This window comes from Methylobacterium ajmalii, from assembly GCF_036448855.1.
Lineage (GTDB): Bacteria > Pseudomonadota > Alphaproteobacteria > Rhizobiales > Beijerinckiaceae > Methylobacterium > Methylobacterium ajmalii.
Genome location: NZ_JAZFXT010000054.1, coordinates 1 through 56,421, shown reverse-complemented (window position 1 = coordinate 56,421; position 56,421 = coordinate 1). Strand labels below are relative to the sequence as shown.

Below are 56,421 nucleotides of genomic sequence, written 5' to 3'. Positions count from 1 at the left end.
TCGCGCCACCGGACTCGGCCAGCACCTTGGTGATCGCCGCGGTCAGCGAGGTCTTGCCATGGTCAACGTGACCGATGGTGCCGATGTTGCAGTGCGGCTTCGTCCGCGAAAACTTTTCCTTGGCCATCGCCAATACTCCGTCGATCGAATGCGTGCGTAATAGTCTGGATCGGTGCCCACCTGGGCGGGCACCGGAGGCTGAGAGCCGGCCCGGACCCGGGCCATCTCATCAAGCGTCGTTTCGCCTTAGGCGTACTTGGCAACCACCTTCTCGGCCTCGCCGCGCGGGACCTCTTCGTAGTGGTCGAACTGCATCGTGAAGTTCGCGCGGCCCTGGGTGAAGGAGCGCAGCTGGTTCACGTAGCCGAACATGTTGGCGAGCGGCACCATCGCGTTGATGACGTTCGCATTGCCCCGCATGTCCTGGCCCTGGATCTGGCCGCGGCGGGAGTTCAGGTCGCCGATGACCGAACCGGTGTAGTCCTCCGGGGTCACGACCTCGACCTTCATCACCGGCTCGAGCAGGACCGAGCCGCCCTTCTGCAGCGCCTCGCGGAGCGCGGCCCGCGACGCGATCTCGAAGGCCAGCGCCGAGGAGTCGACCTCGTGGTAGGCGCCGTCGACCAGCTCCACCTTGATGTCGACTACCGGGAAGCCCGCCAGGATACCGGCGGTCAGCACGCTGTTGAGGCCCTTCTCGACGCCCGGGATGTACTCCTTGGGCACCGAGCCGCCGACGATCTTCGACTCGAACGCGTAGCCGGCGCCCGGCTCGTTCGGCTCGACCACGAACTTCACCCGCGCGAACTGGCCGGTACCACCGGTCTGCTTCTTGTGGGTGTAGTCGATCTCAGTGCGCTTGGTCAGCTTCTCCCGGTACGCGACCTGCGGCTGGCCGATATTGGCCTCGACCTTATAGGTGCGCTTCAGGATGTCGACCTTGATGTCGAGGTGCAGCTCGCCCATCCCCTTGAGGATGGTCTGGCCCGACTCCTGGTCCGTGGAGACCCGGAAGGACGGATCCTCGGCGGCGAGCTTCGAGAGCGCGATGCCGAGCTTCTCCTGGTCCGCCTTGGACTTGGGCTCGACGGCGATCTCGATGACCGGCTCCGGGAACTCCATCTTCTCGAGGATCACGGCCTTGACCGGATCGCACAGCGTGTCGCCGGTGCGGGTGTCCTTGAGACCCGCGAGCGCTACGATGTCACCGGCGAACGCCTCCTTGATGTCCTCGCGGTTGTTCGCGTGCATCAGGAGCATGCGGCCGACCCGCTCCTTCTTGTCGCGGGTCGAGTTGATGACGTTCGCGCCCGAATCTACCTTGCCCGAGTACACGCGGCAGAACGTGATCGTGCCGACGTGGGGATCGTCCATGATCTTGAAGGCGAGCATGGAGAAGGGATCGGAGTCCAGCGGACGCCGGATCGTCTCTTCCTCGGTCTTGTAGTCGATGCCCTTGATCTCGCCGCGATCGGCGGGAGACGGCAGGTAGTCGACGACGCCGTCGAGCAGGGGCTGCACGCCCTTGTTCTTGAACGCCGAGCCGCACAGCACCGGGTGGAAGGCGCGACGCTGCACCGCCGTGCGCACCAGCTTGCGCATGGCATCCTCGTCCGGCTCGGTGCCGTCGAGGTAGGCCGCCATGGCGTCGTCGTCCATCTCGACGCAGGCCTCGACCAGCTTGGTGCGGTACTCCGCAGCCTGATCGGCGAGGTCGGCCGGGATCTCCTCCTCGGAGTAGTTGGCGCCGAGCGCCTCACCCGACCACACGATCGCCTTCATCTTGATCAGGTCGATCACGCCCTTGAAGGAGCTCTCGGAACCGATCGGCAGCTGCAGGCAGACCGGCTTGCCGGCCACGCGGTCGATGATGTCGGCGACGCACTTGAAGAAGTCGGCGCCGATCTTGTCCATCTTGTTGACGAACACGATGCGCGGAACGTCGTACTTGTCGGCCTGGCGCCACACCGTCTCGGTCTGCGGCTCGACGCCCTGGTTGCCGTCGAGCACGCACACGGCGCCGTCGAGCACGCGGAGCGAACGCTCGACCTCGATGGTGAAGTCGACGTGGCCGGGGGTGTCGATGATGTTCAGGCGCTTGTCGCGCCAGAAGCAGGTGGTCGCAGCCGAGGTGATCGTGATGCCACGCTCCTGCTCCTGCTCCATCCAGTCCATGGTGGCGGCGCCCTCATGGACCTCGCCGATCTTATGGGACTTGCCGGTGTAGTAGAGGATCCGCTCGGTCGTCGTGGTCTTGCCGGCATCGATGTGGGCCATGATGCCGAAGTTGCGGTAGTCCTCGATCGCGTGCGTGCGGGGCATCGGGGGGCTCCTGAAGGTAGGGGCCGCCGCACCAGGAGGGCGGCGGCGAAGCGGCTTTTACCAGCGGTAGTGCGAGAACGCGCGGTTGGCCTCGGCCATCCGGTGGGTGTCCTCGCGCTTCTTCACGGCGTTGCCGCGGTTGTTGGCGGCGTCGAGCAGCTCGGCCGACAGGCGCTCGACCATGGTGCGGTCGTTGCGCGAGCGGGCGGCCTGGATCAGCCAGCGGATCGCCAGCGCCTGGCGGCGCTCGGTGCGGACCTCGACCGGGACCTGGTAGGTCGCGCCGCCGACGCGGCGGGAGCGGACCTCGATCGCCGGGGCGACGTTCTCGAGAGCGGCGCGGAACACCTCGATCGGGTTCGCCTTGGCGCGGGCCTCGATGATGTCGAACGCGCCGTACACGATGGTCTCGGCGACCGACTTCTTGCCCTCGTACATCACCGAGTTCATGAACTTGGTGAGGACGATGTCGCCGTACTTGGCGTCGGGGATGATCTCGCGCTTCTCGGCGCTGTGGCGGCGGGACATCGCTCGCTCCGTCTTAACGTCTAAAAATCAACTGTTGTGCCCCGCGCAGGCCGCCTCAGCATGTTGCCGGCGACATCCTTGCAGGACAGGCGATAGATTACCGGTCCGTATCTCGACTGACGTCGGACAGGCTTACTTCGGGCGCTTGGCGCCGTACTTCGAGCGACGCTGCTTGCGGTTCTTGACGCCCTGGGTGTCGAGCACGCCGCGCAGGATGTGGTAGCGTACGCCCGGAAGATCCTTCACGCGGCCGCCGCGGATCATCACCACGGAGTGCTCCTGAAGGTTGTGGCCCTCGCCCGGGATGTAGCCGATGACCTCGAAGCCGTTGGTCAGGCGGACCTTGGCGACCTTACGCAGCGCCGAGTTCGGCTTCTTCGGGGTCGTGGTGTAGACGCGGGTGCAGACGCCACGCTTCTGCGGGCAGGCATCGAGAGCCGGCACCTTGTTGCGGGCCTTCTGCGCCTTCCGCGGATTGGCGATCAGCTGGTTGATCGTCGGCATGCCATTCCTCTCGCAACGCGTCGCCGTCCTGGCGACCGTCGTTTCTCAAATCTCGTCTGAACGACCGTCGCCCCGGGATGGAGCGCAACGCAATTCGCGCCCCAGGCTGAAACCAGCCTTTGGCGCGCCATGCGAGCAGAGGACCACCGAGGGACGAGCCCCAGCGATCATGCCGGTCTGACACGTGTCAGTCGCTTGAAGTTCGGTCGCGTTTAGGAGACTTGGATCGAGGCACGAGGGGCACGTCGATCAGCTGTCGCCTACGGCCAGCCGTTCAGTAGGAGGGCCTATTACGGGCTGGTGGCCGGGGCGTCAAGCAGAAACTTTCCTTTAAAGCTTGGCTGCTTACGCGAAAAGGCCGGCGCCCCTCACGGGGCGCCGGCCTCTGTTTGGAACGTGCGGCGGGCACGATGCCCGCCGGAAGCCCCCTGCCCTACTCGGCCGCCGGAAGCCGCTCGGCGACCGCCGCGCCGCTCTCCGCCGACTTCTGGGCCATGATCAGGCCGTCGCGGCGACGCGCGATCGACTTGATGTCGGCGATCATCGCGCCGGTGCCCGCCGGGATCAGCGAGCCGACGATGACGTTCTCCTTCAGGCCCTCGAGGTTGTCGACCTTGCCGTTGACCGCCGCCTCGGTGAGGACGCGGGTGGTCTCCTGGAACGAGGCCGCCGAGATGAACGAGCGGGTCTGCAGCGACGCCTTGGTGATGCCAAGCAGGACCGGGACGCCCTGGATCGGCTTCTTGCCCTCGGCGAGCAGCTTCTCGTTGAACTCGGCCAGCTCCATCCGGTCGATCTGGTCGCCCGTCAGGATCTCGGAATCGCCGCCGTCGGTGATCTCCACCTTCTGCAGCATCTGCCGGACGATGACCTCGATGTGCTTGTCGTTGATCGACACGCCCTGGAGCCGGTAGACCTCCTGGATCTCGTTGACGAGGTAGGCGGCGAGCTCCTCCACGCCCTTGATCGCCAGGATGTCGTGCGGCGCCGGGTTGCCGTCGACGATGAAGTCGCCGAGCTCGACCACGTCGCCGTCCTGCAGGTGGATGTGCTTGCCCTTCGGGATCAGGTACTCCACCGGCTCGGAGCCGTCGTGCGGGGTCAGGCTCAGGCGGCGCTTGTTCTTGTAATCGCGCCCGAACGAGATCGTGCCGGACTTCTCGGCGATGATCGCCGCGTCCTTCGGCCGGCGCGCCTCGAACAGCTCCGCCACCCGCGGCAGACCGCCGGTGATGTCGCGGGTCTTGGCGCTGTCGGTCGAGACGCGGGCGAGGATGTCGCCGGCCTTGACCCGGGTGCCCGGGTCGACGCCGATGATCGCCTCCACCGGCAGGATCGAGCGGGCATCCGAGCCGCGCGGCAGCTTCTGCACCCGGCCGTTCTGGTCGTGGACCGCGATCGCCGGACGCAGGTCCGCCGTCCGCGCCGAGCCGCGCCAGTCGATGACGACGCGCTTGGCGATGCCGGTCGACTCGTCGGTCGTCTCGGTGATCGACTGGCCGTCGATCAGGTCCTCGTAGGCCACGATGCCGTCGATCTCGGTCAGGATCGGCCGGGTGTAGGGATCCCACTCGGCGATGCGCTGGCCGCGCTTGATCGCGTCGCCCTCGTCGACCCGGACGCGGGCGCCGTATTGCAGGCGGTGGACCGCCCGCTCGGTGCCGTCCGGCCCGACGATTACCACCGCGACGTTGCGGCCGATCGCGACGAGATCGCCGTCCGAGTTGCGGGCGAGACCCCGGTTGCGGATCCGGACCGTGCCCTCGAAGCTCGACTCGATGAAGGACGAGTCGGCGATCTGGGCCGCGCCGCCGATGTGGAAGGTGCGCATCGTGAGCTGGGTGCCCGGCTCGCCGATCGACTGCGCCGCGATGACGCCGACGGCCTCGCCCATGTTGACGGGCGTGCCGCGGGCGAGATCGCGCCCATAGCAGGTGGCGCAGACGCCGTTCCGGGTCGCGCAGACCAGGACCGAGCGGATCTTCACCTCCTGGATGCCGGCCTTGGTGATCGGCTCGAGGTGCTTCTCCTCGATCGTCTCACCCTTGGCGACGATGATCGAGCCGTCGTTGGCGACCAAGTCCTCGGCCGTCGCGCGGCCGAGGATGCGGGTCGCCAGCGAGGCCACGACCTGGCCGGCATCGATGATCGCACGCATCCGGATGCCGTTCTCGGTGCCGCAATCCACCTCGCGGATCACCGCGTCCTGCGCCACGTCGACGAGGCGGCGGGTCAGGTAGCCGGAGTTGGCGGTCTTGAGCGCGGTATCGGCGAGGCCCTTGCGGGCGCCGTGGGTCGAGTTGAAGTACTCGAGAACGTCGAGGCCTTCCTTGAAGTTCGAGATGATCGGGGTCTCGATGATCTCGCCCGACGGCTTGGCCATCAGGCCGCGCATCGCCGCGAGCTGCTTCATCTGCGCCGGCGAGCCACGGGCGCCCGAGTGGCTCATCATGTAGATCGAGTTGACCTGCTTGTCGGCGCCATGCTCGTCCTTCTGCACGGACGAGATGCGGTTCATCATCTCGCCGGCGAGACGGTCGGAGCACTTGGCCCAGGCGTCCACGACCTTGTTGTACTTCTCGCCCTGGGTGATCAGGCCGTCCTGGTACTGCTGCTCGTAGTCCTTCACGAGTGTGCGGGTCTCGTCGACGATCGACCACTTGTTGTCCGGCACCACCATGTCGTCCTTGCCGAACGAGATGCCGGCGCGGAAGGCGTGGATGAAGCCGAGACCCATGATGCGATCGCAGAAGATCACCGACTCCTTCTGACCGCAATGGCGGTAGACGGTGTCGATCATCGCCGAGATCTCCTTCTTCGTCATCAGCTTGTTGACGACGTCGAAGGGAACGCGCTTGTGGCGCGGCAGCACGCTCGACAGGATCACGCGGCCCGGGGTGGTGTCGTAGATCCGCGAGACCTCGTTGCCCTCGGAATCCAGGCCCCTCCAGCGCCACTTGATCTTGGTGTGCAGGGTCACGGTGCGGGCCGCGAGCGCATGCTCGAGCTCGCCGAAATCACCGAACACGCCCCGCATCGGGTTCTTGGGATCGTTCGGCTTGTGCTCACCCGGCGAGCCGTCGGCGACGATCGACAGGTAGTACAGGCCGAGCACGATGTCCTGCGACGGCACGATGATCGGCGCGCCGTTGGCCGGGTGCAGGATGTTGTTCGTCGACATCATGAGGACGCGCGCTTCCAGCTGCGCCTCGAGCGACAGCGGGACGTGCACGGCCATCTGGTCGCCGTCGAAGTCGGCGTTGAACGCAGCGCAGACCAGCGGGTGCAGCTGGATCGCCTTGCCCTCGATCAGCTTCGGCTCGAAGGCCTGGATGCCGAGCCGGTGCAGCGTCGGCGCCCGGTTCAGCATCACGGGATGCTCGCGGATCACCTCGTCCAGGATGTCCCAGACCTCCGGCTTCTCCTTCTCGACGAGCTTCTTCGCTTGCTTCACCGTCGCCGAGAAGCCCTTAGCGTCGAGGCGCGCGTAGATGAACGGCTTGAACAGCTCGAGCGCCATCTTCTTGGGCAGCCCGCACTGGTGCAGCTTCAGCTCCGGGCCCACCACGATGACCGAACGGCCGGAATAGTCCACGCGCTTGCCGAGCAGGTTCTGGCGGAACCGGCCCTGCTTGCCCTTCAGCATGTCGGCGAGCGACTTCAGCGGGCGCTTGTTAGCGCCGGTGATGACGCGACCGCGACGGCCGTTGTCGAACAGCGCGTCGACCGCCTCCTGCAGCATCCGCTTCTCGTTGCGGATGATGATGTCCGGCGCGCGCAGCTCGATCAGCCGCTTGAGGCGGTTGTTGCGGTTGATGACGCGGCGGTAGAGGTCGTTGAGGTCCGAGGTCGCGAAGCGGCCGCCGTCCAGCGGCACGAGCGGGCGCAGATCCGGCGGGATCACCGGGACGACGGTCAGGATCATCCACTCGGGCCGGTTGCCCGACATCTGGAACGCCTCGATGATCTTGAGGCGCTTCAGGAGCTTCTTGGGCTTCAGCTCGGAGGTGGTGGTGGCGATCTCCTCGCGCAGGTCGGCCGCGATCTTGTCGAGGTCGAGCTCCTGCAGGATGCGCCGGATCGCCTCCGCGCCGATCATGGCGGTGAAGCTGTCCTCGCCGTACTCCTCCTGCGCGCGCAGGTACTCCTCCTCCGAGAGGAGCTGACGCTCCTTCAGGGGGGTGAGGCCCGGCTCGATGGTGACGTAGGACTCGAAGTACAGGATGCGCTCGAGGTCCTTGAGCGCCATGTCGAGAAGCAGGCCGATGCGGCTCGGCAGCGACTTCAGGAACCAGATGTGGGCGACGGGCGCGGCGAGCTCGATATGGCCCATGCGGTCGCGGCGCACGCGCGCGAGGGTGACCTCGACGCCGCACTTCTCGCAGATCACGCCCTTGTACTTCATGCGCTTGTACTTGCCGCACAAGCACTCGTAGTCCTTGATCGGCCCGAAGATCCGAGCACAGAACAAGCCGTCGCGCTCGGGCTTGAACGTGCGGTAGTTGATGGTCTCGGGCTTCTTGATCTCGCCGTAGGACCAGGACAGGATCTTCTCAGGCGACGAGATCGAGATCTTGATCTGGTCGAAGCTCTGAGGCTGAGCCTGCTGGTTGAAAAGATTCATGACCTCTTGGTTCATGATCTGCTCCTTGGCTGACGGGGCGCCGCGAAGGGCCGAGCCGGGGCCGCCGTCTGAGGGAAACGGGTTTCGGCGGCCGGGGCCCTCGTGAAGAGGACCCCGCCGCCGTCTTTAGTCGGTCGTGTCGGGGCAGGCCTACTCGGCCGCCTCCGGGGGCGCCTCGAGCTGGTCGTTCGCCGCGCGCTTGGAGGACAGGAGCTCGACGTTGAGGCCGAGCGACCGCATCTCCTTCACCAGCACGTTGAAGCTCTCGGGGATGCCCGCCTCGAAGGTGTCGTCGCCGCGCACGATGGCCTCGTAGACCTTCGTGCGGCCGGCGACGTCGTCGGACTTCACCGTCAGCATCTCCTGCAGCGTATAGGCGGCGCCGTAGGCTTCGAGGGCCCACACCTCCATCTCGCCGAAGCGCTGGCCGCCGAACTGCGCCTTGCCGCCCAGCGGCTGCTGGGTGACGAGCGAGTACGGGCCGATCGAGCGCGCGTGGATCTTGTCGTCCACCAAGTGGTGCAGCTTCAGCATGTAGATGTAGCCGACCGTGACCTTGCGGTCGAAGGGCTCGCCGGTGCGCCCGTCATAGAGCGTCGACTGGCCCGACCGGTCGAGGCCGGCCATCTCCAGCATCGTCTCGATGTCGGCTTCCTTGGCGCCGTTGAACACCGGGGTGGCCATCGGGACGCCGCGGCGCAGGTTGTTGCCGACCTCGGCGAGGTCCTGGTCGGTCAGGCCGGCCAGTTCCGATTCGCTGTAGATCGCCTTCATCCGCTCGCGCAGGGGCTCGATGTCGTGGGTGCGCAGGTACGCGTCCACGGCCTGCGAGACCTGCCGGCCGAGGCCCGCGGCGGCCCAGCCCAGATGCGTCTCGAGGATCTGGCCGACGTTCATCCGGCTCGGCACGCCGAGCGGGTTGAGCACGATGTCGGCGTGGGTGCCGTCCTCCAGGAACGGCATGTCCTCGATCGGCACGATGCGCGAGACGACGCCCTTGTTGCCGTGCCGGCCCGCCATCTTGTCGCCGGGCTGGATCTTGCGCTTCACCGCCACGAAGACCTTGACCATCTTCATGACGCCGGGGGGCAGCTCGTCGCCGCGCTGCAGCTTCTCGACCTTGTCGAGGAAGCGCTGCTCGAGGCGCTTCTTCGACTCGTCGTACTGCTTCTGCATCGCCTCCATCTCGGTCATGAGACGGTCTTCGACGACGGCGAACTGCCACCACTGCGACCGGGGGTACTCGGTCAAGAGCTCGCGGGTGAGCGTGGTCTCCTTCTTGAACCCCTTCGGCCCCGCCACCGGCGACTGGCCGACCAGCAGGTCGCCGAGGCGCGCGTAGGTGTTGCGGTCGAGGATCGCCTGCTCGTCGTCGCGGTCCTTGGCGAGACGCTCGATCTCCTCGCGCTCGATGGCCTGGGCGCGCTCGTCCTTGTCGACGCCGTGGCGGTTGAACACCCGGACCTCGACGATCGTCCCGGTGACGCCCGGCGGCACCCGCAGCGAGGTGTCGCGCACGTCCGAGGCCTTCTCGCCGAAGATGGCGCGGAGGAGCTTCTCCTCCGGCGTCATCGGGCTCTCGCCCTTCGGGGTGATCTTGCCGACCAGGATGTCGCCGGCGTGGACCTCGGCGCCGATATAGACGATGCCGGCCTCGTCGAGGTTCTTGAGCGCCTCCTCCGAGACGTTCGGGATGTCGCGGGTGATTTCCTCCGGACCCAGCTTGGTGTCGCGGGCCATCACCTCGAACTCCTCGATGTGGATCGAGGTGAACACGTCATCCTTCACGATCCGCTCGGAGAGCAGGATCGAGTCCTCGAAGTTGTAGCCGTTCCACGGCATGAACGCGACGAGCACGTTCCGGCCGAGCGCCAGCTCGCCGAACTCGGTCGAGGGACCGTCGGCGATGATGTCGCCCTTCTTCACCACGTCGCCGACGCGCACGAGCGGCTTCTGGGTGATGCAGGTCGACTGGTTGGAGCGCTGGAACTTCTGCAGGCGATAGATGTCGACGCCGGGCTTCGAGGCGTCAGCCTCGTCGGTGGCGCGGATGACGATACGGGTCGCATCGACCTGGTCGATGATGCCCGCGCGCCGGGCGCCGATGGCGGCACCCGAATCGCGCGCCACCACGGCCTCCATGCCGGTGCCGACGAAGGGCGCGTCGGCGCGAACCAGCGGCACCGCCTGGCGCTGCATGTTCGAGCCCATCAGCGCGCGGTTGGCGTCGTCGTTCTCGAGGAACGGAATCAGCGCCGCGGCGACCGACACGAGCTGCTTGGGCGATACGTCCATCAGGTCGACGCGCTCGGGGCCGACGACGATGACCTCGCCCGCCCGGCGGCAGACCACGAGGTCCTCCGTGAGCTTACGGTTCTCGTCCATCACCGCGTTCGCCTGGGCGACGTGGTACTTCGCCTCCTCCATGGCGGACAGGTAGGCGACCTCGTCGGTGACCACGCCGTCGCGCACGCGGCGGAACGGGGTCTCGATGAAGCCGTACTTGTTCACCCGGGCGAAGGTCGCGAGCGAGTTGATCAGGCCGATGTTCGGGCCTTCCGGCGTCTCGATCGGGCAGATGCGGCCGTAATGGGTCGGGTGCACGTCGCGCACCTCGAAGCCGGCGCGCTCGCGGGTCAGACCGCCCGGGCCGAGCGCCGACAGGCGGCGCTTGTGCGTCACCTCGGAGAGCGGGTTGGTCTGGTCCATGAACTGCGACAGCTGCGACGAGCCGAAGAACTCGCGCACCGCGGCCGCGGCGGGCTTCGCGTTGATCAGGTCCTGCGGCATCACGGTGTCGATGTCGACCGACGACATCCGCTCCTTGATGGCGCGCTCCATGCGCAGGAGGCCCAGGCGGTACTGGTTCTCCATCAGCTCGCCGACCGAGCGCACCCGGCGGTTGCCGAGGTGGTCGATGTCGTCGATCTCGCCCTTGCCGTCGCGCAGGTCGACGAGCGCCTTGACGACCGCCAGCATGTCCTCGCGCCGCAGCGTCCGCACGGTGTCGGCCGCGTCGAGGTCGAGGCGCATGTTCATCTTCACGCGGCCGACGGCCGAGAGGTCGTAGCGCTCCGCGTCGAAGAACAGCGAGTGGAACATCGCCTCGGCGGTGTCGAGGGTCGGCGGCTCGCCCGGGCGCATCACCCGGTAGATGTCGAACAGCGCGCCCTCGCGGGCCGAGTTCTTGTCGACCGCGAGCGTGTTGCGGATGTAGGGACCGATGTTGACGTGGTCGATGTCGAGGACCGGGATCTCCTCGATGCCGACGTCGGTCAGGCCCTTGAGGACCTTCTCGCTGATCTCGTCGCCGGCCTCGGCGTAGATTTCGCCGGTCTTGTAGTTGACCATGTCCTCGGCGATGTACTGGCCGATCAGGTCCTCGTCGGTAGCGCGCAGCGCCTTCACGCCCTTCTCGGCGATCTGGCGGGCGGCCCGCGCGGTCAGCTTCTTGCCGGCCTCGAGCACCACCTCGCCCGACTCGGCGTCGATGAGGTCGGTGGTGGCCTTGAAGCCCTTCAGCCGCTCAGCGTCGTAGGGCACGCGCCAGTCGTGGCCGTCGCGCACATAGGCGACGCGGTTGTAGAAGGTCGAGAGGATCTCCTCGCCGTCGAGGCCGAGAGCGAAGAGCAGCGAGGTGACCGGGATCTTGCGCTTGCGGTCGATGCGCGCGTGCACGATGTCCTTGGCGTCGAACTCGACGTCGAGCCAGGAGCCGCGATACGGGATGATGCGCGCCGCGAACAGGAGCTTGCCCGAGGAGTGGGTCTTGCCCTTGTCGTGGTCGAAGAACACGCCCGGCGAGCGGTGCATCTGCGAGACGATGACGCGCTCGGTGCCGTTGACGATGAAGGTGCCGTTCTCCGTCATCAGGGGCATGTCGCCCATGTAGACGTCCTGCTCCTTGATGTCTTTGACCGACTTGGCGCCGGTATCGGGATCGACATCGAACACGATCAGCCGCAGCGTCACCTTGAGCGGCGCGGCGAAGGTGATGCCGCGCTGGCGGCATTCGTCGACGTCGTACTTCGGCTGCTCGAACGTGTACTTCACGAACTCGAGGAGCGCGGTCGAGGAGAAGTCGGAGATCGGGAAGACGGACTTGAAGACCGATTGCAGGCCCTCGTCGCCGCGCCCACCCTCGGGCTCGTCCACCATCAGGAACTGGTCGTATGACGCCTTCTGGACCTCGATGAGGTTCGGCATCTCGGCGACTTCCCGAATCTTGCCGAAGAACTTGCGAATGCGCTTGCGACCGACCAGCGTGTTGGCCATGGGTTGACCTCGCTCCTCATCCACCGCTTATACGGCCCCGGTGGGACGCCGGCCGAATCGGACCCGCATCAAACCTGCCGTGACCGCGCGGGCCGCCCGTGATCGGCCGCCCGCATCCCTTGAAACCTATATGGTGATCCGTGCCCCGGATCCCGAGGGGGTGCGCTTAAAGCGACCATAGCCCGCGAGCGCGAGGCCCGCGGGCTGGTGGCCCCGGACCGGCCGAGGCCGGTACCGGAGCGCGGGGCGGGCCGGAAGGCCCGCCACCGTCTTACTTGAGCTCGACCTTCGCGCCGGCCTTCTCGAGCTGGGCCTTGAGCTTGGCGGCGTCGTCCTTGGACACGCCCTCCTTGACCGGCTTCGGAGCGCCCTCGACCAGGTCCTTGGCCTCCTTGAGGCCGAGACCGGTGATCGCGCGGACCTCCTTGATGACCTCGATCTTCTTGTCGCCGGCCGAGGCCAGGACAACGGTGAACTCGGTCTGCTCCTCGACGGGGGCGGCAGCGGCGCCACCGGCCGGGCCGGCGGCGACGGCGACGGCGGCAGCCGCCGAGACGCCCCACTTCTCCTCGAGCATCTTCGCGAGCTCGGCAGCCTCGAGAACGGTCAGCGAGGACAGGTCGTCGACGAGCTTGGCAAGATCAGCCATTTTTCACTTCCTGATGTTGTCGGTTTGAACGGTTTCGACTCGAACAGCCCGTTAGGCCGCTTCGTCGGCCTGGGCGTCGCCGGTCTTGGCATAGGCCCCGAACACGCGCGCGAGCTTGGCGGCCGGCGCGTTGACGACCTGGGCGATCTTCGTCGCGGGAGCCTGGACAAGGCCCACGAGCTTGGCGCGCAGCTCATCGAGGGACGGCAGCGAGGCCAGGGCCTTCACGCCGTCCGGGTTCAGGGCGGTCGTCCCCATGGCCCCGCCGAGGATCACCAACTTGTCGTTGGCCTTGGCGAAGTCCACCGCCACCTTGGCGGCCGCGACCGGATCGCTCGAATAGGCGAGCAGGGTCGGGCCCTTCAGGAGGGGCTGGATGGAGGCGACGTCCGTGCCTTCGAGAGCGATGTTGGCGAGGCGGTTCTTCGCGACCTTCACGGTGGCGCCGGCCTGCTTCATCTGCGAGCGCAGCTTCTGCATGTCGGCGACCGTGAGGCCCTTGTAGTGGGCCACGACGACGACGGAGGTGTTGGTGAACACCCCGTTGAGCGTCGAGACGAGATCAGCTTTTGCTGCTCTGTCCACCTTGGCTCTCTCCGGTTGGCGGAACCCGGATGGGCCCCGCCGGTTGCAGTTGCCGCCCAGGATGAGCCGGGGCCTTGCGAGAAGACCGCGACGTCCTGAACGACGCTTTCACGGCCCTGCCCCCGATACGAAGAACCTCGCGGCCCCGCGCCTCGGGTGAGATTGGTTCAAACCGACGCCCCGCCGGCCCGGATGGGCTGTGGGGCGGTGAAATTCGGTCTTCCCCGTCTGTGCAGGCGGCTATTAAGCCGGCGAACCGGCGCCTGCAGTCTCGGACAGGACATGGCCGGACGGGGCGCGAGGGGTTTCCCCCTGAGCCCTTCCGGCCACTTCGGCCACCCGGTCGCCCGGGAGCCTCTCTCAAGGACGGGCCGATCGGCCCAATCCTTTCGAACTTGGAAACGTGGAGCCGGGTCTATAGCGGCGTGCAATCCGCCTGCCAAGACCCCGGGACGGGAAAATCAGGCCCTCGCGGGAGGAAATTCGGTCGCAGGGGAGTGCCCCGGGTCCGCGTTCCTATTTCGCCTTCAGGAAGTCGCCCACCTCCAGCAGCACGAACTCGTTGTCGTCGACCTGGTGCGGGTCGCGGCTGGCCGAGAACGGCAGGTTGTTGTCGTTGCCGACGACGATGTGGGTGTCGTCGACCCGGTCGACGTTCTCGATCGTCAGGAACGGGAAGGCGAGCGCCCCGTCGGTCAGGGGCTTGCGCGCCTTCTTGCCGGGGTCGGCGATGCGCATCAGGTCGATCGAGCCGATCTTGCGCACCGGGCCGCCCTGGTTGGCGTCGGTCATCTCGATCTTGAACACGCGCTTGAAACTGGCCGGGACCGAGAAGCAGTCCGGCCCCTTCTGGCCGGCCGGGCAGGCCTTGTCGGCGGTGCCCTCGCCGTCGTCGCGCTCGATCACGAGGCCGGTCGTGGCGTCGATCAGGTTGAAATCCCCGATGGCGTGGCCGTTCGCATCCAGCGGATACAGCCAGGAGCGGCCGGTCCAGGCCCGGGCACCGGTGTCGAATTCGAGGATGCGCAGCACCTCCTTGCCGTCGCGGGTCTCGAACGCCTTAGCGTCGGCGTCCCAGAGCGGGCCCTCCAGCAGCGCGTAGAGCCGGCTGCCGTCCGGCGAGGCCGCCATGCCCTCGAAGCCCTTGGAGCGGCGGGCATTGAACGCGACCGCGCCGCCCGGCATCGCCGGGGTGGTGACCGCCGGGTTGTCGGGGGAACGCACCGGCTTGCCCGAGGCCGTTGTCTCGATCACCGCCTGCACCTTGCCGCTGCGGTCGACCTCGATCAGGAACGGGCCGAATTCCTCGCCGATCCAGATCCGGTCGCCGACGAACTGGAAGCTCTCGGGGTCGAAGTCGCTGCCGGTGAGGTAGCGGCTCTCGCTCGCCTCGTTGGCGATGCGGAACGGCACCTTCCGGTCGGGATCGCGCAGATAGATCGTCTCCAGGCGCTCGACGCCGCCCTTGTCGAAGTCGATCCGGTAGCGGTTGAGGTACAGCATCGCGTCGGGCGAGTTCGCCTTGGTGCCGAAGCCGTTGTCGGTCAGCACCCAGTAGGTGCCGTCCGGCATGTGCTTGATGCCGGAATGGCCCTGGAGCGGCTGGCCGCGCAGGGGCAGCTTCATGCTGGTCGTCCGCCCCATCGACTGCGCCTCGACCGTGCCGACCGCCTCGACCCGGCGCCCGGTGGTGAACTTGCCCGGCGTGGCGAGGTCCCTGGGCGCGTCCGCCGGCAGGGGCGCGACGCCGTCGGCCGGCAGCACCGCGTGGCCGGCGAGCGTCGCCGGGAAGGTCGGGACGGCTTGAGCCTGCGCGGGCTGCGCTTGCAGCGCCTGACCCTGCGGGGCCTGCGCCAGGGCGGCGGTGGCGACCGACATCAGCAGCGTGAGGGCGAGAACGGAACGGCGCGGCATGGAAGATCCTCGGGCGGCTTTTGAGCGCGCCCGTTCCTTGCGGATCTCCCATGTCAGCCAGGTGACGACAGGCGGCGACGACAGCTGCTCCGGTGCGATCCGGGTGCGCGGCCTCAGCCGTGATGCGGCTCGCCCGGGGCCGGCATCCGCTTCGCGCCGCGGTCGAGGGCGGAGCGGATGCGGTCGGCGAGCTCGGCCTTGCGGTAGGGCTTGCCGAGCACGTCCATGGTCGGGGTCGCGGGCCCCTGCGCCACCAGGTCCTCGTTGTAGCCGGTGGTGAGCAGCACCGGCAGGTCCGGCCGCAGGCGCCCGGCCCGCTCGGCCAGCACCAGACCGTTGACGCTGCCCGGCATCACGATGTCGGAGAACAGGAGGTCGATGCGCGCCTCGCGACCCAGGATCTCGAGCGCCTCCTCGCCGTCGCGGGCGGTGAGCACGCCGTAGCCGAGGCTCTCCAGGTATTCGCGGGCGAGCGCCCGCACGTCGTCGCTGTCCTCGACCACCAGGACGGTCTCGTCGCCGCGCCGCAGCACCGCCTTCGGCTCGACGGGCTCCTCCTCGGTCGAGGCGTCGTGGCCGGCGGGAAACAGCATCGTGATGGTGGTGCCGCCCTCGGCCTCGGCGGACCGCGGCCGGGACTCGATCTCCAATCGGCCCCGCGACTGCTGCACGAAGCCGTGCGCCATGGCGAGGCCGAGGCCGGTGCCCTTGCCCGGGCCCTTGGTCGAGAAGAACGGCTCGGTCGCCCGCTCGGCGACCCCGGGCGGCATCCCCTCCCCTTCGTCGCGGACCCGGAGCGCGACGTAGTCGCCGGGCGGCAGGGCGCGGGCCTTGCCGTTGCCGTTGAGGTGGACGGGCGCGGTCGAGATCGTCACCGTGCCGCCCGCCGGCATCGCGTCGCGGGCGTTGATGAGCACGTTGAGGAGCGCCATCTCGAGATTGGTGCGGTCGAGGGTGACGGCGGGCAGCCGCGGCGTCAGATCGAGGCGCACCGAGACGTTGCGGCCGAGCGTGCTCTCCGCCACCTCGGCGAAGGCCAGCACCAGGGCGTTGAGGTTGAGCGGGCGCGGCTCGAGCCGCGCCTTGCGGGCGAAGGACAGGAGCTGCTTCGTCAGCTTCGCGCCGCGCTCGGCGGCGCCGGCCGCGTTGGCGAGCTGGCGCTGCGCCCGCTCGCTCGTGACCGAGCCCCGGGCCAGTTCGAGGTTGCCGGTGACGACCTGCAGCAGGTTGTTGAAGTCGTGGGCGAGGCCGGCGGTGAGCTGGCCGATCGCCTCCATCTTCTGCGCCTGGCGATACGCCTGCTCCGAGACCCGGCGCCGGGTCACGTCGAGCTGCGAGGCGAAGAAGTAGACGATCTCCCCGGCCTCGTCGAAGACCGGGCCGATGAAGATGCCGTTCCAGAACGGCGAGCCGTCGCGCTTGTAGTTGAGGATCTCGGTGGCGATCGCCCGGCGCTCGGCGACCGCCTGGCGCAGCTCGGCCACGGTCTCGCGGCTGGTCTCCGGCCCCTGCAGGAAGCGGCAGTTGCGGCCGATCAGCTCGGCTTGCGTGTAGCCGGTGAGGTCCTGGAACGCCCGGTTGGCGAACGCGATCGGGTTGTCGGGCTGCCGGGGATCGGTCAGGATCATCGGCATCCGGGTCATCTCGATCGCGGCGAAGAACACGCTGCCGCGGTCGTCGAGACCGGGCTCGCGGATCGTCGCCGATTTCAGATGCGCCAGGGACGGCGCCTCGGCGGAGTGGCTCTCGCCCGGCTCCGCCATCCCGGCCTGCATCGGCCCGGCCCGATCGTCCTCGCTCACGCCATCCCGCCGGTATCGACCGTCCCTGTGAGCCGCGACAATGGGGGGCGAGACCAGATCGTGCAAGGTTTTCCTGCCCGCGCCCGTTGCGCCCTCCCCGCCTCGCTCCTCCCTCGGGCCGCCCGGGACGGGCCGCACCCCGGAACCGAGCCGGCTTCAAGAAACTCGGCCGGGCCGCACGAACGGCCTTGCGGCCCCCGGGGCCCCTCGCTATAAGCCCCCTCGTCGGCCGGCGGCCGGCCGTTCGGAGTGTAGCGCAGTCTGGTAGCGCACCACGTTCGGGACGTGGGGGTCGCAGGTTCAAATCCTGCCACTCCGACCATTTTCCCCTAGGGGGAATGTGTCTTCCCGAGAACAAGCCTGGAGCCCGGCCACAGGTTCGTGCAAAGATCGGCCCTCAAGGCCCGGCTACATGTTTCGGCCGCTGGTTCGGTTCGGTCAGGCCGCCTTCTTCTCGCGCTTGCCGCCAAAAGCCGCCCTCACCCCTTTCATGTGGCTCGGCGAGTGGTGCCCGTATCGGCGCTCGATCATCTCGACGGTCATGCCGACGTAGCCGGCCAGCTCCCGGATATCGACGCCAGCCTGCATCCCCCACGTGACCGCGGTGTGCCGAAGCGAGTGCCTGACGACGTCGTCGCCGAAGCCCAGATCGTGGCACAGGTTCGCGAACGAGCGCTTCGTCGACCCGACCGGCTTGCCGTTCCGCTCGACGACATGCCGCTGACCCAGGACATGGTGCCACCGCCACAGGTGGGTCACGAGGTTGTCGGGCATCCGGACCGTCGGCGCGCGCTTGTTCTCGGCCTCCTTCCGGCCGATAGCCTTGCGGTGGAAGATGGCGACCCGCTTGATCACCGGCAGCCGGACCTTGCGCTCGTAGACCTGGCCGTCGACGGTGACGCTCTCGACGTGGTCCTCCATGGAGGTCTGGGTCGTGAGCTCCATCCTGGGCTTGCCCTCGACCTTGACGAAGACCGCGCCCATGCCTGCCGGACCGGGGACGACCTGCCGGAGATCCGGGACTGGGTCTGGCCGTAACCGCCCGCCCCGTCCCATCCGGACCCGAGCCGGGCCGAGGGCGGCCTCGGTGCGGGGGGTAGGTCGGGGGACGCCCAAGCCGCCTCGGACGGCGTCCGGCCCGACGCGGCGCCGGGCCCGGCGAGAGCGGCGCGGCGCGATCGCCTCGCCGGTCGCGGATCTTGGTCGGGCCCAGGCAATCGCTCCCGGGAGTCCGCGCGCCGTCGCGAGGGTGGCGCGGCCTACGGCGACGAGGCGGCATCCGGCGCAGGACCGGGCCGGCCCTCCGCCCGGGCGAGGCCGGCGCAGCGCCGCATCTCCTGGCGCAGCACGGAGACCGGCTCGTCGGCACCGCCCGCCGCGAGTTCCAGGGCGAGGCGCGCCAGGACCGCCTCGTCGTCGAGGGGCACCGTCTGGGCGACGAAGGCGGCGGTGAAACGCGCGCTCGCCTGGGGATCGAGGCGCATCCGCTCGCAGGCCCATCGCGCCAGGAGCCGGTTGCGACGGCTGCGCTCCTGGAAGCGCGTGCTCTCCTCGTGGACGAACCGGCGCTCGAAGGCCCGCTCGCGTTCATCGAACGTCATCATGACACCCTCCCGTGACGAGCCTCCCGCGCGCCGCGGCCATTCAATCCTCGACGAGCCGGTGCATCCGGTCGTGGTGCAGGCAGACCTGCCGGCCGCCGGAGCGCTGGAGCGCCCCCTCGCCTTCCAGTTGCGAGAACGTCCGCGAGACGGTCTCGATGGTCAGCCCGAGATAGTCGGCGATGTCCCGGCGCGGCATCGGCAGGTCGAAGGTGCCGGTACCGCCCATCCGCGCGTCAACGTCGAGCAGGAAGGCCGCGACGCGCTCCTGCGCCGACCGTCGCCCGAGCAGCAGCATGTGGTCCTGGGCGTGGCGCAGGGAGCGCTTCGCCAGGCTCCAGAGCTGGCAGGCGACCTCCGCCCGGACGGCGGCGATCCGCTCGATCTGGCGCCGCTTGAAGATCAGGACCCGGGTTCCCGACAGGGCCTCGGCGGTGTGCCGGTGGGTCTCGGCCTGCTCGAAGCCGAACAGGTCGCCCGGCAGGTGAAAGCCGGTGACCTGGCGCCGGCCGTCGCTCAGGATCTTGTGGGTGCGGACCGCGCCATGAAGCACGCGATAGACGCTCTCGGCCTCCTCCCCGTCGCCGAAGATCTCCTCCTCGCGGGCATAGGCGAGCGGCGTGCCGACGAATTCCGGGCAGCCGGAGAAGAGACCGGCGCCGTCGCGTGTCGGAAACGGTGTGCGCAGGCTCGCGGTCGCACGCCGGACCGGAGGGCGGACCATCTCTCGCGACATCGATGCGTCCCTCATCCTCGCCGTGGAAGCGGCGAAGGTGTCAGGAACCGCGTCGGACCGACATTCCGGCCCGTCGCTTAAGTAGACCCCCTTAAGGACAACCCCTTATCGGCCGGCGGCCCGACCCGGAGGCGGGCGTGCCGGGCCGCCGGGAGGCCGACGACAGCCTCCAACGCGAGCGGCTCGTCGAGGAGGGGTACGCCGGCCTCGCGGGCGCGGGTCGGGATGTCCGGTGATCAGGACCGCGGGAATGTCGGTTCCGATGGCGCGCAGGCGACGGCAGGCCTCGAGCCCGTCCATCTGCGGCATCATCTGGTTGAGCAGCACGCGCCGGGGACAGGGATCGGGGAAGGCCGGCAGGCGTTCGGGTCCGCTGGCGAAGGTTCGACGCGGTGCCCCTCGCTCTCGAACAGCAAGCGGGTCGACTGCAGGACGGCGGGGTCGTCGTCGACGAGGCAGAGGGGTGAGGCGTGTGGCATCGGACCGCCGCGGGATCGAGGCTCGGCTACGGGAGCCGATCCTCGGCCACCGCCCCGCTGCCCGCCTTGATCTGCCTCAAACGCGTCAGGCGAGGCCGGCCAGCACCGCCCGGCGCACGAGGTCCTGGACGCTGGCCGCCTGCGTCTTGGCCATCAGCTTCGCCCGGTAGATCTCGACGGTGCGCGGGCTGATGCCGAGGGCGCGGCCGATCTCCTTGCTGGTGGCGCCGGCGACCAGGCGGTCCAGGACCTGGCGCTCGCGCTCGCTGAGCGTCTCCACCCGGTGCAGGAAGTCCTGCACCGCCGGGTCGGCCGCGATCCCGGTGCGGCCGGGAGACAGGGCGGTGCGCAAGGCCCGAAGCAGCACCTCGTCGCCGAAGGGCTTCTCGATGAAGTCGCAGGCCCCACGCTTCATCGCCTCCACGGCGAGCGGGACGTCGCCGTGGCCCGTCATCACGACGATGGGCACCGCGTGCCTGGCCTCGCGCAGGCGGCGAAGCAGTTCGAGGCCGTCGATGCCGGGCATGCGGATGTCGGTCAGGATGCAGCCCGCCGCCGGCATGGCCAGCCGCTCGAGCAGCTCCGTGCCGGTTTCGTAGAGGCGGACGGTGAAGCCGGAGGTTTCGAGCAGGAAGGCGAGCGAATCCCGCAGGGCGGGGTCGTCCTCCACGATGTGCACCGTCTCAGCCGCCATGGTCCGGCTCCTCGTCATGCGTCGCCGGGAGGCCGAGCCGGAAGGTCGCGCCGCCGGACGCGTTGCGCTCCACCGTGAGGCGCCCGCCATGCGCCTCGACGATGGTGCGGCAGATCGAGAGCCCGACGCCCATGCCGCCCGGCTTGGTGGTGACGAAGGGCTGGAACAGGCGCTCGGCCAAGTCCTCGGCGATCCCCGGTCCGGTATCCGAGACGGCGATCTCAACCTCGTCGGGGGGATTGAGCCGGACCTCGATGCCGAGCTCGCGGACCGGGCTGCGCGCCATCGCCTCGCGGGCGTTGCGGATCAGGTTGACCAGGACCTGCTGGACCTGGACCCGGTCGGCGAGCACGCAGCCGATCCGCTCGTCCAGGCGGAGGTGCAGGGCGATGCCCTGCTCGCGGGCCCCGACCATCGCCAGCGCGCAGGCGTCCTCGATCAGCTCCGCGACCGGCTCGATGCGCCGCTCGGTCTTACCCGGGGCGATGAAGTCGCGCAGGCGGCGGATGATCTGGCCGGCCCGCAGCGCCTGCTCGGCGACCTTGTCGAGGATCTCGACCGCCGTGGCGACGGTGCCGGGATCGGGATCGGGATCGGCGAGGAGGCGGCGGCAGCCCCTGGTGTAGTTGGCGATGGCCCCGAGCGGCTGGTTGAGCTCGTGGGCGAGCAACGCCGCCATCTCGCCCATCGCGCTCAGGCGCGACACGTGGGCCAGCTCGGACTGGAGTTCCTGCAGGCGGGCCTGGATCCGCTGGTACTCGGTGAGGTTGTGGATGAAGCCCGTGAAGAAGACCCGCGGGCCCGAGCGCATCTCGCCGATGGCGAGATCCATCGGGAAGGTCGAGCCGTCGCGCCTGCGGCCGGTGACCTCCCGGCTGGTGCCGATGATGCGCCGCTCCCGCGTATGGCGGTAGCGGGCGAGGTGGCCGTCGTGCTCGCCCCGCGCGGCCTCTGGCATCAGGAGCCGGACGTTCCGCCCGACCGCCTCGCCGGCCGAGTAGCCGAACAGGCGCTCGGCGGCGGCGCTGAAGAAGCGGATCTGGCCGACCTCGTCGATGACCACCATCGCCTCCGGAACGGTGTCGAGGATCGAGCGCAGGTGGGCCTCCCGGGCGCGCAGGTCCGCCTCGACCCGCTTCTGCTCGTCGATGCTGACGACGATCCCCCGGTGCCGGAGCGGTCGACCGGCGTCGTCGAGATGCACCTGTCCCCGGGAGCGCACCCAGCAGACCTCTCCGCCGGGCCGGGTGACGCGGTAGGCGAGATCGTAGGGCCCGCCATCCTTCAGCGCCCGCTGGATGGTCTGCGCCCTGATGCGCCGGTCGTCCGCGTGCACCACGGCCTGGGTCGCCGCGAACGTTGTCAGATCGGCGGGCGGAACGCCGAAGACGCGCACGCAGGCCGGCGAGACCGCGACCCGGCCCGTCGAGAAGTCCAGCGACCAGACGCAGACGCCGACCTCGTCGAGGGTCTCGCGAAGCTCATCGGGGGTCGACGTGCCGGCACCGCCCTGATCCACCGCGAATGCAGTCATCGTATGGTTCATCGCTCTGTGAGAGGGACAGCCCTGGAGCCGGAGCGCCGCCGATCACTGGTTCGAACGGCTGATCCGTAAGTTATCTTTTGTTAAATCTCTGCCTCCAATTGTTCGTCTCGCTCAATCATGCATGAATCACCTGTGTTATGCCAAGAGTCTACAGCAGAGGCCCGGTATTCCACCGGAGAGGTTAGGAGCGGCCACCGTCCCGCGGCCGTGCCGGCCGGCCCCGTCCCGTCGATGCGGGCGACCGGTCCGGACGGGCCCAGCGCGCATCCGGGGCGCAGGCCGTCGCGGCGAGGGCGCGCGGCCGGCCCCCCGTTGCGCTGGATCAAGGCCGGGCCGGCCCCTCGGGAGGAACCATGGCGTTCGGCCCATGACCGGAGACGATCCATGTCGATGCCTCCTCCCTCCCCGCTCGCCGCCCTGCGCGACGTCCTCATCGGCACCGTCGTGGAGGACGAGCACGACCCGGTGTCGCCGGCGATCGGGTACGGTCTGTCGCTGGCCGAGGCGGCCAACGCGCACGTGACGATCCAGTCGTCCTCATGGTGCCTGTTCGGCACCGATAGCTGGCTCGGCGGCGCCTCCGACGACGGTCTCACGGTCATCGACCGCCGGCTCGACGCCCTGGCCCGCGCCTATGCCGAGACGGCGGCCGGCGCGGCGGCGCAAGCCGGCCTGGTCTGCACCCGGGACACGCCGCGGCTTCCCTACCCCGAGGTGGTGCATCGGCTGGCTGCCGAGGCGCGGCTGCACGACCTGACGGTTCTCGACCTCGATCCGCGCGGCGGGATCCTCTCGCTCGAGACGATCGAGGCGGCGCTCATGACCAGCGGCCGCCCGGTCCTCGCCGTTCCGCGCACGCACCCCGCCTTCGCCGGGCGGCGGATCCTCCTGGCCTGGGACGGCAGCCTGCAGGCGGCCCGCGCCGCCAGCGAGGCGATGCCGTTCCTGCGCGCCGCGCAGGCGGTCGAGATCGTGTCGGTCGGCGACGCGGACGACCTCCTCGCGACGGTGCCGGGGGCCGAGTTCGCGCGTCGCCTCGCGCGGCACGGCGTCGCCGTCGCGGTCAGCAACCTGCCGGTGGCGGGCAGCATCGCGGACACGCTGCGCGGCCATGCCGGCCTGTTCCGGGCCGACCTGATGGTGATGGGCGCCTACCGGCATTCCCGCGTGCGGGAATTCGTCTTCGGCGGCGTGACCCGCTCGCTCCTGATGGACGCACCGGTCCCGCTGTTCCTCGCGCATTGACCGGCGCGACGCCCCGCGACCCGGCATCGCCCGCCCCGGGGCTCCCGGATGCCGGCCCGCCGGGCGGGGGGCCGTTCAGGGCGGCGGTCCGCCCCCGCCCGCCCGGGTCTGGTCCGCGAGCGGGCTCCGGGCCCGAAAGAACCCGCATCGCGTTCAGGATCACGGCGACGTCGACGGCCTCCTGCAGCAGGGCGCCCTGCACCGGCGTGAGCGCGCCGAAGGCCGCAGCGACCATTCCGGCGAGCGAGAGCCCGAGCCCGGCGAGCACGCTCTGGCGCGCGGTGGCGCGGGCCCGCCGCGCGATGCGGATCGCCGCCGGCAGCGGCGCCTCGGGCGCCGAGCGCCGCGCCCGCCAGGGCCGGGGCGTCGTTGATCCCGTCGCCGACCATCATCACCGGCCCGGGCCGCCGTTCCTCGCGAACGATCCGGGTCTTGTCCGCCGGGTCGAGGTCGGCCGCGACCGCGTCGATCGGCAGGCCGGCGGTGAGCGCCTGCGCGACGGCGCGACGGTCCCCGTCGCGAGCACGATCCGCGCGATGCCGCAGGCCGGCAACGCCGCGAGGGTGTCGGCGCCGTCGCAGCGCAGCGGGTCGGTGAAGGACAGGATCGCGGCCGGCCGGCCGTCGATCGCCACGCGCACCGCGGCCGCGGCGCCCTGCCCGTCCGCACTGGAGGCGAGGCTGCAGGCCGGGGTGGCGGCGACGGCCTGCCCGAGGGCGTGGGCGACGAGCCCGACGACCAGGCCGGAAAGCGGCAGCGCGACGAGCGCGCCGCGCAGGGCCTTCGCCCATCCGGCCGGAACTGCCCGGACCGCCCCGGCCGGCGCGCGTGATCTGGTCATGGCGGTCCCTTGCCTCCCCGGCGACGACGCCCCCGGACACGCGGAAAGGCGGATGGCCGGCCATGCGCTGGATCAACGAGGCGCCGGATCGGGCGCGGGCGGGCGCAGCGACGCCGGCCGGTCCTTGCGCAGGATCAATGCCGGCCGGCGAATCCGGGTGCAGGCTCCCCGCACGGTTCAGCGGAGAAGTGCCATGCGTGCACGCGACATCATGCATCGCGACGTCGTCACGGTGACGCCGGAGACCGGCCTCGGGGCGATCGCCCGGCTGCTCGTCGAGAAGCGGTTCGGCGCCGTTCCGGTCACCGACGCGGGCGGCCGCCTGGTCGGGATCGTCAGCGAGGCCGACCTACTCCACCGCGAGGAGCTCGGCACCGAGCGGCGGCGCAATCGCTGGCTCGACGCCTTCGCGTCGATCGAGACGCTGGCCAACGCCTACCGGAGCGCTCACGGCCGGCTGGCGCGGGACGTGATGGCGCGTGCCGTCGTCACCGCCGGGCCCGACGCCCCGCTGTCCGAGATCGTCGACCTGATGGAGCGCCGCCACATCCGCCGCGTGCCGATCGTCGAGGCCGGGCCCGACGGCAGCGAGCGGCTGATCGGGATCGTGACGCGCGGCGACCTCGTGCGGGCGCTGGCGACCCTGGTCCCGGTGCCGCCCGCCGCGGTCACGGATTGCGACCTGACCGACCGGCACCTGCGCGACATGCTGCTGGCCGAGCTCGCCCGCCAGCCCTGGACGGACAAGACCGAGGGCAACGTCACGGTGCTCGACGGCGTCGTGCATCTCTGGGGCGCCGTGACGAACGAGGCGGAGGCCCGGGCGCTGGTGACCGCCTCGGCGGGCATCCCGGGTGTCGTCGCCGTGCGCGACCACACCTTCGTCGCCCATTGGGGCGCCGACCCGGTCATGCTCTGAGAGGCCGCCCGGGATCGCGGCATCCCGACCATCGGCGGCGCCGGATCCCGCGCGGCCCGTCGCACCCGCCCAGTCCGTGCCGCCCGTTCGTGCGCCGGGACGGGGCCACCGTCGCGGATCCGGCAGGAGCGGGTCCATGACCGACGCGATCCTGGCGATCAACGCCGGCTCGTCGAGCCTGACATTCGCCCTCTACGCGGTGGATACGCTCGCGCCCTCGTACCGAGTCGGGGCTCGGCGGCGCGGCCGCGGTTTGGGTCTCCGGCGCGCGGACGCTCCCCGGGGCGGGGCCGGCGCCGGGTTGCGATCATGCCGGCGCGTTCGCCCGGCTCCTCGGGGCGCTCCGGCGCGTGCCGGGCCTCGCCGTGCGGGGGGCGGGGCACTGGGTCGTGCATGGCGGGCGCGACTTCGCGGCGCCCGCATGGATCGACGACGAGGTCCTGGCCCGCCTCGACCGGCTGGTGCCGCTCGCCCCGGCGCACCAGCCCCTCGCCCTCGCGGGCATCCGGGCGGTGGCCGAGGCCTGGCCCGGCCTGCTTCAGGTCGCGTGCTTCGACACCGCCTTCCACCGCAACCCGGCCGTGCCTCGCCCAACTCTTCCCGATTCCGCGGGCGCTCGGCGACGAGGGGCTGTTGCGCTACGGCTTCCACGGGCTGTCCTACGAGCATGTCGCCGCGGTCCTGCCGGAGGTGGCGGGACCGCGCGCGGAGGGCCGGGTGATCGTCGCGTATCTCGGCCACGACGCCCTGGTGTTCACGGCCGGCATCGGCGAGCGCTCGCCACGCATGCGGGCGGCGATCGCGGCCGGCCTCGCGGCCTTCGGGGTCGCGCTCGACCCGGCACGCAATGCGACGGCCGAGACCCGCATCGGCAGGGTCGGCTCGCGCGCGGCGGCCTATGTGGTGCCGGCGAACGAGGAGCTGCCGATCGCGCGGGCGGTGGTGAGGCTCCTGACCGAGGCCGTCACGCGCGGCTGATGCCGGGATCGTTCGCGGCGACCGCGACGGCGACGGGCGTGCGGCCCCGCAATGCGGGCCGGGCACGGCCGCGGTCCCGCCGGGATGCGGGCCGTCGATCGGCCGCGGCATTAAGATGGATCAATGCCGCTTTCCGAGGATGAGGGATGAATCGCGGACCCCTCCGCAACAGACGGGCGGTGGGATCTGATCTGGCGCGGAACCCGGAGGGCCGGCAGGTGTCACAGAACCAGGATAAGGTCGCCTACGTCACCGGTCGGTTCCTGGGTGTCGACATCGCGTATCCCGCGGATGTCCTGGCGCCCCGCGAGGAGACCGAGCTCCTGGGTCGCGCCGCGATCGAGATCCTGCACGACCGACCCGGCCCCGCCCGCGTCGTCGACATGTGCTGCGGCTCGGGCAATCTCGCCTGCGCCGTCGCGACGGCCTGCGACGCCGCCACCGTCTGGGCCTGCGACCTGATGCCGGCCTGCGTGGCCGCCGCCGCGCACAACGTCGATCGGCTCGGGCTCTCCAACCGGGTGCAGGTTCGCCGGGGCGACCTGTTCGCGGCGCTCCCGATCGAGGACTTCGACGGGAGCATCGACCTCGTGATCTGCAATCCCCCCTATATCCCGAGCCTCCGGCTCGACGGCGACAAGGCCCACCTCCTGGACGCGGAGCCGCGCGAGGCGTTCGACGGGGGGCTGTACGGCTTCACGATCCACCAGCGGGTGATCGGCTCGGCCCTGCGCTACCTCAGGCCCGGCGGATGGGTCGCGCTGGAATTCGGCGAGCGGCAGGAGAAGCAGATCGCCGCCCTGTTCCGCCGGGCCGGCGGCTACCACGACCTCCAGTACAGGTGCGACCCGCAGGGCGTGCCGCGCGTTGCCGTGGCGCAGCGGGACGGATCGCCGTCCGAGGGGGCTCGCGTCGGGGCGGCGGCGGCCCCGCCGGACGTCCGCAGCCACGGCCGGGGCTGACGGCCCCCTGCAGGCCGCCGGCGGAAGCGGGGACCCGCGCCCCTGGACGCGGGGGTGACCGGGCCCGCGGGCGCGGGCGCGACATCCCCCGTGGCGCGCCGTCAGCGCGGCCCGCCGTTCGGAAAGATGATGTCCAGTCCGTTCCTGAACGAGTTCGGCCTCTGTAGCGGCGGAACCCCGGCATCCTGCTGGCCCGCCGTCTGGCTGCCGAGCCAGCGCTTGTTGAAGACGTAGAAGGCGGCCTGCGTCCGGTTGGTGGCGCCGGTCTTGCGGAAGATGCCCTTGATATGGATCTTGACGGTCGCTTCGGCGATCCCGAGCGCCCGCGCGATGTCCTTGTTGGACGAGCCCCGGATCAGGTGGAGCAGGATCTCGCTCTCGCGACTCGACAATCCGGGGATGTTCCCGTCGCCGCCGGGGAGCGGCGGATCGGCGGGACCGGGCGGCCCGGCCCCGTCGGCGAGGCCGGCGCCCGAGGGATCGGGAGCGACGGCCACGCTGGCCGAACGGACGACGTAGTTCTCGGAGACGAGCTGCAGCAGGTTGCCGAGCACGTAGACCGTGACGTCGGTCGTCACGATCGCACTCGCCTCGGCGACGACCGCGGGATCGGGCGCGTTGGCGAGGTGCGGCGGGATCAGGACCACGATGTGCCCGCGCGCGTTCCGCTGGCGGATCTGCGCCACGAACGCCTTCGTCCGGCTGAAATCGATGTCGTCCGATGCGTCGACGACGTAGATCCGGCATTTCTTCACGACGAGATCGTCGAGAACGAAGCCCTGATGCGTGACCTGGCAATCGAAGACCCGAAAGCCGCACTGCGCGATCATGCTGCGCAGTCCTTCGCGCAGGATCGCGTTGCTCATCGCGAGCAGGACACCGCAATTCCTGTTGCGGACCTGATCGGCGTCCCGCCGCGACGCGCCGCCCTTCCGCCTGGTCGCTGCCGGCGATCGGGATTTCTCGTTCATATTGCCCATCCCTGTTGCACAGCATTCGCTCTGATAGACACGATATACAGACGGTTGCATGATTATTTCTCGTTATAAATTCTTGGTTTCTAAAATTTTATGCTTATATATATTACTAGAAGTAAGAGTCTTAATACATAAAATTTAACAAAAGAGATATTTTATTCATGTGTTTTATTTAAGATAAAATTTTATGTATTGGATTGTTTCGATATCGGATTATGATTTATATAATTTTTTCCATTCAAATTTGATTCAGATCAAGATGTCGAGTTTTTCCCATAGCTCAAAAGGATAGGTTCGTCCGGCCCGAAGAGCGACGCGACGCCGTGCCTGGACCGGCCAGCCGTCGCGAGTCGAGCCTCGGCGCTGCGATCGTGGCGCCCGGCAGCGCCCCATGATTTCAGATCGTTGGCATCGCTACGCGGGAATCGGCTCCGCTCAGCCGCCGCGCGGGCCGGCAACCCGGTTTTTCGCGAGGGATCTTCCCGAAAGCGGATCGCGGCGGGCCCGAAGGCCGATGGAGCCTCTCGCTTCCGGGCACAAGCGGGAACGACGGGCGTTCGACCTCGCCGATCGTGCACGAACCCGGGCCCGAAGCCTCCGCGACATGCACGGAACCGGACCGCGACGCCGTGTCGGCGCTCGTCGGCACGGGTCGGGCGCGCCGGTGTCGCGGCCCTCCGGCCGGTGCGACACCGGCCGGCGCCGGATCGGTCGCTCACGCCCTTCGGGCGAGCACGTAGCATCCGGTATCGGCCCGGCCCGGCCCGAACCGCACGTAGAGGTCCTTCAGGAGCCGTCTTGCGGAGTGCCGGGCGGATGCGAGGAGGCGGCCCCGGCTCGAGGCGTCGAGGAAGACGGCGCTACCGCCGTAGCGTCCGGTCTCGACGACCAGATCGTGCCGGCGCGCCAGGGATTCGACGGTCTTGCGGCAGAACGCGTTCAGGTGCTCGAGCGGCAGCACGGCGTTGTAGTCGTTGTAGGCCCCGCACTTGAAGTCCTTCTCGTAGGGCGACCAGTCGATGAACCCGTTCCTGCGGAGGAGCCGCCGGATGCGGCCCTGCCGGGGGACGGCGAGCTTCAGCACGCCGCCGGGGCCGATGCATCGCGCCAGCATGTCGAACACCTCCACCGGATGGGTCAGATGCTCGAACACCTGCTCGGTGTGGACGATGTCGAACTGCATCCGCGCCAGCGCGGCCTCATCGACGATGCGCACGCCGATCGACCGGGCGAAGGCGATCTTCTCGGGCGAGATCTCCGTCGCGAAGACCTGCATGCCCATGCCGACGGCGACCCGCGCCCACCGGCCGTAGCCGAAGCCGAAATCGAGCAGGGTGGTGTCCTTCGGCTCCTTGCCGATGCGCACCAGCAGGCTGGCGAGACGGGTCGCGACATCCAGGTGGTTGTCGAGCGTCAGCCGGGCGTGCTCGTGGTCCTTGAGCTTCTCCGGGTCGATGAACCGGTCGTACAGGTGATGCAGCATCGCCGGCGCCGGAACCATCTTCTGGTAGATCAGCGCGCAGTCCCGGCATTCGAAGATCGTGAAATCGACGCCGCGCAGCAGGGAGTGGTCGACCTTGCCCTGCCGCCGGTAATGACTGTCGACGTGCCGAAGGACCGCGGGACTGTCGTAGGTCGCGTCGTAGAGAGTGGCCGGACGGTCCGCGCCGCAGACCGGACAGCCGACGCGGGCGACGAAGAGCGGGCCGTCGTCCCGCGCCTCCCCGGGGGCCGGCGTGCCGTCCCGCTCGAACATCGGCGAGGCCGTGAGGCCGTCGGGCGAGGGGTAGAGGTCGTCCATCATCGGTGACTCCGTCTCGGTGCGCGGCGGCCCGCCGGGGCTCCGTCGGTCCGCTCCCGAAGCCGTGCCCGACCGCACCGGACCGGATCACGCCTCCGAATCCTCGTCACGACGCGCCGTTCCCCGGCGAGCCGGCATGCCCTATGCCCGCGCCTCGCCCGTCCAGCACGGGTCCGTTCGTTCGAGCAGGACCGGGGGAATGCTTCGGTCGCCCGCTCCCTCGACCGCGAAGTCGAACGCGAAGAGGCTGGTTTCGATCGCCCGGGCCCGGCAGTCCCGCCGGTAGCGGACCGGGCTGACCCAGTCCCCACCGTCGAACTCGTCCGTCACGTCGGTGTAGCCGAGCTGGAAGCGCGTCCGGCCGGAGCGGTGGGCATCCTCGATGGCGTGGAGCAGGACGTCCCAGCCCGCTCCCGCCGGGGTCGGGGCGGAGGCCCCGTCCAGGAAGGAGACCGACTCTCCGAACGCGACCGTGCCGGCCGAGGCCAGGACGCGCCGCCCCGCCACCGTCACCCGCATCAACACGTAGCGCCGCAGCAGCAGGCTGCGCATGACGTAGCTGACGACCGCACGGGTCTGGCTGAAGGCGATGCGCTTGCGGTCGTACATCCGCCGGCGCAGCCGGATCGCCTTGGGAAGCAGCGTCAGGCAGCCCACTCCGTGCCGGACGATGAACCGCCGGTCGGCATGGGCCTGGTGGAAGCCCCTGGCGTTGCGCACGATGTTGCGGCTGACGCGGCCGAGGAAGTCGGACCATCGCTCGGCACGCTTGAGGTCGATGGCCTCGACGACGAGGCGCCGGACCGCGACGACCCGCGTGTGCGGCAGGCGTAGGATCGCCCGGTGGCGCGGCACCTCGGTGCTCCAGAACGACCCGTAGACGTAGCGGCCAGGACCGAGATGGCCGAGCAGGCTCTCCATCGCCACGGGCCACAGATCGGCGTAGTCGGGTTTCAGGGTCAAGCCGTCCGCGATCACCCGCAGGCGCGGCCCGAGGCCGACGGCGCATTGCCCGATCTTGCAGCGCTCGCCGGTCGGCATCGTCAGGATCAGATCGAAAAACCGCAGGCGGAAGCGCGCGTGCAGCTTGAACTGCCACATCCAGGCGCCGCCCCGGCTGCTCCAGAACGAGGCGTCGCAGGCCTGCGCGAAGGCGTCCCAGCACCGCGCCGAGGCCAGGCTCGGCGCGACGGTGAGGCGCGGCGCGCCCCGCCGCCCGTCGTCGGGCGGTCCGGCGCGGGTGAGCGCAGCGGCCGGGCTCGGCGGCCCCTCGGTCTGGGCCGGACCACCCCCCACCCGCAGGAGGCGGGTCGTCCGTTCGTCGGTTGCGCCGGCGACCGTTCCGCTCATGGCGTGCCTTTCTTCCCCCATTCGCCGTCCGTCCCCGAATGCCGGTCCTCGCGGGAGGGCGGCCCGAAGCGGGCGCCCGCATCGTCCCGCCGCCCCCGACCCGGGCGACCGCCGGGCTCGGGGGCGGCACCGGTCCTCAGCCCGGAAGCCTGGCCTGTTCCGGCACCGGCGCGACGACGGGGGCGAACCAGGCGCCGCGCCGCGCCGTGTCGGCCCCAGTGCCGGCCCCCGCGCCGGCCTCGATCTCCGGGCCGGCGCGCAGCGCCAGGCTCAGGGCGCGCGCGAGGTCCGACGCGTGGTCGGCGATGCATGTGTAGTGGTCGCCGGAGACCGGGACGCAGACCGCCTGGGGGCACAATTCGGCCCAGGCCCGACCGTCATAGGCGGCGTCGTAGCCGGGGCCCGGCCGGCCCGCCGCGCCGAGGCCGGTCCCGAACACGACGAGCCGCGAGGGGACCGGCGAGGGCCCGTAGGTGTGGACCGCCGCCTCGTAGGCGGACAGGAGCGCCCGCCGGCGATGGAGGACCGCGGCCTCCGCGGCGATGTCGGCGGGGGCTCGCGCCCGTCGCGGATCAAGGCGCGCCCGCGCGGCGGCGCGCAGCCGCCGCTTGCGCGCCACCACCGTCCGCAGATCGGCCAGCGAGTAGCCCCTCAGGCGCCACAGCTTCGTCAGCCGGCCCATGAGGACCACGACGCGGTGGCGCCGGGCGGGCGTGTCCGGCCCCGCCGCGAGCCACCGCGCGGCCAGGGCGAGGATCACGCGGTAGCTCCGCCGGGCGTTGAGGGAGGGCGGCGCCACGAGCAGCACCGACTCGACCGCCCGGCCCTGCTCGATCAGCAGGCGCGCGGCCTCGTAGGCGACGAGCGCGCCGTTGCAGAAGCCCCCGATCCGGTAGGGGCCGTCCGGCTGGGCGCCCAGGATCGCGGGCAGCCGGTCCTGCGCCATCGCGCGGACCGTCGACGGCACCGGATCGAGATGGGGGGCGAGGGCGATCACCGGGCACGGTAGCTCGGCGGCGAGCCGGACCATGTAGAAGCCGCCGTTGTCCCAGTCCCCGTGGAAGAAGAACAACGGCGGCGCATCGGACACCTCGTTGTAGCGCGCCGCGACCGGCATCCCGTCCGCGCAGGCGGAACGCCAGAAGCGCAGCTTCTCTAGGCGGCGGGCGCGGATCCGCTCCCGCTCGCGGTCCTGTCCCTGGCTGTCCGATTGCATGTGGGCACTCCCGAGCGGCGGCGCGCCGCTCCCATGGCGGTCTTCAATCGTCGACGAGGAGCGGCGGCAGGTGCAGGGGGATCGTGGCCTTGCGCTTGGCCGCGATGTCGCGCGCGGCCTCGGCCACCTGGTCCTCGGCGAGCCCGGTGCAGGCGGCGATCTCCCGGTGCGTGGCCCCCGCGGAAAGGCCGGCGAGGCAGAGGTCCATCGTCCGCCACGGCAGGACGAAGTAGAACTCCTCCTGGGTCTGCGGCATCGACCAGGTGTCCGTCGTCGGCGGACGGGCGAGGATCGCGTCCGGGACCCCGAGATGCCGGGCGAGCTGGTAGACCTGGGTCTTGTACAGGTGGGCGATCGGCTTGACGTCCGCCGCCCCGTCGCCGTTCTTAACGAAGAAGCCCTGGTCGTATTCGAGCCGGTTCGGCGTGCCGACGACCGCGTAGTTCAGGCGGTCGGCGTGGTAGTACTCGATCTGCTTGCGGGTCCGCTGCTTCATGTTGGTCGCGGCGATGATCGCCCGATAGGCCTCCGCGCGCAGCCGCAGCTTGCGGGTTTCCCCGCCAGGCGCGCGGACGACGAGGGACGAGATCCCGTACTCGGCGCCGTCCAGGGGATCGGCGATGACGACCTTCGAGGTCCATCCCGGGCCGTAATCCGGCACGACGCCGCGGATGGCCTCGTCGCGCCGCGCATAGCCGTGCATGGCCTCCAGGGCGGGTCCGATATCCTCGACGAGCCGGGGGATGCCGAGGGCGTCCGCGACCGCGCGGGCGAGCGTGAGGCTCTCGTCCTCGGAATCGTGCTCGGGCATCATCAGGCCGAGCACCCGGTCCGGCCCGAAGGCGTGAACGGCGAGCGCGGCGCACAGGCTCGAATCGACGCCGCCCGACAGCCCGAGCACCACGCCGCGCTTGCGCAGGGTGCCGCGCACCTGCCGGCGCAGGGCGTCGGTGATCCGCGCGACGGCCGCCGCGGCGTCGAGCCGGAGCGCGTCCGCGGTGAAGGGCTGCGGCAGGGACGGAGCGGCGGCCGGGGATGCCCCGGGCGGGGCGGCGGAGGCGAGGGCGAGAACCGGCGTCATCGTCAGGCCTCCAGCAGGATTTCGGCGGCGAGCCGGCGGCTGATCTTGCCGGTCTCGGTCTTCGGCAGCTCGGCGCGGAACTCGACCGCCTGCGGCACCATGAAGTCCTCGAGGTGGGCGCGGCAGTGGCGCATCACGTCGGCCGCGGTCAGGCCCGGGTCGGAGGCGACCACGAGCGCCAGGATCGACTGCCCGAGCACGGGGTCGGACAGGCCGACGACGACCGCCTCGGCGATCCCCGGCAGCGCGTGCAGGACGGCCTCGACCTCCTTCGGGGCGACCTTCTCGCCGCGCGTCTTGATGATGTCGTCCTTGCGGCCGACGAAGTAGAGGAACCCGTCCGCGTCGGAGAAGAACAGGTCGCCGGTATGGAGGACCCGCTCCCACGGGTTCCAGCCCGGCCGCAGGGCCGCGCGGGTCGCCGCCTCGTCCCTCCAGTAGCCCTGCATGACGTGGGGCCCGCGGATCACCAGCTCGCCGACGACGTGCGGGGGAACCGGCAGCCCCGCCTCGTCGACGACCCGCGCCTGCGTGTTCGGGATCGCGATGCCGACCGAGCCGGGCCGGCCGTCGAGGTGCTCCGGCGGCAGGTAGGTGCAGCGCTTGCACTCGGTCAGGCCGTACATCGAGTAGAGCGCGGCGCCGGGAAAGAGCCGCCGCAGCCGCTCGATATGCGGGACCGGCAGGGCGGCGGCGGTGTTCGTGAGGTAGCGCAGGGTCGGGACGCTGCCCGGCGCCAGCGAGCGCATCCGCAGGATCAGCGCGGCCATCGTCGGAACGAGGGGCAGGCCCGTGACCCCCTCCTCCCGCATCCGCGCCAGGACCGCCTGCGGATAGGCGAAGGAGGGCTCCATCACGAGCCGGGCCCCGACCTTGGCGGCCATCAGCACCTGGTAGAGGCCGTAATCGAAGGCGAGCGGCAGGACGGAGAGGACGACGTCGTCCTCGACGCTGCGCAGGTACCCGGTGATCGAGGTCGCGGCCGCGTCGACGTTGCGGTGCGTCATCATCACCCCCTTGGGCCGGCCGGTGGAGCCGGAGGTGTAGACGAGCATGGCGAGGTCGGAATCGATGCCGCCATGCGGCAGCGGCCGCGCCGGCGCCAGGCAGGACTCGAACGCGACGGCCTCGTCCAGGCCCGCGGCCTCGCCGTCGGCGATCGTCACGGCGAGGCTCGGCACGGCGGCGATCCGTTCCGCCGCGGCGGCGGCGAGGCCGCCCCGGATGAGGAGCGCGCGCGCCTCGCAGTTCTGCAGGATGTAGCCGAGCTTGTCCGGCTTGACGGTCGGGTTGACGAGGCTGAGCACCGCGCCGGCCTTCAGGACGGCGAACAGCGACACCACCACCTGCCAGCCGTTCTCCATCTGGACGACCACGCGGTCGTCCCGCTCGACGCCGCGGGCCTGGAGCGCCGCCGCGAGGGCGTCGGACAGGGCGTCGAGTTCGCCGTAGGTCAGCCGCCTCTCGGGCGTGACGAGCGCGACCTTGCCGCCCAGCCGGCGGGCGCTGTCGCGGAGATAGGTCTCGATGCGCATCCGACCCCTCCTCACGCGGCCTGCGCCGTCGTCCGTTTCCGGGCGACGAAATCGGCGACACGGGCGATCGAATCGAAGTTGGCGGGCAGGATCTCGGCATCCGCGACCGCGAGGCCGAAACTGTCCTCGACGAAGGCGACGAGTTCGAGGATGCCGGTCGAGTCGATGATGCCGTGCTCGATGAAGGAGCCGTGCTCGGGCAGGTCGGTCGAGGCGTCGCCGAACAGGAAGGTCTCGACGACGAAGGCACGAACCTGGTCTCGGATGTCGGACGGCATGATGTCTCTCCTCGTGGGGTGCTGATGAAGGCGGCCCGGCCCCGCCGCGGCGGGCGACCGCCGGGGTCAGAGGGCGGTCGCCTGGGGGCGAGGCAGCGCCCCGCTCTCCCGTCGCTCGACGAAGGTGCGGTGCCAGAGCTGGGTCGACAGGATGCCGACGAAGGCGGCGTTGTCCCGGAAGCCACGGCCCAGGCCCCGGCGGCACTTGTCGGCGAGCCGGGCGACGGCGGCCGGGTTGAACAGGCCGGCGGCGCGCACGGCCTCCGGCTCGAGCAGGGCGCTCACCGTGTCGGGCTCGCCGGGGGCGAAGAAGGCGGCGCTGTCGGGGGCCCGGTAGGGCTGCTTGGGCCGGTCGAGGATCGCCGCCGGCAGGCAGTCGCGCACCGCCTCGCGCAGGATGTGCTTCTCCCGCAGCCCCCGCAGCTTCATCTCCGGCGGGATCGTCGCGGCGAGCTCGACGAGGCGGTGGTCGAGGAAGGGGAAGCGGCCCTCGACGCCGTGGGCCATCGCCATCCGGTCGCCCTGGCTCGACAGGATGTAGCCGGGCAGGAGGAAGCGGGTCTCGAGGTACTGGGCCCGATGCAGCGGGTGCCACTCCCGGAACGCCTCCGGCAGGCGCGAGACGAGCTCGGCCGCAGCGTCGTAGTCGCGGAGCGTCGCCTTCAGGTCGGCGCCGAAGAACATCTTGGTGGCCGCCGTGCCGCGCAGGCGCGGGCGGTGGGAGTGGAGCGGATCGTCCACCATGTCCGCGTCCGACCCGAAGAAGGCGGCGAGCGATTCGGGCGTCTGCTGCTGGAGGCCGGGCAGGTACGGGTAGAGGCGGCGCAGGAGCTGGGGCCGCCGCCGCGAGGCCGGCTGGCGGGCGCAGAAGCGGCGCAGCTTGGCCTCCTTGAACAGGTCGTAGCCGGCGAAGATCTCGTCCGCCCCCTCGCCGGTGAGGACGACCTTCATGCCGCTCTCGCGAACGAGCCCCGAGAGCAGGTAGAGCGGCGCGGGCGCGGTACGCAGGATCGGCCGCTCGGCATGGGCGACGACAGCCGCGAACGCCCGGGCGATCGCGCCGCCGCCGCAGGCGACCGAGCGGTGCCGGGTGCCGAGGCGGTCGACCATCACCGCCTGGAACGCGCTCTCGTCGTGCTCGGCCGAGTCGAATGTGACCGAGAAGGTGTTGAGGCCCGCGGGCGCCAGGCGGGCCGCCAGCGCGGCGACCGCCGCGGAATCGAGCCCGCCCGACAGGTAGGCGCCGACCGGCACGTCGGAGCGCATCCGGATCGCGGTCGCGTCCTCGAGAAGGGCGCGGACCTCGTCGCGCCACGCCGCCTCGTCGCGGGCCGGCCGCACCTCGCCCCGCCGGGGGAAGGCGAGCTCCCAGTAGGCGCTCAGGCTCGCCCGCCCGTCCTCGACGATCAGCATGTGGGCGGGCGGCAGCTCCTCGATGTCCTTGAAGGCCGTGCGCGGCGGGATCGGCGCCCACAGCGTGAAGATCTGGTCGAGGGCGATCGGATCGATCTCGGCGCGCACGCCCGGCACCGTCAGGAGCGCCTTGATCTCCGAGGCGAACACGACGAGGCCCGCGCGCCGCGTGACGAAGAGCGGCCGGACGCCGATGCGGTCGCGGGCCATCACCATCCGCCGTTGGCGGGCGTCCCAGATCGCGAAGGCGAAGTCGCCGTTGAGGCGGCGGACGCAGTCCGGTCCGTATTCCTCGTAGAGCTGGAGCAGCACCTCCGTGTCGGACGTGGTCCGGAAGCGGCGGCCCCGGTCCTCCAGTTCCCGGTGCAGCTCGACGTAGTTGAAGATCTCGCCGTTGAAGCTGACGGAAACGTGCCCGTCCCGGCTCGCCATCGGCTGGCGCCCGCCCTCGATGTCGACGACGGCGAGCCGCGTGTGGCCGAGGCCGGCCCCGTCGAGGAGAAGGACGCCGTCGTCGTCCGGCCCCCGGTGGCGCAGCGCGCCGCACAGGCCGCGCAGGAGGGACAAACCGTCCTCCGGTCCAGGATCGCCCACGTAGCCGACCACTCCGCACATCGGGGCCTGTCTCCTGACGCCGCCTGTAAAAAAATTATTGTCGCTAGACCACGGAAGACCGGGCGAGGACTTCCGCTGGACTCTCCGATCCGAGGCGGGCCGACGCTGAAGACGCTCCCGGCTGCCGCCTCGACGGTTACAGAGTGGCAACGGGTTCGGGCGGGCCACAATTCCCTCGCAGGGGGTAGGACTTTCGGGGACGGTGACGCCCGGGCGGCCGGGTTCAGGGGCGCGTCTCGCGCCGCAGGGCCGACGGCGTCTTTCCGGTCCAGCGCTTGAACGCGACGATGAAGGCGCTCGGATCCTTGTAGCCCAGGCGCCAGGCGACCTGGGACAGCGGCATGGTCGTATCCCGCACGTAGCGCGTCCCCAGATCCGCGCGCAGGCGGTCGAGGACCACCCGGAACGTCACGCCCTCCTCCGCCAACCGCCGCCCGAGGGTGCGCGCGCTCATCCCGAACTCGCCCGCGACCGTCAGGAGCCGGGCCTCGCCCTGGGCCAGCAGCGGGGCGAGGACGTCGCCGATGCGGGCCGTCAGGGCGGGCGAGGCGGAGACCTCCCGCGCCAGCCGGTCCTCGTGGAACTCCGTCAGGAAGGCGTTGAGGTAGGGATCGCTGCGCATCAGGGGCAGGGCGAGCACCTGCGGGTCGAAGGCCACGCCGTCCGCCGGGGCCCCGAAGACGGGCTCGCGCCGGAAATACTCGGCCATCTCGCCGGTGCCGGCCGGGGGCGCGTGCACGAAGGCGACGCGCACCGGCACGAGGTTCAGCGTCGTCAGGGTCCGGGCCATCTGGACCAGGAAGGTGACCCAGAAGGTCATCTCCTGCCCGGCGAGCGCCCGGTCGACGCCCTCCAGGGCGAGGTCGAGCGCGACGGGCGCGGAGGCCGGCGCCGCGCCCCCGCTCATCTGGCAGCGCAGAGCGCGGTTCACCGTCGCGAGGTAGCGCGCCTGCCTGGCGAGGGCCTCGCCCAGATCGGTGCAGGAGGCCAGGAGGTGGAAGAATGGGCCGAACACCCGGCCGTCGACGGTCTCGGCGAGGTGGAAGCCAAGCAGATCGTCGCCGAGGTCGCGCGCGGCCAGTTCCAGGAAGCTCGCCTGCTGCATCGCGCCGACCGTCTCGGGCTGATCCATGACGGAGGGCGGCAACCCCGCCTCGCGCAGGAGAGCCCGGGCCGGGCGCCCCCTCGCGAGGAGATGCCTGCACGCGAGCCGGGCGAGCGTGGCGTCCGCGAGCGGCGAGGAGGCCGAGCCCGGATCCGCCTCGCGCGGAGCCAACGACGGGCCGATCGGGGTCTCGACCATGGCGCGCCCTTTCGCCGGCGCGGAAAGGCCGCGCCATCCTCGCGCCGGCAAAGGCGGCGCCGGCGGCGTGCGGGGCACGGCCGACCTCACCGCCGCATGATCGATGTCCCGACCGCATCCGCGCAATCGCCAAAGCCGTCTACGACCTTCGCGCTATCGCCGGGTCCCGAAGGGGGGACGGCGGGGGCCAGCGGCCCGGCGCGGCGGGACCGGCCAGCTTGGCCGCTATTCCCGGAACTTTGGCGAGAAATCCCGACCCGGCCCTCGACGGAGCCCAAGCCACGCCATCTTTCGATCAGAAGTTAATAATGTGAAATATGGTTAATAAAGAATATAAATTGGCATAATATCGTCTTTTTGTGAGAACGGAGGCCGACGGAAACGATGGCGATACATCTAAATAGAGACAGAATATCCGATCGTGTCGCCATGGCCTTCGACCTGATCGGCCGGGGACTGCACCGGGCGAACGGCAATGCGCTCGTCGAGGTGATCCGACCCTGCCGCACCGCGCTCCTCGTCGTCGGCCTCCTGAGCGGCATGCTGAACCTGCTGGCGCTGAGCGGCTCGTTCTACATGCTGGAGGTCTACGACCGGGTGCTGCCGAGCCACAGCCTCGCGACGCTGGCCGGCCTCACCGCCCTGATCGTCCTGCTCTACGCCTTCCACGGCCTGTTCGACCTCATCCGCGGCCGGCTCCTGCTAACGGTCGGCGCGCATGTGGACGAGGCGCTGAGCGAGCGGACCTTTCGGGCCACCCTCCTGCGGCCGGGCGAGGCCTCCCTCGGCAGCGACGGCGCGCAGCTGGTGCGCGACCTCGATCAGGTCCGCGCCTTCCTGACGGGGGGCGGTCCCGCCGTGTTCTTCGACCTGCCGTGGCTGCCGGTCTATCTCGCCCTGTGCTTCCTGTTCCACGTCTGGATCGGGGCGGCGGTGCTCGTCGGCGCCCTCCTGATGGTCGGGCTGACGCTGGTTGCGGAGGCCGCGGTGCGCGGGCCGACGCGAGAGGCCGTGGCGGCGGGCGGCGCCCGCCTGCACGTCGTCGCCTGCCTCAGCCGGAACGCGGAGGCCGTCCGGGCGATGGGGATGCTGCCGGAGCTGACCCGGGTCTGGGATCGGGCCAGCCGGCCCTACAGCCGCCATCAGGAGCGCGTCGCAGCGACGACGGCGGGCCTCGGGGCGCTGTCGCGGGTCCTGCGGATGCTGATCCAGTCGCTCGTCCTCGGCCTCGGGGCCTGCCTGGTGCTGCGCCAGGACGCCACCGGCGGCGTGATCGTGGCGAGCTCGATCCTGGCCACCCGCGCCCTCGCCCCCGTGGATCAGGCGATCGGGCACTGGAAGGGCTTCGCCCTCGCCCGCCAGAGCGCCCGGCGCCTGACGGCCCTGCTCGCGGCCCCCGAGGCGCCGCCGCGGATGGCGCTGCCGGCGCCGCGGGCGATCCTGAGCGTCGAGAACGCCAGCGTGGCCCCGCCCGGCGCGGCGCGGCTGACGGCGGCCGACATCCGCTTCACCCTCGAGAGCGGCCAGGGCCTCGGCATCGTCGGCGCCAGCGCCTCGGGCAAGTCCAGCCTCGCCCGCCTGCTCGTCGGGATCTGGGCCCCGGTGCGCGGGACGGTGCGCCTCGACGGATCGGCGCTCGGCGACTGGGACCCGGACGCGCTCGGCCGGCACATCGGCTACATGCCCCAGGAATCCGAGCTTCTGCCGGGGACCGTGGCCGCCAACATCGCCCGTTTCCGCCCCGATGCCGGCGCCGAGGCGATCATCGCGGCGGCGCGCGCCGCCAACGTCCACGCGATGATCCAGGCCCTGCCCGCCGGCTACCAGACCCGGATCGGCGAGTGCGGCACCGACCTCTCGGCGGGGCAGCGCCAGCGCATCGCGCTCGCCCGCGCCCTGTTCGGCAACCCGTTCCTGGTGGTCCTCGACGAGCCGAACTCGAACCTCGACGGCGAGGGCGAGCAGGCGCTCACCGACGCGCTGATGACGGTGCGCCGCCGCGGCGGGATCGTCGTCGTCGTCGCGCACCGTCCGAGCGCCCTGGCCGCCGTCGACCGGGTGCTCGTGATGGGCGAGGGGCGGATGCTGACCGTGGGGCCGAAGGAAGCGGTCTTCGCCCACACCCTCAAGGCGGTGCCGCCCGCGGGCGGCCGAGCGGCCGCGCAAGTCCCCGCTGCCAAGCAAGTCCCCGCCGCCGTGCAAGCCCCCGCCTCCCCGCAGGCTTCCTCCGCGCCCCGCGCGCAAACCGCGGGAGCCGTCTCGTGATCGGTCTTGCAACGCCGTCCCCCTCCCCGGCCGGGTCCGGTCCGGCGGCCCTGGATGCCATGAGCACGGCCACGGCGCGGCGGCTGCGCGGGCAGCTCGTCGCGGCCTCGGCGAGCCTCGCGGCCCTCGTCCTCGGCGTCGGTGTGTGGGCGACGCGGGTCGAGTTCTCGGGCGCAGTCGTCACCTCGGGCCTCCTCGTCGTCGAGTCGCAGGTCAAGAAGGTCCAGCACCCGTCGGGCGGCGTCGTCGGCGAGCTGCGCGTGCGAGACGGCAGCGCCGTGCGGGCGGGGGACGTGCTCGTGCGCCTCGACGCGACCCTGCTCCAGGCGAACTTCGCCATCGTGTCGAACGCCCTCGACGAGGCCCTGGCGCGCCGCGCCCGGCTCCAGGCCGAGCAGGCGGACGCGACGGCGATCACCTTCCCGGCCGAGCTCCTCGCCCGGAAGGCGGAGGCGGGCCGGGTGATGGAGGGGGAGGAGAGCCTGCTCGCGATCCGTCGCGCGGCCCTCGACGGCCAGAAGGCGCAGCTCGCCGAGCGGATCGCGCAGTCGCAGGAGCAGGTCAAAGGCCTCTCCGAGCAGATCGAGGCCAAGGCCCGCGAGGTCGAGCTGATCGAGGGCGAGATCAGGGGCGTGCGCGAGCTCTGGGAGAAGAAGCTGATCCCGATCCAGCGGGTGACGGCCCTGGAACGCGACCTCGTGCGCATCCGCGGCGAGCGCGGCGCCCTCGTCTCCGAGGTGGCGCAGACCCGCGGGCGGATCAGCGAGACGCGGCTGCAGCTGATCCAGCTCGACCAGGACATGCGCACCAAGGTCGGCCAGGACCTCAGCGAGATCTGGAACCGCGTCGCCGAACTGGTCGAGCGGAAGGTCTCCGCGCAGGACCAGCTGAGCCGGGTCGAGATCCGCGCGCCCCAGGACGGCGTCGTCGATCAGCTCGCCGTCCACACCGTCGGCGGCGTCGTCGCGGCGGGCGAGACCCTGATGCGGGTCGTCCCCGCGCAGGACCGCCTCGCCGTCGAGGCGCGCCTGCCGCCCCAGGATCGCGACCAGACCCACCCGGGCCAACGGGCGATCCTGCGCTTCTCGGCCCTCAACCAGCGCACGACGCCCGAGATCGAGGGCAGCGTGGCGATGATCTCGGCCGACGTCACGACCGATCCGAAGACGGGGCAGGCCTACTACACGACGCGGGTGGCGGTGCAGGACGACCAGCTCGCGCGGCTGGGCGACGTGAAGGTCGCGCCCGGCATGCCGGTGGAGGTCTTCGTCCAGACGCAGGCCCGCACCGTCCTCAGCTACGTCACCAAGCCGTTCGCCGATCAGGTCGCCCGGGCCTTCCGGGAGAAGTGACCGCACCCCTTTCCGCGCGACCACGCCCTGGCGGGCGCGCGGCATTCCCGCCACGAACAGAGGAGGTGCCCATGCCGCTCGCCTGACACCCGGTTCCCGACACGGCGATCCGCTGCGGATCGCGCCGCCGATCTCTACACCGCGTGCTCCGGACCATCCGCCCCGGCCGGCCTTCGACGCGACGGCGCCGGAACGGGCGCGGCCGGCAGCGACCGGCAAAACCAGGACCAGCCGCTGCGGCCAGGCTCGGCACGGCCAAGACTCATTCGATCAAGACCGACTTGATCGAGACTTGATCGTGACTTGGACGACCGAGACCTGTCTCCGCTGTCCTCGCCGGCTTCCGGAGCTCTTCCCAAACGTACGATCCGGCCTCGGCGTCCCGCCGGGAACGAGGCCGCATGAGGACATTCATGGCCATTGATCCCAACAACCTCGCCGGCACTGCCACGCTGACCTTCTCGGACGAGTTCCGCGGTCAGGCGCTCGACACGGCCAAGTGGGGGACAGGTTATCCCTGGGGCGCCGCCAACGGCAGCACCAACACCTCCCAGGGCGAAGCGGAATGGTACATCAACGCCGATTACGCCCCGACCGCCAATCTCCAGACCTACACGGTCCACGACGGCGTCCTGGACATCAAGGAGGCCCCCGCCGACGCCGCGACCCAGTCGCTGATCAACGGCTACCACTTCACCTCCGGGATGGTGAACTCGGAGAAGTCTTTCAGCTAGGCCTACGGCTACTTCGAGATGCGGGCCGACATTCCGGCCGGCCAGGGCATGTGGCCGGCCTTCTGGCTGCTGCAGGAGGGCGGTGCGTGGCCGCCCGAGCTCGACGTCATGGAGGTCGTGGGCTCCTCGCCGAACTCGCTCGTGACCAGCGTGCATTGGGACCAGAACGGGCATCAGTTCGTGAACAAGGCGACCGAGGTGTCGGGGCTGTCGAGCGGGGGCATGCACACCTACGGCGTCGACTGGCAGCCGGACACGATCACCTGGTACCTCGACGGCAAGCAGGTCTACGAGGCGCCGACCCCGGCGGACATGCACCAGCCGATGTACATGCTGGCCAACCTCGCGGCGGGCGGCCAGTGGGCCGGGCAGCCCGACGGCAGCACGAACCACATGCTGATCGACTACATCCGGGCCTATTCCGAGATGCCCGGCGGCGGCACGCCTCCGCCGGCCGACACGACCGGCTCCGCGTCCCAGGCCACCGCCACGGCGGCGCTCGCGCCATCGTCGGCCGCCGATCCGGCCGCGACCCCGGCGGCGACCGGGCAGGCCGCGTCCCCGGTGCATGCCGACCTTCCCTGGACGGCCGATCCCACCCACACCGTCACCGCGTCGGCGGGACCGGCCCTGGCCGGCGGGGCCGGCAACGACCTGCTCGTCGGCAGCTGGGGCACCGCCTCGATGGCGGGCGGATCGGGCGACGACACCTACATGGTCGCCAATCCCGCGACCAAGGTGTCCGAGGCGGCGAATGGCGGCGTCGACCTCGTGCGCACCACCCTGTCGAGCTACACCCTGCCGGACCACGTCGAGAACCTGCAGCTCAACGGCAGCGGACCGCAGACCGGCACCGGCAATGCCGGCAACAACATCCTCCTGGCCTCGGCCTGGAACGAGGCCCACCTGTTCGGCGGGGCCGGCGAAGATACGCTGGTGGCCAAGCACGGGCCGGCGACCCTGACCGGGGGCACGGGGGCGGACAGCTTCCGCTTCGATGAGTTGCCGTGGCAGGCCGGCCACGTCACCGACTTCCAGCCCGGCACCGACACGCTCGACCTGCGCAACCTGCTCAAGGCGACCGGCTATGCGGGCACCGACCCGCTCGCCGACCACCACCTGACGCTGACGCAGAACGGTGCCGGGGGGACCGACGTCGCCTTCGACGCCGGGGGCAGCGGTCCCGTCCCGCTGACCACGATCGACCACGTCCTGCCCTCGCAGCTGCATCACGGGGACTGGATGTTCGCCTGAGCGCGCGCACAGGCGGACGAGGCCCGGCGCGGAACACCGCGCCGGGCCGGCACCGGGCTTGGCGGACCGGGCGGGCCCGGGGCTTCGTCCTATCCGGGGGATGCCGAGATCGCGGTGGACGCGTCATGGGCGCCCCCGTCCGGGGCGGCGACGGGCCGGGGATCGGCGATCGCGCTCCACCGGAGGGGGCGGCCCTCGAGGCAGGACGCCCCGGCAGGCCGGGCGCCGCCCGACCCACCCGGTCGCGGGCGGTCGATCGCCGATCGACTAATCCTTCGGGATGAGGCCGGGAACGGGGCGGGCCCTTCGGTTTCCAGCTCGAACGCGGCCCGGAACGGAAGGGCCGTCGCTCGCCTCGTCGCCCGAGCGAAGGGGAGCAGGGTCCGGCGCGCGACCTGTCGGAATCGGACATCCGGCTAGGCATCGCCCGCCTTCGCGGCGCGACGCCGTGCACGCCCGAACTACCGCTTCAGCATAGATTGCGAATTGCCGCCATCCTGGCCCTATTGGCGCCATCGGCATGCGTCAGGGGCCGGAATACAGGAAATCCCTTAAGAAGATCTGAATCGGTCTTCGGCAATTCGCGGGAACGTTCTGTACAGTGCCAAGCGTGGACCGAGCGCGGCGGCTTCGCCGGCCGCCCCCTCCCCGCGCCGTACGACCGGGTGTCCGCATTCCTTCGGCGGCGGGCGCTCCCTGACCTCTCCGGATACCGGGAGGACATCGGATGAACGAGCAATCGGCACGCACGAAGATCGATCGCCATCGGATAACCGAGGCGGACCTCCTCGGGAGTCCAGCGCCAGTCGGCCTGATCGGCCCGCCGGCGAGCCCGACCGCCCATCAGCTCGCCCAAGGAGCGAAGCGGGCGCTCGACGCCTGCGGCGCGGCCTGCCTGCTCGTCCTGCTCTCGCCGTTCTTCCTCGTGATCGCGGCGCTGGTCTCGCTCGACGGCGGCAGCGTCTTCTACGGCCACCGCCGCATCGGCCAGGGGGGACGCAGCTTCGACTGCCTCAAGTTCCGCACCATGATCCCCGGCGCCGCGGAGTGCCTCACCGAGTACCTCTCCTACCATCCGCACGCCCACGACGAGTGGCGCCTGAGCCAGAAGCTCGACCGCGATCCGCGCGTGACGCCGATCGGCGCCGTCCTGCGGCGGTGGAGCCTCGACGAGCTGCCGCAGCTCGTGAACGTGCTGCGGGGGGAGATGAGCCTGGTGGGGCCTCGGCCGGTGACGCGCCCGGAATTGACGCGGTACGGACCGGTCGCCCGCCTCTATACCGGCGTCGTGCCGGGCATGACCGGCCTGTGGCAGGTCAGCGGGCGCAACGACCTCGGCTACGACAGCCGCGTCGCCCTCGACCGGGTCTATATCGAGGGCTGGAGCCTGCGCCTCGACCTCTGGATCCTTCTCGCCACGCCGCGGGCGGTGCTGCGCCGCTGCGGCGCCAAGTGAGGGGGCCCGTCATGCCGGCTCCCCTCCCCGCCGCCCTGCCGGGGCGACCCAGCGTCAGCGTGCTGATGTCCACCTACGCCCGCGAGACCGCGGCCAATCTCGAGGCCTCGCTGGACAGCCTCTGGGCGCAGACCGTGCTGCCCGACCAGGTGGTGCTCGTCCTCGACGGGCCGGTCGGCGACGACCAGGAGGCGGTCGTCGCCCGCCACGCGGCCGGCCCTCACGCCGCCCGGCTCGACGTCCTCCGCCTGCCCGACAACGTCGGCCTCGCCCACGCCCTCAATGCCGGGCTCGCGCGCTGCACCGGCCACTACACGGCCCGGATGGACAGCGACGACCTCTGCCTGCCCGACCGGATCGAATTGCAGACCCGCTGCGCGATGCAGACGCCGGACAGCGACTTCCTCTGCTCGTGGAACGACGAGTTCTTCGACGGCGGCGGGCCCGTGCGCCTCAAGGTCGCCCCGGTGACGCACGAGGCGCTGATCGCCGCGCTGCGGTGGCGCAACGTCATCCAGCACTCGACGATCTTCGTGCGCACGGACTCCCTGCGCGCGGTCGGCGGCTACCGGGCCAAGTACGGCCTGTTGGAGGATTACGACCTGTTCGTGCGCCTCGCCCTGCGCGGAGCCCGCTTCCGGGTCATCCCGAAGGTGCTGGTGCACATCCGGGCCAGCCTCGACCAGCGCCGCCGCCGCGGCGGGCTGCGCTACGCCCTCAACGAGGTCCGGTTCCGGCTCGACTGCCGGCGCGCCGGCTTCCTCGACACCCGGCAGTTCCTCGTGATCACCACGCTCTACACGGTGTTCCGGCTGATCTCGGGCGGGCTGCGCAACAGGCTCTACGCCCTGGCGCGGACCTGACCGCTCCCGCGTCGACCCGATAGGAAGAGGCCATCCCCGTGGACGATCTGACATCGCGCCGCCTCCCGCCGGTCGGGCAGACCATCCGCTTCATGCCGGGCGACCTGCTGAGGCGCGAGGCGCACGTCGACGCCGCCGTCCTGCGGCGCTTCGTGACCGGCTTCTTCCTCGTCCTGTGCGTGGCGGTGGCGGCCTGGCCCGTCCTGCCGCGCCGCTTCGAGGCGATCGGCAGCGTCATCCTGCGCCCGACCGACCGGGAGGGGCAGTCCGACTCGGCGCTCGCCATGCGCCAGCCGCTCGACGACAACGCCGTGCAGTCCGAGATGGACCTCGTCTCGGCGACCTCGGTGATCGACGCCGTCATCGAGCGCCACGCCGTCGCCGCCGATCCGGAATTCGCCACCCCGTCCCTGCTCGCGGACCTCGCCCGCCGGGCCGGCTGGACGCCCGGCCCGGTGGCGCCGACGCAGGCCGACCTGAGGGAGCGGGTCCGGCGTCACCTCGTCGTCGCGCGCGACCGGCGCTCCTACACGGTGCGGGTCGGCTTCTGGTCCGCGGACCCGGCCAAGGCCCACGCCGTCGCGCAGACGCTGGTGTCGGCGTACCTGGACGATCAGGTCACGCGCAAGCGCCAGGCGGCCGAGTCGCTGTTCCAGTGGCTCGAGCTGCGCGTCGCCCTGCTGCGCTCCAAGGAGCAGGACAGCGCGCAGGCCGTCGAGGACTTCATGGCGCGCTCCGGCCTCGTCGATCGCGGCGACCAGATCTCGCTGGACGCGCAGCTCGTCACCCTCAGCCAGGAGGCGGCGCTCGCCAAGGCGCGGTCGATCGAGCTGACGACGCGGGCCGCCACGCTGGCGACGCTGCAGGCGTCGAACGGCCTCGACGGCGCGCCGGAGGTGCTCGCTTCCACCACGATCCAGGCGCTCAAGCAGAGCCTCAGCGCGGCCCTCGGCCGGACGGTGGTGATGTCGCCCGAGCAGCGGGCCATCACCGAGCAGATCGCCGCCGAGTCGAGCCGCATCGTCCGCAGCGCCACCGCCGAGGGCGAGAACTGGAGCCGGCGCGAGGCCGCGCTCCAGGCGCAGATCCGCGCCATCCGCGCCGCGCTGACCGAGCGGCAGAAGGCCACGATGGTGCTGGAGCGCCTGCAGCAGGAGGCCGCCAACGACCGCACGGCGCTGTCCGACGCCCTCACCCGGCTGAAGGGGCAGACCGCCAGCGGCGGGGCGCAGCGCACCGACGTCGAGGTGGTGTCGCGCCCCGAGATGCCGCGGGCGGCCGCCTTCCCCAGCCTGCCGCTCTACGCTCTCGGGACCCTGCTGGCCGCCTGCCTGGCGGGCGCGGCGCTGAACGGGCGCCTGCTCCTGGGATGGGGCCGCCGCTTCCTCGAACTCTGAGTGCCGCCCCGTCTCCATCCGCCGCCCAGAGGATCGCCATGCCGCTCACGCGCCTCGACCGAAATCCGATCTCGCCGGCCCGCTCGGCCGTCTCCGCCCTGATGGTCGTGCGCAACGAGGCGATCCGGCTGCCCCACGTCTTCGAGCATCACCGCAAGCTCGGGGTCGACCGGTTCTTCGTCGTCGACAACGGCTCCACCGACGGCGGTCGCGACTGGCTGCTCGCCCAGCCCGACTGCCACGTCTTCGCGACGCAGGACAGCTTTCGCGAGGCCGGCTGCGGCATGGACTGGATCAACGCGCTCCTGGCCCTGCTGACGGTCGGCAGCTGGTGCCTGTTCGTCGATGCCGACGAACTCCTGGTCTACCCGTTCTGCGAGACCCTGCGGCTGCCCCGGTTCTGCGCGCTGCTCGATGCGATGGGGAGCGAGGGCGTCGAGACGCTGATGCTCGACATGTACAGCCACGGGCCGGTCCGGCAGGCGCACTACACCGCCGGCCTGCCCTTCCTGAGCGTCTGCCCGCATTTCGACCGGACCTACGCGCGCCACCGCCGCCTGGGATCGCGCACCGCCCCGGTCGCGTATGTCGGCGGCCCGCGCCTGCGGGTGTTCTACCCAGAGTTCCTGGAGGTCGGCCCGGCCGGGCTGCTGGCACGCCGGGCGTGGCGGATGCTGCGCCTGCATCCGCTCGGCGAGCGGCTCGGCCTCTCGCGCCTGCCCTGGGGCCGGGCCCTGCCGCCGGAGCTGCGCAAGGTCGCGCTCCTCAGGGTGCGGCCGGGCCTGCACTGGACCGGCAACCACGCCACGACGCCGTTCCGGCCCGCCCCCGTGACCGCCGCCCTGCTCCACTTCAAGTTCTTCTCCGACTTCCACGCCCGTGCCGTCGTCGAGGCGCGGCGCGGCCAGCACTGGGACGGCGCGGCCGAGTACGCCCGCTACTGCGCCATCGCCGAGGCCCGGCCCGACCTGAGCTTCTATTATCAAGGCAGCGACACGTACCGCTCCTCCGCCCAGCTCCTCGCCCTCGGTCATCTCCGGGCGCCCCCGGGCTTCCCGGAAGCCGTCGCGGCCGAGCCCGTGGCGATGCCCGGCGCCCTGCCGCGGGGAGCGAGCCGGTGAGCGCGGACCTCGACTGCGTCGAGCTGCCCCGGTCCGCCGTGCTCCGGAGCATGCGGCGACACATCGGCCTCTCCTTCCTCTCGCACCCGTCCGCCTACGCGGTCGGCGTCTGCGTCGTCAGCCTGCTCAGCATGGCCACCACCCTGATCGTGCCGCGGCTCCTCGATCCGGTCGCCTTCGGGTCCTTCGCCCTGCTCGGGACGCTGTTCCAGTACGCGGCGCGCGCCGATCTCGGCCTGTCGCAGCTCGCCGACCGGGACCTGGCGCGGGCCGGTGCGACGGATGCCGGGGTCGCGGCCGCCCGCGGGATCGCGCTGCTGCGGGCCTCCTGGGCCCTGGGCCTCCTGGCCATCGTGATCCTCACGCCGCTGGCCGTCGCTGGCGCCGTGGCGAGCGGACGGTTCGCGCCCGGGGATGCGGCCCTGGCGGTGGTCGCGGGCGTGCTCGGCATGGTCGCCCACGCCCCGACCTCGCTCTATCGGGCCACCAGCCAGCACTGGGATTTCGCCCTGCTCGCCCTGCTCCAGCAGGCCAGCCTCACGGCGCCCCGGCTGGCCGGCCTGCTGATCGGCGGCGTGACCGGGTGCTTTGCCGCCCTCCTGCTCTGCTCGGGGCTGCTCGCGCTCGCCTTCGCGCATCCCGGTCATGCCCTCGCCTGGCGGCTCCCCGTGGTCCTCCCGATGGTGCGGGCCGCCCTTCCGCTGTTCGTCTTCAACGGCTTCTGGCTCGTCGCCGTCACGGCCAACCGGTGGATCGCGGCGCTCCTGTCGGCTCCCGACCAGCTCGGCCTCTTCGCCTTCGGGGCGAACCTCGCGCTGGTCGGGCTGACGATCGTCGGCGCCGTCGCGCAGGTACGCTACCCCAAGCTCCTCGGCGCCATGGCCCGTGCGCCGGAGGGACGGAGCGACCTCCTGGCGGGCGAGCTCCGGCGGGTGAGCCTCGTCCTGGCAGCCGGCGCGCTCGCGGCGATTCCCGTCACGGCACCGCTGATCGCGCTGCTGTTTCCCGGCTACGAGGCGGCAGCGGGCGCGACCGTCTGGCTCGCCCTCGCCTGCCTGCCGCTGGGGGCCGTCGCCTGGGTCGTCCCGATGGCCCTGGTGCTGACCGACGCGCCGCTGCGCGAGGCGGTGCGGGTGTTCGGGCCGACGCTCGTCCTCCTCGCCGCGGCGATGACGGCCGGGGACGCGCTCGCCGGCATCGCCGGCCAGGGCCTGGCCTGCGCGGCCACCGGCCTGTTCCTGTTCGTCGGCCTCGCCGGGATCTTCCGGCGCGCCGGCATCCTGTCGCCGCAGGCCGCGCGGCGCGCCGTCGCCACCCAGGCGGTGCTGCTCGGCCTCCTCGCGCTAGCGGCCGCCCTCTGGCTGCACGGCGCGGCACCCGGCGCGACAGGCTCCATCCCGGTCCCGAGCGGCGAGGCATCACGATGAGCACAGGCAGGCGGCCCGACGCCGGGGCGTCGGGCGGGCCCCGCGCGGGTCGAGGGCAAAGCCCGGACAAAGCCGGGGCGCCGCGGTCCCCGGGTCCCCGCATCGCGGTCGCGGCCGGCCTCTGGGCAGCCCTGCTGCCGCTCGCGAGCGGCCGGGCCCTGGCCGAGTATCGCCTCGGGACCGGCGACATCGTCGAGGTCGCGATCTTCGGCATGGCCGATTACCGCCGCCGCGTCACCGTCAACATCGACGGCACCGTCTCGCTGCCCTTCCTCGGGGAGGCGAAGGCCGCCGGCCTCAGCCTGGCGGATCTGCGCAAGGCGGTGACGACCGGGCTCGAGGCCAGCGGTACCGTGCGCAATCCGGACGTGACGGTGGAGCTCGTCGAGCACCGCCCGTTCTACATCAGCGGCGACGTCGCGCGCCCCGGCGCCCAGCCCTACCGGCCCGGCATGACGGTGCGACACGCGGTGGCGGTGGCGGGCGGCTACGATGCGCTCCGCTTCCGCGCCGAGAACCCGCTTCTCGCGGCCCCCGAGATGCAGAGCCAGTACGATTCGCACTGGGTCGAGTTCGTCCGTCGCAAGGCGCGGGTCCTGAGCCTCCAGGCCGAGATCGACGAGGGCGACACCGTCGATCTCGCCGTCTTGCGGCAGGCGCCGGTCGATCCCCGGGTCATCGATCAGATCGCCAGCCTCGAGACCCGCGACCTCGCCACCCGGGCGGCCAACTTCCGCAAGGAGCGCCAGGCGATCCAGGCGCTGGTCGCCCAGACGAAGACGTCGGTGGCCGGCCTGGAACGGTCGCTGCGCGAGAGCCAGGCGACCGTGGAGCAGCAGGTCCAGTCGATCGAGCGGACCGCGGGCAACGCCGCCCGCGGCCTGTCGCCGACCTACCGCCTGGAGGAGGAGCGGCGCGCGGTGGCCCTGCTCAAGGGCCAGCAGACCGACGCGACCTCGCGCCTGGCGCAGGCCCGCCGCGAGCTCGCCGAGCTGGAGCGCCGCCTCGACCGCACGGTCGACGAGCACCGCTCCGCGCTTCTCCAGAACCTCCAGGCGACGGTGGTGGAGATGGAGCGGGAGCGCGCGCAGGTGCGTTCGGCCGGGGAGCGCCTGCTCTATACCGGTGCCCTCAAGGCGCAGCTGCGCGGCACGGGCCGCGCCCCGGACATCGTGATCCACCGCAAGGGCGCGGACGGGTCCGTCCGCCTCGCCGTCGAGGAGGGAACCGAGATCCAGCCGGACGACGTGATCGAGGTCGTGATCCGGCCCGACCAGCTCGTCGTCGGCGCCAAGGCGGGAGCGCTCGCCGATGCCGCGCGCTGACGCATCGGTCCGCCGGGCGGCGGCCGCCGGGTCCCGGAACGCCGCTGGCGCGGCGCAGGGGCGAGGTGCCGGAGCGCGGTCCCGGCAGCCGTCCTGCGCCCCGCGCGGGACGGCGACGGGGCGGGGCCGGTGATGCGCCGCGCGGCCTCCCTCCTCGACCGGAGCACCGTCCTGATCCCGCTGCTCGTCGGAGCGGGATGGGCCGGCAGCGTCGCCCTCGGGCCCCGGCTGGGACCGGTGGTCTACGCCGCGCCCGCGCTGGCCGCCGTCCTCGCCGTCCTGGCGATCGTCCTCGCCGGGGCCGCGGCGGCGCGCCCCGCGGGCGTCGCGATCCTGCTCGTGGTCGTGCTCGCCGGCCTGACCATCGCGTTCGACCAGCGGCAGGAGGGCGAGGTCGGCCTGACGCCGCAGAACTTCCTCAAGCTGGTGGTGTGGCTGTTCCTCGCCCTCGTGACGTTGCTCCAGGCCCGCCGCTTCCTCTGGCTGATGCGCGATCCCGTGCTGGCGCTGACGGGCCTGCACGTCCTCGTCGCCCTGGTCTCGGCCGCCTGGTCGCTCGCACCGCTCTACACCCTCGTCAACGGGATCGGCCTGGTCGGCTATCTCGGCCTCGCCTGCCTCGTCGCCGTCCGTCTCCCGGAACGGACGGCACTCCGGGTGACGACCGGCAGCCTGTTCGCCCTCATCGGCGGCGGCCTCGTGATCGGGACCCTCCTGCCGGATCTCGGCTGGATCCCGCCCTCGCACGGCGAGCCGCAATGGCGCTTCCAGGGCCTGTCCGGCCAGCCCAACGTCTACGCGCAGCAGGCCGGCTACCTCCTGACGCTCGCGCTCTGCGCCCGGCGCGAGCGGCATCTGAGCCGGGGCGCCGTCCTCGCCTGCCTCGTGGTGGCGATCGTCGCGATCCTGCTCTCGAACAGCCGCACCACCCTGCTGGCCTGCCTGCTCGCCTGGGCGCTGGTCGGGCTGCGCGAGCGCGGGCGCCTGCGCGCCCTGGCGATACCGGTCGGCGTCGCGGCGGCGCTCGCCCTCCTGGCCGGCTCGCTCGGCGGCGGCACGGGGCTCGACGGGCTCTTCGGCGGCCTCACCCGCAGCGGGTCGGCCAGTGAGCTGACGACGCTGACCGGGCGGACCGAGATCTGGTCGGTCGCCGCCGACCTGATCGCGCAGCGCCCGCTCCTCGGCTGGGGCTACAACGGCACCGAGCAGCTGATCGCCGACAGCGTGCCGACGACCTTCTACGGCAGCCACGTCAACACCCACAACATGAGCGTGCAGCTCGTGCTCGGCCTCGGCTTCCTCGGCGCGCTGCCCGGTCTCGGCTTCGTGGCGGGCCTGCTCTGGCGGCTCCTGCGCTCGCCCGACCCGACCCGCGATCAGGTGACGCTGCTGATGGTCGTCTCCGGGCTGAGCGAGGCGCCGATCTTCATCATGCCGGCCCTGCAGAACCTCGTCGTGTTCGCCGTCCTGGCGCGCGACGCGGCCTGGCGGGTGCCGCATCCCACCCCCCGGCCTCCCCAGGAAGGCGCAGCGCCATGAGCCCATCGCCCCGGCATCCGGCGGCCGCCGCGCTCGCCCTGCTCGCGCTGCTCGCCGGCGCGCCGCCCCCGGCCCGGGCCGAGGACCCGCCGGGCCCGCCATCCGGCTGGCGGCTCGCCTTCGAGGAGCGTTTCGACGACCTCGGGACCTCCGTGCTGGCGCCGGGCCGCTTCGCCTTCGCCTATCCGGACGGCTGGCGGACCAACCGCGGCAACCGGGAGCTCGAATACTACGTCGATCCGCGGCCGGATCACGAGATGGCGCCCCTGGCCGGCGCGACCCCGTTCGCGGTCGCCGACGGCGTGCTCGCGATCCGGGCCTGGCCGCTCTCCGTCCCCGAGCGCCGCGCGAGCCAGGGCCTTCCCTACGCCTCGGGCATGCTGACGACGCACGGCAGCTTCGCGTTCCGCTACGGCTACGCCGAGATCCGCGCCCGGATGCCGCCCGGGCGCGGCCTGTGGCCGGCCTTCTGGCTGCTCGCCCAGAAGGGCGGATGGCCGCCGGAGATCGACGTGCTCGAGGTCTACGGCGACCGCCTGACCACCCTGGACGTCACGGTGCATACCGGCGAGGGCGGGAGCCACCGGCAGGTCCAGCGGAAGGTGCCGGTGCCCGACCTCTCGCAGGCGTTCCACGTCTACGCGGTGACCTGGACGGCCGAGAGCATCGTCTGGTCCTTCGACGGCGCGCCGGTCTTCGAGATGGCGACGCCCGCCGACCTGCACCAGCCGATGTTCCTCCTCGTCAACCTCGCGGTGGGCGGCACCTGGACCGGCAGCCCCGACGCGACGACGCCGTTCCCGGCGCGCTTCGAGATCGACCGCATCCGCGTCTTCGTTCCGCCGGGCGAGCCGCAGGAGACGCGGCGATGAGCGGGGCCGACGCCGCGCGGGCGGAGCGGGACCGGGAGGCCCTGCGCCCCACCCGCTACATCCCGGCGCTCGACGGGCTGCGGGCGGTGGCCGTGCTGCTCGTCGTGGCCTCGCACGCGGCGCCCGCGCACCTCGTCCCCGGCGGGTTCGGCGTGACCCTGTTCTTCTTCATCAGCGGCTACCTGCTGACCGGCCAGCTGGCCGAGGAGCATCGCCGCACCGGCCGGATCGACTTCCGCGGCTTCTACCTGCGGCGCATGCTGCGGCTGCTGCCGGCCGGGCTCGCCTTCGTCGCCGTCTCCGGCCTCGTCTTCCTGGCCCTCGGCGGGTCGCTCGGCGCCGCCGAATGGGTCTCGGCCCTCCTCTACGGGGCGAACTACTTCGACATCCTCGCCGGCTACCGCTCGGACCTGGCGGTCGCGGGCCCGCACGGCGCCGTGGCGGTGGCCCACCCCTTCAGCATCCTGTGGTCGCTCGCCGTCGAGGAACACTTCTACCTCCTCTGGCCGGTCGCCCTGTTCGCGCTGCTGCGGGCCGGCGGATGGCGGGCGGCCGCCGCGCTGCTGGTGCTCCTCTGCCTCGTCGAGCCGGTCTGGCGCGCCGTCCTCCACGCGATCTGCCACGGCCCGCTGCCCGGGTCCGGATGCGGGATGGTGCCGGAGATCCGCATCTACGCCGCGACCGATACGCGCTTCGACTCCCTCGCCTACGGGGCGCTCGCCGCCCTGCTCGCCGTCCAGACCGAGACGCGGCGGTTCCTGCCGCTCCTGCACGCCCGCGGCGCGCAGGCGGCGGCGCTCGGCCTGATCGCGGCGGGCTTCCTCGTGCGCGACGAGACCTTCCGCGAGGTCCTTCGCTACACGGTCCAGGGGCTCGCCTTCCTGATCGCGGTTCCCGCCCTCCTCGTCGGCCCGTCCCGCCTGCGCCGCCTGCTCGAGGGGAGGATTCCGGTCCTCATCGGCCGCCTCAGCTACTCGATCTACCTCTGGCACTGGCTGGCCGGGATGATCGCCACCTACGGCTTCGCGCAGGCCCCGATCCTCCGGGTCGTCGTCTATGTCGGGTTGACGGCGCTGCTGTCCTCGATCAGCTGGCTGGCGATCGAGCGCCCCATGCTGCGCCTGCGGCGCCGGGCGGGCTCGACGGCCCCGTCGCCGGCCACCGGAGCGGTCGTGCCGGGCGCGGCCCGCGCTCCCGCCGCCGTCTCGGTGGCGCCGCGGGCGTGAGGGCTCCTCGAGGCCGCTCGGTCGCGGTCGATGGCGAAAGACTCGTCACCGCGTCGGGCCGCGATCGTCGGCGGGTTGCCGGCCGCCCGTGCCCACCACCGCCCCGGGCCTGACCGTTCGGCTGCCCGTGCCCGCCCGACGGTCGAGAGCCGCCATCCTGCCGCGCAGGCCCCTCGATCGACTCGGCCCGAAAGACCGGTCAGGTCAAGGCCGTCTGCGCTTCAGTCCTGCCGGGCCATGAAAACCTGCGCCCGCTTGTAGGCGATCCGGATCATCCCCGCGTGCCACGGATCGCTCGCATCCAGATCGTCCCAAGGAGGGAAGGACGGGATGCGCCTGCGGGTGTGCTCGTGGAGCTCGCGGGCGATGACGTCGCGCCGCTCCAGGTCGGCAGGAGGAGAGGTCGTCGGCGCGCCAGAGGAGCGGATCCGTCGGGCTCGCATGCAGCGAGCCGCCCGCCTCAACCCCGATGCCGCGCCCGCGACGCAGGCCAGCACCCGGGCAGGTGCGGGGGCGAGGTCGGTGGTGCGTGTCATGGCGCCTCCAGTCCCTCCCGACGTGTCTCGATGTCCTCCGGATCGACGGCTCGCCCGCCCGGTCCCCGTTCGCCTCCGAGTAGAGTCTCTCTCGTCACCCCGATCGCATGCGATCGGGATCCTTCGCTGGAACTGGTGCTCTGCCATTCTACCTTTGGTCAGCCCCCATCGGAGTGGTCCGCCCTGAAGTATGGCTTTGAGCCGACGGAGGACGGACGCGATGGGAACGAAGAAGCACAAACCGGAAGAGGTTGTGGCCAAGCTGCGGCAGGTGGACGTGC

Annotated in this window: 41 protein-coding genes, 1 tRNA gene and 3 pseudogenes; 19 read left to right on the top strand and 26 right to left on the bottom strand. The window is 71.1% G+C overall.

What is annotated here, in order from left to right; translation table 11 throughout:
- The 10 genes from V3T34_RS22535 to V3T34_RS22490 form a co-directional block, all read right to left on the bottom strand.
- The coding region (locus V3T34_RS22535) for a GTP-binding protein (protein WP_248312706.1) at positions 1 to 127 on the bottom strand (127 nt) is incomplete at its 3' end.
- Between the two features lie 119 nt (positions 128 to 246).
- The gene (fusA, locus tag V3T34_RS22530) at positions 247 to 2,322 is read right to left on the bottom strand and encodes an elongation factor G (protein ID WP_060849028.1); all 2,076 of its coding nucleotides are present in this window, start codon (positions 2,320 to 2,322) and stop codon (positions 247 to 249) included.
- A 57-nt stretch (positions 2,323 to 2,379) separates the two neighbouring features.
- Entirely contained in the window at positions 2,380 to 2,850 is a 471-nt protein-coding gene (rpsG, locus tag V3T34_RS22525) for a 30S ribosomal protein S7 (protein WP_060849029.1), read from the bottom strand.
- Between the two features lie 132 nt (positions 2,851 to 2,982).
- Positions 2,983 to 3,354 carry a 30S ribosomal protein S12 gene (gene rpsL / locus V3T34_RS22520; protein ID WP_048429408.1) on the bottom strand — a complete coding sequence of 124 codons (372 nt, stop codon included), beginning with the start codon at positions 3,352 to 3,354 and terminating at the stop codon, positions 2,983 to 2,985.
- A gap of 433 nt (positions 3,355 to 3,787) precedes the next feature.
- Positions 3,788 to 7,993, bottom strand: coding sequence for a DNA-directed RNA polymerase subunit beta' (gene rpoC, locus V3T34_RS22515; protein WP_060849030.1), 4,206 nt, complete (start codon positions 7,991 to 7,993; stop codon positions 3,788 to 3,790).
- Positions 7,994 to 8,128: 135 nt separating this feature from the next.
- A complete protein-coding gene (gene rpoB, locus V3T34_RS22510; protein ID WP_060849031.1) occupies positions 8,129 to 12,253 on the bottom strand; it encodes a DNA-directed RNA polymerase subunit beta in 4,125 nt (1,374 codons plus the stop codon).
- A gap of 271 nt (positions 12,254 to 12,524) precedes the next feature.
- On the bottom strand, positions 12,525 to 12,902 hold the full coding sequence (rplL, locus tag V3T34_RS22505; protein WP_060849032.1) for a 50S ribosomal protein L7/L12: 378 nt from the start codon (positions 12,900 to 12,902) through the stop codon (positions 12,525 to 12,527).
- A 51-nt stretch (positions 12,903 to 12,953) separates the two neighbouring features.
- On the bottom strand, positions 12,954 to 13,487 hold the full coding sequence (gene rplJ, locus V3T34_RS22500; RefSeq protein ID WP_091752944.1) for a 50S ribosomal protein L10: 534 nt from the start codon (positions 13,485 to 13,487) through the stop codon (positions 12,954 to 12,956).
- 516 nt (positions 13,488 to 14,003) lie between these two features.
- Positions 14,004 to 15,401, bottom strand: coding sequence for an esterase-like activity of phytase family protein (locus tag V3T34_RS22495; RefSeq protein WP_305078698.1), 1,398 nt, complete (start codon positions 15,399 to 15,401; stop codon positions 14,004 to 14,006).
- Positions 15,402 to 15,514: 113 nt separating this feature from the next.
- Positions 15,515 to 17,203: a histidine kinase famiy protein gene (locus V3T34_RS22490; RefSeq protein WP_305078697.1), complete on the bottom strand. Its 1,689-nt coding sequence runs from the start codon at positions 17,201 to 17,203 to the stop codon at positions 15,515 to 15,517.
- 245 nt (positions 17,204 to 17,448) lie between these two features.
- On the opposite strand from V3T34_RS22490, the gene V3T34_RS22485 reads away from it, so the two are divergent.
- Positions 17,449 to 17,525: transfer RNA gene (locus tag V3T34_RS22485), tRNA-Pro, on the top strand.
- A gap of 116 nt (positions 17,526 to 17,641) precedes the next feature.
- Here V3T34_RS22485 and V3T34_RS22480 read toward each other — a convergent pair.
- The 5 genes from V3T34_RS22480 to V3T34_RS22460 all read right to left on the bottom strand — a co-directional run bounded on the left by V3T34_RS22480 (position 17,642) and on the right by V3T34_RS22460 (position 22,247).
- Entirely contained in the window at positions 17,642 to 18,187 is a 546-nt protein-coding gene (locus tag V3T34_RS22480) for a site-specific integrase (protein WP_305078696.1), read from the bottom strand.
- Between the two features lie 275 nt (positions 18,188 to 18,462).
- Positions 18,463 to 18,807, bottom strand: coding sequence for an ATPase inhibitor subunit zeta (locus V3T34_RS22475; protein WP_060849036.1), 345 nt, complete (start codon positions 18,805 to 18,807; stop codon positions 18,463 to 18,465).
- A 40-nt stretch (positions 18,808 to 18,847) separates the two neighbouring features.
- Positions 18,848 to 19,540 carry a helix-turn-helix domain-containing protein gene (locus V3T34_RS22470; protein ID WP_407942753.1) on the bottom strand — a complete coding sequence of 231 codons (693 nt, stop codon included), beginning with the start codon at positions 19,538 to 19,540 and terminating at the stop codon, positions 18,848 to 18,850.
- 564 nt (positions 19,541 to 20,104) lie between these two features.
- Complete coding sequence (gene fixJ / locus V3T34_RS22465; protein WP_060849038.1) at positions 20,105 to 20,713, bottom strand: response regulator FixJ; 609 nt, start codon at positions 20,711 to 20,713, stop codon at positions 20,105 to 20,107.
- Positions 20,703 to 22,247, bottom strand: a complete 1,545-nt coding sequence (locus tag V3T34_RS22460) for a two-component system sensor histidine kinase NtrB (RefSeq protein ID WP_305078694.1) — start codon at positions 22,245 to 22,247, stop codon at positions 20,703 to 20,705. The genes fixJ and V3T34_RS22460 overlap by 11 nt, the downstream gene beginning before the upstream one ends.
- 396 nt (positions 22,248 to 22,643) lie before the next feature.
- Between V3T34_RS22460 and V3T34_RS22455 the strand changes: the two genes are divergently transcribed.
- Entirely contained in the window at positions 22,644 to 23,504 is an 861-nt protein-coding gene (locus tag V3T34_RS22455; protein ID WP_305078693.1) for a universal stress protein, read from the top strand.
- 97 nt (positions 23,505 to 23,601) lie between these two features.
- On the opposite strand, the pseudogene V3T34_RS22450 reads toward V3T34_RS22455, so the two are convergent.
- Positions 23,602 to 24,156, bottom strand: a pseudogene (locus tag V3T34_RS22450) (HAD family hydrolase); the annotation flags it as partial.
- A 382-nt stretch (positions 24,157 to 24,538) separates the two neighbouring features.
- On the opposite strand from V3T34_RS22450, the gene V3T34_RS22445 reads away from it, so the two are divergent.
- The 4 genes and pseudogenes from V3T34_RS22445 (at position 24,539) to V3T34_RS22430 (ending at position 27,204) form a co-directional block, all read left to right on the top strand.
- Entirely contained in the window at positions 24,539 to 25,264 is a 726-nt protein-coding gene (locus V3T34_RS22445; protein WP_305078692.1) for a CBS domain-containing protein, read from the top strand.
- A gap of 350 nt (positions 25,265 to 25,614) precedes the next feature.
- A pseudogene (locus V3T34_RS22440) lies at positions 25,615 to 25,779 on the top strand (acetate/propionate family kinase); the annotation flags it as partial.
- A 118-nt stretch (positions 25,780 to 25,897) separates the two neighbouring features.
- A complete protein-coding gene (locus V3T34_RS22435) occupies positions 25,898 to 26,242 on the top strand; it encodes a hypothetical protein (protein ID WP_305078691.1) in 345 nt (114 codons plus the stop codon).
- 218 nt (positions 26,243 to 26,460) lie between these two features.
- Positions 26,461 to 27,204: a N5-glutamine methyltransferase family protein gene (locus V3T34_RS22430; RefSeq protein ID WP_305078690.1), complete on the top strand. Its 744-nt coding sequence runs from the start codon at positions 26,461 to 26,463 to the stop codon at positions 27,202 to 27,204.
- Between the two features lie 101 nt (positions 27,205 to 27,305).
- Here the strand turns inward: V3T34_RS22430 and V3T34_RS22425 are convergent, their stop codons facing one another.
- From V3T34_RS22425 to V3T34_RS22385, 9 genes are all read right to left on the bottom strand, one after another.
- Positions 27,306 to 28,235 (bottom strand): helix-turn-helix transcriptional regulator, encoded by a 930-nt coding sequence (locus V3T34_RS22425; RefSeq protein WP_305078689.1) that lies wholly within the window; start codon positions 28,233 to 28,235, stop codon positions 27,306 to 27,308.
- 661 nt (positions 28,236 to 28,896) lie between these two features.
- Positions 28,897 to 29,985, bottom strand: coding sequence for a class I SAM-dependent methyltransferase (locus V3T34_RS22420; RefSeq protein WP_305078688.1), 1,089 nt, complete (start codon positions 29,983 to 29,985; stop codon positions 28,897 to 28,899).
- A 138-nt stretch (positions 29,986 to 30,123) separates the two neighbouring features.
- On the bottom strand, positions 30,124 to 31,332 hold the full coding sequence (locus tag V3T34_RS22415; protein ID WP_091884896.1) for a hypothetical protein: 1,209 nt from the start codon (positions 31,330 to 31,332) through the stop codon (positions 30,124 to 30,126).
- Between the two features lie 136 nt (positions 31,333 to 31,468).
- Positions 31,469 to 32,548 carry a thioesterase domain-containing protein gene (locus tag V3T34_RS22410; protein ID WP_305078687.1) on the bottom strand — a complete coding sequence of 360 codons (1,080 nt, stop codon included), beginning with the start codon at positions 32,546 to 32,548 and terminating at the stop codon, positions 31,469 to 31,471.
- Positions 32,549 to 32,591: 43 nt separating this feature from the next.
- Positions 32,592 to 33,629, bottom strand: a complete 1,038-nt coding sequence (gene nadE, locus V3T34_RS22405; RefSeq protein ID WP_305078686.1) for an NAD(+) synthase — start codon at positions 33,627 to 33,629, stop codon at positions 32,592 to 32,594.
- 2 nt (positions 33,630 to 33,631) lie between these two features.
- Positions 33,632 to 35,164, bottom strand: coding sequence for a class I adenylate-forming enzyme family protein (locus V3T34_RS22400; RefSeq protein WP_305078685.1), 1,533 nt, complete (start codon positions 35,162 to 35,164; stop codon positions 33,632 to 33,634).
- Between the two features lie 11 nt (positions 35,165 to 35,175).
- Positions 35,176 to 35,442 (bottom strand): acyl carrier protein, encoded by a 267-nt coding sequence (locus V3T34_RS22395; protein WP_060849049.1) that lies wholly within the window; start codon positions 35,440 to 35,442, stop codon positions 35,176 to 35,178.
- Between the two features lie 66 nt (positions 35,443 to 35,508).
- Complete coding sequence (gene asnB / locus V3T34_RS22390) at positions 35,509 to 37,470, bottom strand: asparagine synthase (glutamine-hydrolyzing) (RefSeq protein ID WP_305078684.1); 1,962 nt, start codon at positions 37,468 to 37,470, stop codon at positions 35,509 to 35,511.
- Between the two features lie 223 nt (positions 37,471 to 37,693).
- Positions 37,694 to 38,773 carry an AraC family transcriptional regulator gene (locus V3T34_RS22385; RefSeq protein ID WP_305078683.1) on the bottom strand — a complete coding sequence of 360 codons (1,080 nt, stop codon included), beginning with the start codon at positions 38,771 to 38,773 and terminating at the stop codon, positions 37,694 to 37,696.
- Between the two features lie 429 nt (positions 38,774 to 39,202).
- Here V3T34_RS22385 and V3T34_RS22380 point away from each other — a divergent pair, with 429 nt between their 5' ends.
- The 13 genes and pseudogenes from V3T34_RS22380 to V3T34_RS22320 all read left to right on the top strand — a co-directional run bounded on the left by V3T34_RS22380 (position 39,203) and on the right by V3T34_RS22320 (position 55,604).
- A complete protein-coding gene (locus tag V3T34_RS22380) occupies positions 39,203 to 41,038 on the top strand; it encodes a type I secretion system permease/ATPase (protein WP_305078682.1) in 1,836 nt (611 codons plus the stop codon).
- A gap of 59 nt (positions 41,039 to 41,097) precedes the next feature.
- The gene (locus tag V3T34_RS22375; protein WP_305078681.1) at positions 41,098 to 42,390 is read left to right on the top strand and encodes an HlyD family type I secretion periplasmic adaptor subunit; all 1,293 of its coding nucleotides are present in this window, start codon (positions 41,098 to 41,100) and stop codon (positions 42,388 to 42,390) included.
- A gap of 413 nt (positions 42,391 to 42,803) precedes the next feature.
- A complete protein-coding gene (locus V3T34_RS22370) occupies positions 42,804 to 43,124 on the top strand; it encodes a hypothetical protein (RefSeq protein ID WP_305078680.1) in 321 nt (106 codons plus the stop codon).
- 15 nt (positions 43,125 to 43,139) lie between these two features.
- Positions 43,140 to 44,378: pseudogene (locus V3T34_RS22365) on the top strand (glycoside hydrolase family 16 protein); the annotation flags it as partial.
- 727 nt (positions 44,379 to 45,105) lie between these two features.
- Positions 45,106 to 45,834, top strand: a complete 729-nt coding sequence (locus tag V3T34_RS22360) for a sugar transferase (RefSeq protein WP_305078679.1) — start codon at positions 45,106 to 45,108, stop codon at positions 45,832 to 45,834.
- An 11-nt stretch (positions 45,835 to 45,845) separates the two neighbouring features.
- Positions 45,846 to 46,697, top strand: a complete 852-nt coding sequence (locus V3T34_RS22355; RefSeq protein WP_305078678.1) for a glycosyltransferase — start codon at positions 45,846 to 45,848, stop codon at positions 46,695 to 46,697.
- A gap of 38 nt (positions 46,698 to 46,735) precedes the next feature.
- Positions 46,736 to 48,094: a GumC family protein gene (locus tag V3T34_RS22350; protein WP_305078677.1), complete on the top strand. Its 1,359-nt coding sequence runs from the start codon at positions 46,736 to 46,738 to the stop codon at positions 48,092 to 48,094.
- Between the two features lie 38 nt (positions 48,095 to 48,132).
- Positions 48,133 to 49,215: a glycosyltransferase family 2 protein gene (locus V3T34_RS22345; RefSeq protein ID WP_305078676.1), complete on the top strand. Its 1,083-nt coding sequence runs from the start codon at positions 48,133 to 48,135 to the stop codon at positions 49,213 to 49,215.
- Complete coding sequence (locus V3T34_RS22340) at positions 49,212 to 50,642, top strand: lipopolysaccharide biosynthesis protein (RefSeq protein ID WP_305078675.1); 1,431 nt, start codon at positions 49,212 to 49,214, stop codon at positions 50,640 to 50,642. The genes V3T34_RS22345 and V3T34_RS22340 overlap by 4 nt, the downstream gene beginning before the upstream one ends.
- On the top strand, positions 50,639 to 51,967 hold the full coding sequence (locus tag V3T34_RS22335) for a polysaccharide biosynthesis/export family protein (protein ID WP_305078674.1): 1,329 nt from the start codon (positions 50,639 to 50,641) through the stop codon (positions 51,965 to 51,967). The genes V3T34_RS22340 and V3T34_RS22335 overlap by 4 nt, the downstream gene beginning before the upstream one ends.
- A gap of 132 nt (positions 51,968 to 52,099) precedes the next feature.
- Positions 52,100 to 53,506, top strand: a complete 1,407-nt coding sequence (locus tag V3T34_RS22330; RefSeq protein WP_305078673.1) for an O-antigen ligase family protein — start codon at positions 52,100 to 52,102, stop codon at positions 53,504 to 53,506.
- Positions 53,503 to 54,378 carry a glycoside hydrolase family 16 protein gene (locus tag V3T34_RS22325; protein WP_091884854.1) on the top strand — a complete coding sequence of 292 codons (876 nt, stop codon included), beginning with the start codon at positions 53,503 to 53,505 and terminating at the stop codon, positions 54,376 to 54,378. Before V3T34_RS22330 ends, V3T34_RS22325 begins: the two co-directional genes overlap by 4 nt.
- Positions 54,375 to 55,604: an acyltransferase family protein gene (locus tag V3T34_RS22320; protein WP_305078672.1), complete on the top strand. Its 1,230-nt coding sequence runs from the start codon at positions 54,375 to 54,377 to the stop codon at positions 55,602 to 55,604. Before V3T34_RS22325 ends, V3T34_RS22320 begins: the two co-directional genes overlap by 4 nt.
- Positions 55,605 to 55,825: 221 nt before the next feature.
- Here V3T34_RS22320 and V3T34_RS22315 read toward each other — a convergent pair whose 3' ends face one another.
- The gene (locus tag V3T34_RS22315; RefSeq protein WP_060849062.1) at positions 55,826 to 56,140 is read right to left on the bottom strand and encodes a hypothetical protein; all 315 of its coding nucleotides are present in this window, start codon (positions 56,138 to 56,140) and stop codon (positions 55,826 to 55,828) included.
- Between the last annotated feature and the right edge of the window lie 281 nt (positions 56,141 to 56,421).

What these genes read in the sequence shown, in the direction of transcription:
- rpoC (WP_060849030.1), bottom strand. Translation starts at nt 7,993, where the DNA reads ATGAACCAAGAGGTCATGAATCTTTTCAACCAGCAGGCTCAGCCTCAG.
- V3T34_RS22360 (WP_305078679.1), top strand. Translation starts at nt 45,106, where the DNA reads ATGAACGAGCAATCGGCACGCACGAAGATCGATCGCCATCGGATAACC.
- V3T34_RS22415 (WP_091884896.1), bottom strand. Translation starts at nt 31,332, where the DNA reads ATGAGCGGAACGGTCGCCGGCGCAACCGACGAACGGACGACCCGCCTC.
- V3T34_RS22495 (WP_305078698.1), bottom strand. Translation starts at nt 15,401, where the DNA reads ATGCCGCGCCGTTCCGTTCTCGCCCTCACGCTGCTGATGTCGGTCGCC.
- V3T34_RS22380 (WP_305078682.1), top strand. Translation starts at nt 39,203, where the DNA reads ATGGCCTTCGACCTGATCGGCCGGGGACTGCACCGGGCGAACGGCAAT.
- V3T34_RS22370 (WP_305078680.1), top strand. Translation starts at nt 42,804, where the DNA reads ATGGCCATTGATCCCAACAACCTCGCCGGCACTGCCACGCTGACCTTC.
- V3T34_RS22460 (WP_305078694.1), bottom strand. Translation starts at nt 22,247, where the DNA reads ATGACTGCATTCGCGGTGGATCAGGGCGGTGCCGGCACGTCGACCCCC.
- V3T34_RS22385 (WP_305078683.1), bottom strand. Translation starts at nt 38,773, where the DNA reads ATGGTCGAGACCCCGATCGGCCCGTCGTTGGCTCCGCGCGAGGCGGAT.
- V3T34_RS22445 (WP_305078692.1), top strand. Translation starts at nt 24,539, where the DNA reads ATGCGTGCACGCGACATCATGCATCGCGACGTCGTCACGGTGACGCCG.
- V3T34_RS22355 (WP_305078678.1), top strand. Translation starts at nt 45,846, where the DNA reads ATGCCGGCTCCCCTCCCCGCCGCCCTGCCGGGGCGACCCAGCGTCAGC.
- asnB (WP_305078684.1), bottom strand. Translation starts at nt 37,470, where the DNA reads ATGTGCGGAGTGGTCGGCTACGTGGGCGATCCTGGACCGGAGGACGGT.
- V3T34_RS22395 (WP_060849049.1), bottom strand. Translation starts at nt 35,442, where the DNA reads ATGCCGTCCGACATCCGAGACCAGGTTCGTGCCTTCGTCGTCGAGACC.
- V3T34_RS22345 (WP_305078676.1), top strand. Translation starts at nt 48,133, where the DNA reads ATGCCGCTCACGCGCCTCGACCGAAATCCGATCTCGCCGGCCCGCTCG.
- V3T34_RS22410 (WP_305078687.1), bottom strand. Translation starts at nt 32,548, where the DNA reads ATGCAATCGGACAGCCAGGGACAGGACCGCGAGCGGGAGCGGATCCGC.
- rpsG (WP_060849029.1), bottom strand. Translation starts at nt 2,850, where the DNA reads ATGTCCCGCCGCCACAGCGCCGAGAAGCGCGAGATCATCCCCGACGCC.
- V3T34_RS22400 (WP_305078685.1), bottom strand. Translation starts at nt 35,164, where the DNA reads ATGCGCATCGAGACCTATCTCCGCGACAGCGCCCGCCGGCTGGGCGGC.
- V3T34_RS22420 (WP_305078688.1), bottom strand. Translation starts at nt 29,985, where the DNA reads ATGATGGACGACCTCTACCCCTCGCCCGACGGCCTCACGGCCTCGCCG.
- V3T34_RS22475 (WP_060849036.1), bottom strand. Translation starts at nt 18,807, where the DNA reads ATGATGACGTTCGATGAACGCGAGCGGGCCTTCGAGCGCCGGTTCGTC.
- V3T34_RS22320 (WP_305078672.1), top strand. Translation starts at nt 54,375, where the DNA reads ATGAGCGGGGCCGACGCCGCGCGGGCGGAGCGGGACCGGGAGGCCCTG.
- V3T34_RS22315 (WP_060849062.1), bottom strand. Translation starts at nt 56,140, where the DNA reads ATGACACGCACCACCGACCTCGCCCCCGCACCTGCCCGGGTGCTGGCC.
- rpsL (WP_048429408.1), bottom strand. Translation starts at nt 3,354, where the DNA reads ATGCCGACGATCAACCAGCTGATCGCCAATCCGCGGAAGGCGCAGAAG.
- V3T34_RS22325 (WP_091884854.1), top strand. Translation starts at nt 53,503, where the DNA reads ATGAGCCCATCGCCCCGGCATCCGGCGGCCGCCGCGCTCGCCCTGCTC.
- V3T34_RS22425 (WP_305078689.1), bottom strand. Translation starts at nt 28,235, where the DNA reads ATGCAACCGTCTGTATATCGTGTCTATCAGAGCGAATGCTGTGCAACA.
- rplL (WP_060849032.1), bottom strand. Translation starts at nt 12,902, where the DNA reads ATGGCTGATCTTGCCAAGCTCGTCGACGACCTGTCCTCGCTGACCGTT.
- nadE (WP_305078686.1), bottom strand. Translation starts at nt 33,629, where the DNA reads ATGACGCCGGTTCTCGCCCTCGCCTCCGCCGCCCCGCCCGGGGCATCC.
- V3T34_RS22375 (WP_305078681.1), top strand. Translation starts at nt 41,098, where the DNA reads ATGAGCACGGCCACGGCGCGGCGGCTGCGCGGGCAGCTCGTCGCGGCC.
- V3T34_RS22470 (WP_407942753.1), bottom strand. Translation starts at nt 19,540, where the DNA reads ATGTCGCGAGAGATGGTCCGCCCTCCGGTCCGGCGTGCGACCGCGAGC.
- fixJ (WP_060849038.1), bottom strand. Translation starts at nt 20,713, where the DNA reads ATGGCGGCTGAGACGGTGCACATCGTGGAGGACGACCCCGCCCTGCGG.
- V3T34_RS22480 (WP_305078696.1), bottom strand. Translation starts at nt 18,187, where the DNA reads ATGGGCGCGGTCTTCGTCAAGGTCGAGGGCAAGCCCAGGATGGAGCTC.
- V3T34_RS22335 (WP_305078674.1), top strand. Translation starts at nt 50,639, where the DNA reads ATGAGCACAGGCAGGCGGCCCGACGCCGGGGCGTCGGGCGGGCCCCGC.
- V3T34_RS22330 (WP_305078673.1), top strand. Translation starts at nt 52,100, where the DNA reads ATGCGCCGCGCGGCCTCCCTCCTCGACCGGAGCACCGTCCTGATCCCG.
- V3T34_RS22455 (WP_305078693.1), top strand. Translation starts at nt 22,644, where the DNA reads ATGTCGATGCCTCCTCCCTCCCCGCTCGCCGCCCTGCGCGACGTCCTC.
- rpoB (WP_060849031.1), bottom strand. Translation starts at nt 12,253, where the DNA reads ATGGCCAACACGCTGGTCGGTCGCAAGCGCATTCGCAAGTTCTTCGGC.
- fusA (WP_060849028.1), bottom strand. Translation starts at nt 2,322, where the DNA reads ATGCCCCGCACGCACGCGATCGAGGACTACCGCAACTTCGGCATCATG.